Raw genomic sequence first — 57,671 nt, 5'->3', positions numbered from 1 at the left:
CATAGTCAAATACATAGAAGCTAATTTCGTTTCCAAGGCCCCTCCCTTGGATAAATTTCTCCTCACTAATTTTAGGTATGATTTTATCTAATCTACGATTAATATTTGACATTTGTAAAATCCTTTCATTCACCCATTGCACTCAGAAAGCTCTGATCACCAATTTTGATTAAATGATCTTTAACTTGAGGGTCGATGAATAATCTAGTTAATTCATTACTACGTCTGTTTTTAAGCATTCCACTTTCGAATAGCACTTGCATATACGCTCTTTTCAACTTCTCTAGGTTTATTTCACTCCAATCCGCAACTTTATTGCTTTGCTCTGCTTTATTTACAAAAAACACATTAATATCCTTCTTTTCTAATAAGAAGTCGTTATTATGTAACTTTTCACTAACAACTTCATTCATAAATTCATAAAACAAAACATCTGTCTTCATTATAGTGTATAAATTAATTACTTTACTTATATCTATCGAGCTTTCTAATATCAAGTCAGCTAATGTTTCATCAATTACTTCTCCTCTTCTCATTACCGAGGGTAAAGCTCGATTGATTCTATTAGGATTACTAAATTGAAATAAGTTTTCTTCTTTTACTTTATTTCTGATTTCTTCCTCTGAAAAACCTAACCGTTTAAGTTTAACTACCTGTTTTAGCTCAAAAAGTAAAAAAGAAGCTCCGTTTAGACTTGAAGAATACTCTAGTTCCATCATTAATTAACACTACTTTCAATGGTAATTTTATTGTCATTCATTAGTATTCGTTCTATAACTTCGAGCCTTCTTTTTCCACATTGTTGTTTTAAAACAGTAGTGAATTCCCCTTCTTTTAAAACTTTATTAGGATTGTTTATGTATAGGTTTTGGATACTTTCAATAAAATCATCATTATCTACCTCATCATGCCAATAAGCATCTACAATTTCATTAAGAGCAACCGCAAGCTCTCGCTGAGACTTATAAAACAATTTAACCTGCAATATATTCACCTCAAATAGTACCTTATAAGTGTTTTATTCTATTCTTATTTTATTCTTACTCAGTGATAATTGCAAAGAGAATATAAGGTTTTTAAGGCTAGTTATTTAGACAGTGGAGCTTTTACTACTTCAGAAGTGTTGAAGAATGAAATCAGATTAATGGATTTACATAATTATATAAAATGACCATCACAATTTTTTGTAATGGTCATTTAAATGTATTTATATTTTGTTCATACCAACTAAACTTTTGCTCTATATAATTGATCTAAAGTAGTGCCATTAATATTTTTCCATTCAATCCATCCATTAGCATTCCTACCTAGAACTATTCCTGCTGCCTGGCTTGGAGAATTGAAGGGATAGTCCTTAAGAAATACAAAGGAATCGCTTTCTTCTTTCACAATATCATCAGAGATTAAGTTATTTCTTAATGTAAGAAGGTAATTATGTATACTTTTTGAAGTTGTTTTTGACATTTTAGAACCTTTGTAAACAACGAATTCCTCTTCACTATATTCTCCAGTTGCCATTAGTCCTTTTCCACTACAGTAAAGAGTCTCATCTTTATGATTTGTATTTTCTAATGCATTTGAGTTTCTTATTTCATCAAATACTCGATAACCTAGAGTTGATAGTAAAATACTGAGTGTTTCAAATATGTCAAATAAATCAGCCTGCCTCCATTCAGGAACAAAGGAAGTAGCAGGAACAGTTTGATTAAGCTTATAACGATTTACACTTTTCGTCTTTTCATAAGATAAACGTTCTAAGAATTTCACATCCGTTTTAGTAAACTGATTTTGATTGTTATTTGTGACAAATACCACTGCAGAGTCCCAAAACTCTTTCTCCCGGTTATGTTGTTTGAGTCGGTCAAAACAATTTTCAGCTTCGCCGATATAAACACTTGGCATTGCTTCATAATCCGTTTGTCCAAACAGAAAATATACACCTACATTTGAAACCTCTAAACGCTTTCCTGCATCTTCTAACTTATTGCGTGGTATATAGACTGCTTGAACAGTTCTATTTGTAATTTCAGCTATTTTAATCCCTCGTGGGGAACCGAATGGTAAAAATATCTGGATTGTTTTAGGTTGCATCTTCACTTTCCTTTCAATATTTTTTCTTTGCAGCCGAGCGTGACCTAGGCTTCTCTAATGACATTTCTATTATTACTCTTGAAAGAATTAATGAAAGACTTTTTAATTTTGATAACCGAGAGAAACTTTCTCTCATCATGTATAATGAAGAAATTGCGATCATTAGCATCCCAATAACTAACAAGTAGAACATTAATAGTATTCTTCCCTGTTCCATATCACCTTGTATTAATAATTTAAAGCTATAAGAAAGCAAGCCAGAAGTAAACAAAGCTACTATTAATGATCTTACATAGGCGTTATTAAAGGCACTAGGTAAATTGTTCAAGTAATTAATTTCTTTTGTTAAGTAAGCATCTAAACTTTCAAGTTGCTCCTTAGTAGAAAACTTTTGATCTCTAAGATACTCCCTAAATTCCTTTAAACGTTTTTTTTCAACCGAGGGATCAATATCCCTTACTTTTTCTTGATGCTTATAACTAATAAAAGTTATTATTGCAAAACCTATAATGCTAGATAATAAGTAGTATAGATTCACCAAGTAAAAGTAACTCACGAACATTCCAACACCACTTAATACAATCAAAAATAAGTATAAAGTTAACCACTTATTTCTTTTAATATTGTCTTTTATTATTAAGAAAGCACTATACTTTTTGCTATACTCTTTTAGTATCTTTTCTAAATTCAAAGTGATGACTCCTTATTAATTATTTCCCAGTACATTTTTTCTTTATTAAACTACCTAGGTGATAATCAAGGTTTCGTTTACTGCGATCTTTATTCTCATAACGCATATTATATTCCATTTTCCTAAGACTATTTGTATGTTCTTGTGGAATCGAATCTAACGATATATTATTTTCATCCAATAACATCATTAGTTCTGCTTCAGATGACAACAAATCAACATCAACTAAAGACTTGCCAGTATTTTTGTATACTCTAACTGTAAACGTATACTTCTTAAACTCTCCATTGATATATGTCACTTTTTGATTTGTGGGATTTGCATCAGGAAAGTCATGAGAATCAACATTTGGATTATAAGAAAATTCATAGCCTTCACATTCACTATATTGAACAAGTAACGGAGTTTCCTTAATACCATTTCTAGCTATCGCTACAATAATAAAATAGGGTAAATTCAAATAATCAGCTGATCCACAATCTCCATTACTAGGATCTGCCCAACCATCAAACGGCTCGTCATAAGGATGGCTATGATATGTACCTATACAATTAGACGTTGAAAAAAGTTCCTTTGCCGATTTTACTGCCTCATCTACTTTAGAATCAGGATTAACCGACACACTAGTACGTTTCTGCACACTTCCCACTGGAAATACATAATCACATTCCACTGTTTTTTCTTTTTCCATACCAAAGATTAATCCGTGTGCTTCAGATTGAACTTTCTTCTTATTATCTGGAAAGTACTGTACAGCATCTAATATTATGGTTGAAAGAACATGTTGAATAAACTCAACCGGATTGTTATTTTTCATTTTTTGCATCTCCTTATTTGTTCAACTGCTTGGACTCTCACTCAATACCCGTAACCTTTAATTCAACTCCGTTCAAACCTCTTGAGGATTGTATATATCCTTCGAAAACAAGCTCGTCCCCTTCATGGATGTAAGGTACCTTTGTACCCTTAAATATCACTGCATCCAGTGACTGTTTACCATCAGTCATTGTAAGGAATTTGGTTCCACTATCAGCATCAAAATAAAACCTCTCAACTGATGCCTGGACTTTCACGTAATCACCTATTTGATTCTCATTAAATGATAGTTCTTCAATAATGGTAGATTCTGTATCTGTTGTGTGATCTCCACCAAGTACTTTTAGCAAGTCCGGATTGAAAAACCAAATAATAAGTGCAGCTAAAACAATACTTAGCAAAAATATTGGGACAGCTTTTGTCTTAGTTTTAGCTGTTGATGCTTCCACATTATTGATATTATAAAGTTGTATACTTTCCTTAACTTCTTCTAGCTCTTTATTAACTTGAGCAATCTTCTCATTTTGTTCAATAAAGTCAATATACTCATCGTCCACTTTTTTCGATGGTGAAATTTTTAAATTGCTCACAATTTCATGTAACTCCTGCTCACCTAATAAATGTCGGGGCCTAAACTTGGTCGCATTATTCATTATAAGATCTACGTGACCATATAAATCTTCAAGAAAATAGTGATACTTAAAATATTCTTTTCTCTCTTTTTCAGTCCATTTAATAAGTTGACTGTTAAATTTATATTCAAAATCTCTTCGTGTAAAACCAGCATGGACAACACAGTAACCTATTAATCTATATGGGTCTGAAACACTTAAACGTGGATGATTGGATAAGAGATAATTCTTTAAACCTTGGCCATGTGATTTTACTTGAGTGAATGGGTTAGAGTTCTTGTATTTTGTTATTAATCCACCATTGGAAAGAACCTTGTCTATATATTGCATTTTTAAATTCTTCACTTCCACAATTCTAAAACCATACTTAGGAGAGACAATTAAAAAATCCGGCTCTAACACTCCAATTTCTGGCTGCGCTATCACATAAGTATCACTCGGCAAACTTTTACTTAATAGATCCCCCACCTTAATTTCTGCTTCTAAACCTGCTTGATCTTGTGGACGCCGAGACTCGTGAAGGTTTTTAATTAATTCTTCTTTCCCTTTATAAATTGCCATTACTACACCCATTTTCATTAATCTATTTAACTAATTATACCATTTATTGTTTTCTAAATTACACAAGCACTTTAATAAAAAAGTCACTCCATCTCTATAAACTTAAAATTGATGGAGTGACTTTTATTCTATTTAATACATGATCACTAATTTCACAAGAAACTAACTTAATTCCTCTTCTGATTGGAACTTAAATGAATATCCATAGCTAATATCTGTTTCCCCTTTGTGCCTTCTCTTGGGAAAATACCTCAAAGCTGTACTATGATACTTTTTTTCAGCCTTTTCTACCAGTTCTTCATTACCTTCAACCACATTAGGATTAACGACAAGCGTCAATTCTTTATTAGGCAGTAGATAGACAATTTCTTTACTTTCAATGTTTTCATATTCTGTTGCCTTGGGTGTTTCGTTTGTTAGTATGAAGTTGTTTTCTTTGAATAAAGCGTGTATCTTTTCCATGAACTCTTCTCCTTAAGGTTTTTTGGTTGTTTGAGGAGAGAGGCCCAAACACACTCCCCCTCAAAGAATTAACAATTGTTTAATGTGATTAGAATTCCAAGATAACGTCGAGATCATGAATCGTATAATCGACTCTATCCAACCGTACCATCCCAATCTCAATATACTTCTCCGGGATAACATCCGGTACTTGCCACTTCGGCGGCGTGAATTCCTCTTGTACTTTCGGATACAGGAGTATACATCTTTCTGCACTCTTGTATGCAGTAACATAGGCATACATTTGATACAGATCCGCTTGATTATAAGTCAGCTGGGTACCGTTGAAGATGCTTTTCCATTTGGCATCAAGAACGAGAACGGGAGTGGGTCCGTCAGCTTCGTTTTTTGATATGACAAAATCCGGCTTAAGGGAGATGTTGCTTCTCCCTGAATGGACATTGATCAGCAGCCTTTTCTCTTTATGTTGCAGATCCAGCTTATAACTTGTCGGGGCTATGAGCCTTTTCAGGCATTCACCGACATATCCTTCAAACAGGTCATTCATTTTAAACAAAAAGGAAAAAGCATTCTGTTGATTGAAGCAGGTCGTCATGGATGTGGATTGCAGGATGGCTATGGCCAGCTGTAATACGTTTTCATAGTGCTGATTCTGCCGGTTGATTTGGATGTTTTCAAGCATGTTTTCATCTATATTTCGGTCTTCCACTTCATCAAATAGTTCATGAATCATCATGGACTGGGTTCTGATATTGTTCTGTTGAATGATTGGATGAATCACTTTCAAGGCCGCTTTTAACACTTGATTCAAAGTGACATTCGGTGACAACTCATCATATTCACAAAACGCATGGATCGAGTGATTGGCATTTTTGCGAAGATGTGGTGAAATCATCAATCTTCCCTTTAAGTGAGGGAGGTTTTCCTGCTTCTGTTCATATCCTCTGTATATGCCCCGCTTTAATGCTTTGTACAATTCGGTTACAAACAAATGGGCTAGGAGGTGTGAAAGGTCCACTTTTTCAAATTGACTTAGCGTGCGGTCATGCAGGTGCACCGGGAGCTGTCTCGTCATGTTCAGCATATTGAGAAGAACACGCCGGTTTACAGACTCGTCCTGATGATGCAGAGAGATCTTCGGCAGGATTTCGATCCTCACCGTTTTTAATTGGATGATGCCGACAAGGTTAATGAAACGCAGCTTCCTGATCCCGAGTTCCATGACATTCTCTCCGCCGTATTTCTCTTCCATGAAGCGAAGCAGGTTTTCCCATTCTTCAAGTGTCACTCCATTTGGCGAATATTCATCTACATAAAGCCAATCATATGCTTCTCTTAACGTCAGATTTTTCATGATTATTCATAGATTCCTTTGAGATCTTCCACCGTGATGTTTTCTTTGACGCGGTATTTGGGCGGGAAATCTACCGGTGTATAGGTGGATGCACGTTTAAATAATGCTTGGACATCGACTTGTTCCTGGTAGACGATGTAGGCATCACTTTCATTATTTCCGATTCCGCCAAGAACGAGGCCAATCTTCTCCCAGTCATCATAGAAGTACTCTTTAAGCAATGGGATGATTTTGTTCTGCATCGTCACAATCAGCTCCTCTACTGTGCTGACATTCATCAAGTAGGCATGGCCGATTGTATGGTCGCGGCTGTATAGCACCTCGATACGCTGGTTGATCCGGTGAAGCAGTGTCGGCAGGTCGATGTCATCAATCGGTTCGAGCAGTGACGGCTGAGGCCCGACTTCTTCAAAGCCAAATCTTCTGCGTAAAGCTGTATCCAACAGGGCAATCGATCGGTCGGCTGTGTTCATCGTTCCAATCAAATACAAGTTTGGCGGCAGGACGAATGTCTCACCTGAATATGGCAGCTTCACCCGAGTTTCATTCTCTGTGTTCAATCGTTTATCTTCTTCAAGCAACGTGATCAGTTCCCCGAAGACTTTCGAGATATTCGCCCGGTTGATTTCATCAATGATCATGACGAACCGGTCTGCCTGACGGAAGTCGAATCGCTCATTCGTTTCAAGCGCCTTCATCACCCTTTCTTTTCTTCCGTCATAATCCAACTGATTCAGGGGCTTCGGCAACCCTGCATGAAGGGCATCGATGACGATTTGTTTCAACACACCGTCTTTCGGGACGAATGCTTTTCCATCCGAGCGCAACCCTTCAATGAAATCTTCATAGGCATACGATTGGTGAAATGTCACAAAGCGGATCTGACCTTTTTGCTGGAACTGTTTGTACGTCTCTTTCACCTTCGTGCTGTCCAGTTCGTCTGCGGTTTTATTGTAAAGAATTTCAAGTGAACGGGTGGATACTTGATACGTTTTCCCTGTTCCGGGTGGCCCGAATAGAATCGTATTGAGATTGAAGGATAATTCATCATTTTCATAATCAGGTACCACCTTTTCAGGGGCAGGATCAATCTGCTTTTCCCCGCTTTGGATTGTGTGACGATCTGCAAAGATAAGATGCAGCCCATGCTGAGGCAGCTTGGACGTCTTCGTTTCATGAACCGGCTTCACCTGGTCGAGCATCCGTCTTTGGGGTAGTTTCGTTAACTTGCTGATCTCCAGCCAGATCGTTTCACCCTTTGAAACAGAAGCTTGAAGTTCGATTTTCTCCCCATTCAAAGGCACTTCATCTTCCCTAAAGTAAATCCGCTCAATATCCCCTATCCATTCGATTTCCTTTTTCGACTGGTCACAGATAAATAAGCTTGCTTGATCCATGTGCCTCAATGTCTTCAAATTAATGGCATCTGTCCGTACCCTGCCAAAGACGGAACCACCCTGTCCAAGTTTCGTTTCCAGTGAAGAAATGGAAACGGACGATTGGAATGAAAGTAATGAACAGTTCAAATTAAGCGATTTACTGCGGCTGGCAAATTGGAAAATCAGCTTATTCAACTTTTTGAACTCTGCCTGCTTAAGCGGCGTATTCAGTTCATTGAGGTCATTGACAATCAACTTGAGGATGACACCTGTATACACATAAAAGCGCAAATCATCTTTTTCTCCAACCTTATCAAAACTCCGATACGTCTCCAGAAGATCAATGTAAGCATCCCCAGATCTTTTTCCGAAAATAAGCTGGTTGATACTACGCTCGAATTTATAGGCCACCACATAATTACTTGGATCCTGGATATTTTTCACAATCGAATAAAGATGGACAAAATGGCCCCGCAGCTTTTCCGGCATGTCAAAATCATCCCGGATGGTGCGGTAATCACCTTCAGCCTTTATCTCATTAAATAACGCAACCATGTCCAGCTTGTTCGATTTGAAATTATTGATCATATTATTCGTCATCACAATCGTATCAATGGCTCCCGTGAAGGTATCAAGATCTCCAACATCTTCACCCGTGAACTTTTCATCTCCCCGGATTTTCTGGAACACCCTTATGAATGTTTCCTTTCGTTCATCATCCCAATTGGCATCCGACACCCTCTGTTCATACGACTTGTGCCAACGGTTAGTTTCTGTATATTGCGCATCAAAAACTTCTTTGTAGTTCGTCATAACCTGTTCTAACGTCAAACCTTTGTATGTATTGATGATCTGCTGAATTCTTTCCATTTCGTTTCCCCTGCTTTCGGTGAATTTTTATAGGTTAATGGATTTTTTCAACGGTTTCTGTATCGGTGCAATACTCCCAAATCTCAACATCCTTCGGAATGAGATGTTGATGAGTCTTCTTATAATACTCCGCTAACGTCATTCCCCTTCTATCACAATCCTTCAACACAAAGAATATTTTGCGGTAGCCTTCCGGTGCTGCCAGGAAATAGTACATCGCCTCATTCCAGACCGTCATCTTCGCACTCGGCACATTCCCTCCGCTCGTCCATTTGTGCGACTTACATTCGACTATCAAGTTTTCTCCTTCATGCATGCATCCCAAGTCAAAGACATGGTTCTTTTTGATATCTTCTATCCCACACGGAACACTTACGGATTTCTGCACATTATACCCCAGGTCTCGAAAATAGTTATATGCCATATCCTCGAATTCCCTTCCTGCGTGGGCATTGCTTTTGGAGTTTATTCTTTGGAAATTGGTCATGATTGACTCTCCCCCTTCTCCCTTAATTGATTCTCTCTCAGTTTATTGGATGACCCTATTAAAAAATACCTTAGGTGTTTGAAGATGAAACTTTTATTTCATAATTTCCCTCAAAATGGTGGTATTACTTTTTGAATAAAAAAACAAAAAAAGAACTTATCTACATTATCCCAGTAGGTAAGTAAATAAGTCCAAATCTAAATTATTCAGGTACATAGAATTTTTGTAACGGGAGTAAAGCTCTCTTATCATTTGGCATTTTTTCATACCACTGAACAACTAAACCAACAAGTTCTTCTAAATCAACTAATCTAGCAGAATTATGTTTTGCTACGGCTTCTGCATGGGAAGTAAAACCACCAGTTGACACAAATAAACTATTGGCATCAATGGGGTTCGCTCCTAACAACTGTTGAATTTCAGGTGCAGATGCTGAGTTCCTACGATGTTTCACTTGTACTTTTATAACAGGTTTCTCAAAACCGAATGCATCCTTATATGCTAGCACATCGACTCCCCCGTCGGGACCTTTAGGGCTTACTTTGACGTTATATTCCATTGCTTGCAAGAGCCCGCCAACGAGCTCTTGCATTTGCCAAGGGTCTAATTTATCCACTTTATCTTCAATCATTACTAATGCTTTACCAACCAGATCCTCAACTACTTCCTCTTCTTCCTCTCCATTCGGATCTTCAGGAACAGTATGAGGATTCTTTAATAATTTCCCTAACTCTTCTCCCCATTGATCAACACGAAAGACTGTTAGAACAGACCCTAAACTATTCTTAGCAGCTTGAGACAACGAATCTCTTTCTACAGTTGAATCCTCCCATTTCACTCGAAGTGTATTAGGATAATTAGGATTTCCTTCAGCTTTATCATAGAAATGAGGTTCAGTTACAGTCCCAATAATGTACTCTCTTTTTTCCTTAGAATAAGATATTACTTTATCTCCTTCTTTTACTTCTCTACTAAAACGCCAAACTTGATTAATCCAGCTATTTCTTGACTGAGGTCTCTCATCCCTATATACATTATCTGCCTTGGTTCTCATCTCTTCTTTCGATTGATAATCCTTTGGATCTCCTAATTGAGGCCAACCTATTGAAGCTATCCCCTTCTCCTTCCAAATAGGGATAAGTTCGTTATTATCTCCTGCTCGTATCATCCACCATTTTTCCATTAATACAACCCCTTTATTTAGTTAATTCATAATTACGTATCGGCGAACAGTCCTACTGCACCCAAAACCATCTCCACTTCCCCATTCTATCTCACCAGAACCTAGCAGTAATTTGTTTATATATAAGTATTATTATAGAATGTTTGTAACTAATCTAGACACACTATCTTAAGTAAATCACTGTGTTATATTGTTACATGCCTCGTTCATCATCAGCTTCCTCTTCTTCAACAAATGCAAATAAATCATTAGGCATTACATTCAACGCCTTGCATGCCTTTTCAATTAACTCACCTGGGTATCTCGTCATAGTACCGTGGTACATCTGCCTGCAAGATTCAAAACGGAAGTCCGCCATTCTAGAAAACTCTCTTATCGTAATGCGCCTGGAATCAAGTATCTCCTTTAGATTAGACTTCAGCATCTTAGATGTCCTCCTTTTGTTTTTATTTAGCTAACTACTACACTCTGATTAACACTCTATTCTCTGGGGATCCATGGCTATCTACTAATCAAGTATTGTCCTCTTCAAACCCCATAAACCAATACCCTGAAATGGTTCATGATACCTTCCTCGATTCAAAATAATGATTTTTATTATGTAATATTATGGTAACATAAAAGGAGTATTTTACTAGAAAAAGAATGAATCGAGGATAAGAAACATGGCGACACCAGCACAAAAGAATTTCAGAAAACAGATGAAGCAGTTGAATCAACAGCGGGATACTAGGTACGATGACATTTACCGTCCCGTCCGTAAAAGGAAAACGCCGCCTAAGTGGTCCTGGGGCACAATAGGTCTCGTCCTGATCGCCCTCTTCGCCAGCGGCCTGCCCATGAAACTCTACAACGAACTGACCATCAACCACGACCAGAAGATCAGAAGCTACCTGCAGGAGCGTGAACAATACTTCAGCTCAAGCGACCAAAGCTTCAAGCAGCTGATGACAAAAGTAAACGAAGCAAACGGAGACCTGAGTTCCCTCAAGATGCAGGTCAATGAGACAGACATCATGCTAAAACAAAACTACTTAAACCTCATGGACCTAAAGCCGCCAAGAGATTTTAAGGATCTTCACGCCAAAACAATGGAACTGTACGTGGTCAAGCAGGCAGCCGTCGACTATCTCGTTTCCTCAACTGAGACGAATACGTATCACCATGAAATCCTGTCGACCTACATAGAAGAAAGCAATTTGAAGTTGAGTCAGCTTCAGCCACTTTTGATCGAAGGACTTCAGAAAGCAAATTTACGGTATGAGATCAATCAGTACGGCTCGCTTACGTATTGGGTGAAGGATGATTATGCGGGGAGTTTGGAGTAAACAGAAAGGAACAAGAATAGGATAAACCAAACAGGTTTCCGTCTAATTAAAGATAAGAAAGGAGAAGTTTTATGGAGTTAAAAAGCATCGGGGTATTAATATCCTGTCTTTCCGTTCTAACCTTTTGCGTTGTAAAAGCAATTGAAGAAGCCTCAAGATATACTTCCGGTGGAACATTTAATTTCATGGGGTGGTACATCTATGCGTTGATTATCATCGTTTTCTTGACTGGTGTTTTTTTAGTAATTAAAAGGGATGATAGTGAAGAATAGGATTTTTATTTCTAGAACATTGGGGGGCAGGCCCCAATGTTCTAGAGGGGTAATTTAAAGATACTATAAAAAAGTGTCATATTTTCTGTTTTAGAGGGATATGACACTTTTTTGTGAGAGGAATCTCCTTTTGATGAAAAAACCGTATATTATTATTTAGTTAAAATAGGGTTCACCATAATTTAGCTACTAAAATAAGAGATTATCCCCACTTCACTCACCACTGACCATTTCTGCTATTTTTACAGTCTGCAGCTCTATTTGCACATTGTTTATTGACGTTATTGTATTCTTAGATCGTTGAGCTAACTCATTTGGTAGTTTTTGAATCTTCTTTATAGAAGCCTTTAAATCCTTCTCTAAACTTTCATTTGCCACAACTTCAGAACTGCCTTCAGTTTCCTTCCAAAACTGAATTACATCCAGCGTATTTTCGCCCATTTCCTGCATTGAACTAAGAAGGGATCTAGTTTTATTTACTGTAATTAAAACACTTGAAGATAGTTCTAGAACTTTATGAGCCTCTATAGTAGTATTCCTTAAGTCTTCAATCTGATAAATCAAGTTTGAGTTTACCTCTTGTTCAATTTGCATTAACGTCTCCATGCTTTTATCTTTTTGATATTTTTCATATAAAACATTTATCTTATGATGAGAATCACTCATTTCTTGTTGGATAACTGTTAAATCCTCCAAGCGAATTAATGTTCTATCAATTTCATCAAGTTGGAGCTGTGCTGAAGCTAACTTAGTCGTTATGTCACCTACAACGGGAAATTTCACAACAGTGTTGACTCCTTTAGCTACGGTAATGGCAGTGTCAAATTTGTTTGTTGCTTCCCTTATTGGAGCCAGATTGTTATTTAGCCACTTTACATTTTTAACCAATAAATTGATATCCTCATTGTATTTATCGAGATCGCTGATTATTTTCGGTAACTCTTTTTCTATTACTTTTAACGAATGATCTCTAGCTTCATTTATCTGGTTCTCCATATTATCTAAATTACTTATATCACTTGTGTTACCCACATTATTTTTAACAGCTATTCTACTGGCTGTATATCCTATTAAACCTGAAACTAACATGGATGAAGTAATTGTAATAGGAAACAAATATCTCTGAAATAACTTTTTCTGCTTATATACAGCCCTTTCCTTTTTCAGTTCCATAATATGCCTCTCCTCTGAACATGGGGTTAACAAATGCAGCGTTTAAGTAGTCTTCTTTGCTTCCTCATGTTAAATAGCTTTAACCTATCCATTTATATTCGGAATAATACTCGACTGAGACTATTTCATAATTACGTTATTAAACATAAAGATACACTTATGCTTACAACTTGTTGCTTTGGGTTCTTTTATGTAGTTATCCATCGGTTCTCTTATTGCCATTCTCAAAAGTTTGAACCTTGAGACACTACAAACCGATCTAAAAAAAGTTTGATTCACATGCAAAGTTCCGGTTCCAGAGTGGTTCAGGCTATATACAAATAGTTAGGACAATCTTGTTCGATAGCTGTTTGGCTTATCAAAAAAGATTGTCAAACACTTATTTCTACTATAGAGTATACCAGTAATTCTCCACAGATAATGATCGAACCCACCAACATTTCATACATTCTGGCTCCATTGTGTTGAGAAAGAAATTCTCGCATGTCTTCCGGAAAGCATCAATTTGGATTCTTCTTGTACCTCAATAAATCACGGGCTATATCCAACGTATAAAAGAGAAGACATTTGCATATGCATTGTAGAACCGGCACCTGAAAAGGTAACGGGTTCGGTTTAAGAGTACAAAACAGAAAATAACACACCAAATAGCAGTCCAATCAGCAATAGAATTGGGCTGCTATTTGGTGTTGATATAAAGGGATTTAATCCTAAAATAGATGTGAATTAGCATAGAAATTTACGCCCCTTTTAGTAAGATGACACCACTTTTTGTCAGCCGTTGAATTAGTATGTTAAAACGAGTGTTAATTCAATGTTAATTGTTGGTCTACAAAGGTTTTTTTAGTATTTATGTTAAAATTAAGGGAGAATACTATTCAACTAACGAAGCAGTTTAGATAAACTCAGCGGAAATGAGAGCAGACGTAGTTTAGTAAAACAATGACCTGGACGAGAAGGCTGTCAATTAGATTAAAGGATAAATAAGAAGGAATGAAATGGAGGTAGCTTGGATGTTTAAAAAACTATTTAGACTTTTTGAGATGGTGAGAAAAATAAAAAAATGGTTCAGAAGAAACGCAAATGTTTTATTTATCGCTTTATTCTTTATGTTTTTTTTAGGGATGATTATTTTAAGTAGATTCGTATAAAATACTTAACGGTAGATATCTGCTATGAGAATGCATAGTACGATTCTATTATGAAGAAATGAACGTAAACTAACGGGTCCGTTAGTGGAACAAGAAAACGCTCTGAGTTATTCATACTCTGAGCGTTTTTCTAAGCTAATTATGGTGTGTTTTACCTTGCTAAATTAAATTGATTGGTAAAACTAATGTTATTTTACGGTCTATATGTAATTTTGCACTTCAAAACCGCACCCGTTACTGAAAATGGTGGCAGTTTTCAAAAGAACCCATACCGTACCACACGGTATGGGTTTCTTATTAGTACGCCATATTATTTTGAAATGTGATTATTCTGATTAGTGAAAAATCGAAGGGATTTAACAATTTGCGGTAAAATGATTGGGGTCATTCAGAAACATATTATAGGGGTGTCTAAACAATGAAAAAGAAACTAAACGGATTACTCTTGCTTTTAACGACCATCTTTATCGTTGGTTGTGCCGATGTAGAAGATGCAGCTACTACAAATAAAGAAGCAGAGCCGAAAGTAGAAGCCACGGAGAATGCTGAAGGTGAAAAGGAAGAAGCTGCTCCGGAGGCTGTTGATGAGCCTGAAGTAGAAGAATCAGTCGCAAAAGAAACCTCAACCGAAACAAATGATGAAGGGTTTTCAGGTTTCGATCTCCTTGAAGTCGATGGTGGTGATTTGTCCGGGTATCGTCAACCAAATGTGGTCGTTGATATTGGTTTTGGGGACCGTGAGTATTGGGCATTCACGAATGTATACGGTCAGCTGGTGCGTGTCATTGCTGACGAAATTATAATACAAGATGACCGTACGGAACCGGTATCATCTTCTGGCAGATACTACTCTGATGAGGCAAAGGTTCCCGGTGTGGAAAGTGACATTTTAGATGAAGGACATATCATTGCTGACTCTCTCGGCGGGGTATCGAATGCTTATAATATCACTCCTCAAGAAAGCACGCTTAACCGGCACGGTGATCAAGCGTATATGGAAAAAAGTATCCGGGACGCAGGTGGTGCCACTGATTTTGAAGCCATTATCACTTATCCAAATACGGAGACGCAGATCCCTTCAAGTTATCAGTATACCTATACGCTAAGAGGGAACGTAATCGTTGATACATTCGACAATGTGAACCCTGATGAAGTAAACGAATCACTCGGTCTAACAGAAAGTGAGCCTTCCAGTTCAGAGAGCACCAACACAAACTCAACGAACTCAGACAAAGGCGGCGATCTCTCAAGCATCGATACGGACGGTAGTGGACTGGTGACAATCAAAGAAGCAAAAGCAGCTGGCTTCAGCATGCCAATCACAAGCGATCACTGGCTATACGCTCATATGCGGGATAATGATGGAGACGGGATGGTCGGAGAATAGAGTATCGATACGAAGTCATAACAAAAAGCTTGGGAGTCCCCAAGCTTTTTTCGTGGCCAAGATTGATTTCATTTTGATAAAGCCATGCAGGGAACTCAACAGTAATGTTGTGTCCATTCTTCAAGATAGATCAAAACTTTTACGAAGTTCAAGGTCTAATCCCATCCGTGTTAATACTTTAGCAGACTGGGGGTCACCGGTAAATTAACTTCCTCTTCAAAACCCATAAACCAATACCCCAACTCATCTTCCTTACAAAACGCATGGCGCTCCTCTTGCTTTCCACGCGGATTAAACCAGAAGGCACTCACTTTTTCCATTTCTGTTTCTACATCCCAATACCGATAAACTATTAACGCACTTGACTTCTGCTGACTATTTTTCTCAACAACAAGATTATTTAAATAATCTATTCTTTCCTCTGATTCTATGTATTGAATACCTATTACATGAGTAGGGACACAACCTTCTTCCGTTTTAGAAAACAACTTCTCTATTGTCTCAACATCCTTCCCCCATACACTCTCCCTCTCCAGGTGCAAATCTAAAGATACATACTCTTCTTCACTGATCCGTTTATCCCACTTCCACCAAGCAAGATCCATTGGACGGGACCGCCCCTTCACCCTATCCATTTTCCTATCCTCAATGAAAACCTCGAAACCAAGCATTTCTCCCAAATTGGCAAAATAGTCGATTTCCCTTTTTGTAAACATCGAACGATTATGATTAACAGACAAATTAAGTCTTCTATAATTTCTTACGTACCCTTCAAAGAACTGCATGAGATTGAAATGGTTCATGATAGATTCCTCAATTCAAAATAAAGATTTTTATTATGTAATATTATGGTAACATAAAAGGAGTATTTTACTAGAAAAAGAATGAATCGAGGATAATTATCATGGCAACACCAGCACAAAAGAATTTCAGGAAACAGATGAAACAGCTGAATCAGCATCGGGATACGAGGTACGATAGGTCTGACAGTTTGATAAAAAAATAAAGGAGTCCCCTACATGCAGAAGAAAATTGTCCTCGGCGACGTCATTTTTTATCTGATTTTCCCCATCGTCATATGGAATCTGGGCAGGGATTATATCGGAGATTACTATGCGATGCTTCTGTCCTCGGTACCGGGAATCATCTATAGTGTGATCCGGTTCATTCTGTTGAAGAAGGTGAATCTCTTAGGCCTCTTCATGATCGGTACCTTACTTGCCGGCACCTTAATCGATGTCCTATCCGGTTCTGCTCTGAATCTACTTTGGAACAAGGTCTATTATTCTTATTTTATGAGTTCACTTTTCGTGCTGACCATTCTTATCAATAGACCCATTGCTCTATTCTTTGCTTTGGACTTTGTTGAAATGCAAGGGTATGACCGGATGGCAATGAAAGACATCTTTTATCAAAAGAGGATCCTGAACCTTTTCAAACTCATCACATTTGGATTTGTTTTCAGGGATATCCTGCTGGCCTCGATCAAAGTGTGGCTCATTGTCACATACGGCGTTGAAGCCTTTGATAAAGGATTGATCCTGAGGCAGGTGTTAAATTGGACTCTCTCGGGTTTAACCATCTATGGATTCATTTACATATCAAAAATCTTGAATGAAGATAGAAGTCCTGGACGGCAAGCTGACTTGAAAGACTAATAAAACATGGTCATTCCCCCGGCACACTAACGCTTAAGTTAGCTGGAGGGATGACCACAAAATGCTTTTTTATCATATTTTCCAGAAATATATTCCATAAATTTACTGGTTCGTTTATACTATTAGAATATTCTGGAAAAAAGGAGGTGGACAGATGGTAAATTACCTTTCGTTTCGGCTGAGTTCAGTCATATTCACTCTGCTCATATTGTTGGGATTGCCTTATTGGGCTTTTTTGAAAACAGGACGTCCATTTATGGAATGGACGATGGTAATAGGTGTTTTAATAACTGCAGGAATTATCTATTGTCATGGGCCTGGGTACAGAGCGTTTGTTAATACCCAAAATCAAGTTTTGCGTTCCCCTGCCTTTTGGATGTCACTCATCTATACACTCGTCGTTTCTTGTCTTACGTATATCTATTACGGAAAATATTTCTGATTTTTTCTTTAAAACAGGGCAAGTCCCCCTGCAAACTAACACGTTAGCGCGCCGGGGGACTTGCCCTAAATCTTCGGATAAATGAAGAGGTTTCCGTTCATTTAATGAGATGAGAGGTGAAGTTTTATGGAAATGAAAAGTATAGGTATTTTAATATCCTGCCTTTCTGTTCTAACCTTTTGCGTTGTGAAGGCCATTGAAGAAGCATCTAGATATATCTCCCTTGGAGCATTTGAATTCATGGGGTGGTACATCTATGGATTGATTATCATCGTTTTCTTGACCGGGGTCTTTTTATTAGTAAAAAGGGATGAGAGTGAATTCTAGAATTTCTTATTTCGTAAGGCGCTGAGAGATTACCCGTCTAAGGGGGAATGAAATTGAAAGTGAAATCCTTGGTCATGTTGACGATGTTTTTGATACTATTCCCCATCGGTGCTTCCAATGTTTCTGCCGGCTCCTCGTTTGTCATAGGTGAAGAAAAGGCCGGGGGTTATCAGTACACGGTAATAAAAGAAGAGAGTACATTTATTTGGAGGATCGGTCATGGGGACAACATGTCTGTGATCGTGGAGAACAAGGAGAATATCGAGGATCTGGAGAGCTTCAGGACTTCCGTCGAAGCGGTAAACTTAGGTACATTCGAAGTAATCATATCGGCATCCTATTTACTAATAGTCATCCTGACAACGCTGATTTTCTTCAGGAAGAACAAGCAAATACTCAAAAGCAGCGGGGCCATCATCGCTGTATTTGCAGGCATTGCATTGTACTATACAATCTTGAATGCCATTGACCTGCACACTGCATTTCAGGATGCGCAGCTCTTTTATTCCATGCTTACTAACTAGGGGCCTACACTTAGGAGTACGGCCCCTGAACGTCTCCTTTAAAACGACGCATTAGACGAAGCCGCCGACTCATCCGCCTTAACACAATCAATCGCAACAACCAGTGCAATCATCATCGTCTCCAACTCTTCATCGATTACTTGCACTCGGTAACTGTCGCCCCAGCTGAACCACTTCTTATCCACTTCGCCCACAACCTTGCCATGCTGCAATACCTGAAAGTTCATATCCCACCAATTACCGCGCACCTCAATGCCTGCCGCATCAATCGAATAGCGTGCTTTTAAAAAGGAGAACTCCTTCTTGATCGTCAATACCTCCTGCCCATTCACCTCTACGAAGAACTTCGGCAGGAAGCTGAACACCTTTTTCGTGATGAGTGCCACTTCATCCCTGCTTGTATTCATAATGGAGAAAGTCTTCGGAACCTTCATGAAGCTTCCCTCCACATAATATCGATCCTTTTCCTCCTGATCCTTCACCGTGAATTTTCCGCTGAGACTGAATACCTTTTGTTTTATATATAGCTGCCTCATGTTTATGCCCCCCACTCAAAAGTCTTAATTTTATTTACGTTTGAAACGGTCATTGGTTCCAATAGGATGCATATCTTTTTATCACTCATCATCACTTACCGTTATATCTCACTCTTTTATTCAGAATCTACAGACTATAAAATGTAAAATTATGTTAGGATAAAAGTGGATTCTTATTTTAATCAGGCAGCCTTCTGGAAGCACGGGTGGCCAGTTTTGAAACCTTATATCGAATTTAATAAAGGAGAGATAACCAATGAGTAAACCGTTCATAGAACAAGTTCATTACATTAGAATCCCCGTACGAGATTTAGAGGAGTCTGCAAATTGGTATAGAGACGTGTTAGGACTGCAGTTGCTGACCATTACAGAGGATCCATATGCGGTTATAAAAATAAATGAAGGGCCATTTTTGCTTATTTTGGTCCCAACTCCTGATGAAACATATGCACATTTTACAGTTCATAATGAGGCCGCCTTTAACATTGGCTTTACCAGTCCTGAATTATCTAAATTCCATGAACATCTAGTAGATCATGGGGTCAGGGTTGAGGATATACAAGAGGATAACGGACACGCCTATTTTCACTTTTACGACCCTAACGGAAATAAACTTCAAGTGCACTGGTGAGGTGCGTGCCGATATACGGGCTTGCCCCGGTGCATTCACGGAGACAGCCCCCTCCCCACTTAACCGTCCAGCAAGGATTTATTCATTGAAATAAATAAAGGAGGCCATTTTTTGCACAAAAACATTGTGCTCAGCGATGTCATTTTCTATCTCATTTTCCCGATTGTCATATGGAATATAGGAAGAGATCATATCGGCGATTACTATGCGATGCTGGTCTCCTCGGTTCCAGGGATCATCTATAGCGTGATCCGGTTCATCCTTTTAAAGAAGGTGAATCTATTCGGAATATTCATCATTTCCACCCTATTAGCCGGCACCTTGATCGATGTCCTTTCAGGTTCTGCACTGAATTTATTGTGGAATAATGTCTATTACTCTTATTTTATAGGTTCACTCTTTATCCTGACCATCCTGATCAACCGTCCCCTTGCCCTCTACTTCGCTCTCGATTTCGTTGAACTGCAGGGCAAGGACCGGCAGAAAATGAAGGGCATCTTCTATCAAAAAAGAATACTCACCATTTTCAAACTCATCACCTTTGGATTTGCTTTCAGGGAGATCCTGTTAGCCTCTATAAAAGTCTGGCTCATTATGACATACGGAGTTGACTCCTTTGACAAAGGCTTGATCCTGAGGCAGGCACTGAGCTGGATCCTGACCGGCCTGACGATTTATGGATTTTTTTATGTGTCCCGGTTCATTTACACCGGTGAAGCTAGCGTAGAAAGAAAGGTTTAGAGACAAGACGAAAAGGCTGTTTCCAGCATAGGGAGACAGCTCTTTTTTAACCCCTATTTCCTTACACCTTATCACCCCGATGTTTTTCAACTTTTAAGAACTTCTTATTTCATTAAATCCCCTTGAAAGATATTATTTAATCACTTCACATTTTTAAAATAATCTTCTTGAAGAAGCCCATACACAGCACAATCCTTATAATGATTCTTGGCATTGCGAATCATATGCTTAATCGTGCCTTCTTGTTCCATTCCAATCTTACGCATAATCTTTCCAGAGGCTGGATTGTCAAGATTATGTGCTGCTGATATTTTGTGAATATTCATCTGTCTAAAGCCAAAATCAATGACAGCTCTCAGGGCCTCAGTTCCATACCCTTTGTTCCACCATTTGTAACCGATCGAATAACCTACTTCGCAATTCTCAGTGAGGCTATCAAAATTGAAGAGATCAATAGCTCCAATCAATTCACCACTTGTCTTTAATTCTATAGCCCAATAACAGAACTCTTTTGAATCATAATTACGTACGATTTCTGTTACCCTCTCAATTGTTTCCGATACGGACTTGTGTGCACCTTTTATAAGATTATCCATTACGCGATCATCACTAAGCCAATGGTCAAATACACGTTGAGCATCTGAACGTTCAATCTTTCTTAGAACTAATCGATCTGTTTCTAACATTGGCGTACCTAAATAATTAATCATTTACTCACCTGCCTTAACCATATCAATCTACTATATCTTTTCTTCACATTACTTGGAAAATCCTTCTTCAATTAAACTGCGCGTTAATGTACTATCCATCAATCACACAAATTCTTACATCCTTAAAGGAATAGGGGCAGGGTTTGGAGTAGTTATAGAAGAGTGATTTGCGGAATACATAGTTAGAAGGCTTTATCCTTAGTTGTAGCCCGCGATGTATTGGCTGGTTTGTTCCCTTCACTTCAAAAGATGTATGAAAAGACGAAAGCGGGGAGCCCTCAGAAGACATTAATTGAAAGGAGTGGCACGGGCCACTGTCCCCCGTTTCAAAAAGTCTGTGGCAGTTCCTGAGGGGATTGGGGTGCATCATATACATTGAAATAAGGGAAAGTTCCCATAAGTGTCTTTAAATTTCTTATCCTATTCATATTGCTCCTCCAATATATCCATTATGTTCAGAGTCTGCTCCGTTAGTTCTAGGTCAGATCCCCGAGCATACGCGGGCAGACCACAAAAATATGGGTACAGAGAGTTTTTTATAAAAATACATCCAAAACTCGAATGCTTCTTCCAAATTCACGTTTACACTCACCGCGAACCAATCATTGACTCCCAACTCGCCCCCATTTCTCACCTAATCAAACAAAATTCAGTCTCATCTCCTCCTTGCTCACTCTCTTATTATCGATTTCTTCAAGTTTATTATCGAAATTCAAAGATTTATTATCGAAAATGAAGATTTTATTATCGAAATGAGGAATGCCTCTTCTATCTATAATCGATAGTCCAGGGAAATGACCGGGTTACCCTCATTATAATCGAATTCGTTCTGATATTATCGAACGAATTCAATTAACAAAGCATCCCTCAAATAAATCATAAGCAGCCAAGTCCCCTATGATTCCAGTAGAGCAGACCCCGCCACAGACCATATCCATCCCCCTCCCCTCCCTTCAACCGTTACCATAAAATTCATTTTAATATATAGTTTTCTTTTCACCAATGTTAAGAAAACCGAGACTTCCCGCCTACAGAAAACTGGTGAAATCTGCTAACCTTCTCCCAATTAATGAGTTATTCAAACAATAAACGGTCTTTTTTCCCAGTGACGACGGCCCTCCTGTTCTATCCTCTATTTACATTCATTTACAACAGATTAAAAATGGTCCCCTATACTATGAACTGTTACATTCAATCGATTCATGAAAGGGGTCATCCACATGACAAATGAGAGACCGATGGACAATTGGATTCAAAGACTGAATGAAGAGACCTTACACAAAGGGGTCGACCGTCGCAGCTTCCTTCAAGGGGCGGGAAAAGTCGCTGGCATTTCTTTAGGAATGGTGGTTGCTCAATCGATGGGCGGCTTCTCTGTTTCTGCAGAAGAAGAAGAGTTTCAGGATTATCCGTTTTTACTTGGGGTGGCTTCCGGTGACCCCCTTCCTGACAGTGTCGTTTTATGGACACGCTTGGCCATCGACCCGCTAAATGGCGGCGGCATGCCTGATCGTAATATTCCAGTGAAGTGGGAAATCGCGAAAGATGAACATTTCCGGAATATCATTCAGCGCGGTACTGAAGTAGCAAGTCCGGCCCTCGCACACTCCGTCCATGCCGAAGTAGGGAACCTGGAAGCTGGCACGGTGTACTATTACCGGTTCAAAGCCGGAAAGGATTTCAGCCCGATCGGAAAAACGAAAACACTTCCTGCCATGAATGCAGACGTCGCAAGCCTCTCTTTTGCCTTTGCTTCCTGCCAGCAGTATGAGCATGGCTATTATACCGCCTATAAGCATATGGCCAAAGAAGACCTCGACCTCGTGTTCCATCTTGGAGACTACATTTATGAATACGGTCCTGATGAGTATGTAGCTAAAACAGGCAATGTCCGCCACCATAAAGGACCGGAAATCCGTTCGTTGGAAGACTACCGGAACCGTCATGCCCAGTACCGTTCAGATGCGGATCTGCAGGCTGCTCATGCGGCGTTCCCCTGGGTTGTCACCTGGGATGACCATGAAGTGGAGAACAACTATGCCGACATGATTCCTGAAAAAGGCCAGTCTGTGGAAGAATTCGTGAAACGGCGTGTGGCCGCTTATCAAGCCTACTATGAACATATGCCGTTAAGACGATCGTCGATGCCGCACGGCGCGGACATGCAGTTGTACCGTCAGTTCTCATACGGAAACTTAGCGAATTTCATGGTTCTCGATTCCCGCCAGTATCGTTCGGATCAAGCGAATGGGGATAAAAGCTCTCCGCAGACGGCTGAATCCCTGGATCCTTCACGCACATTATTAGGCGGCGAGCAGGAGCAATGGGTCCTTGATCATCTAGGCAAATCTACAAGCTCCTGGAACGTACTTGCCCAGCAGATCTTTTTTGCCAAAAGAAACTATGGCCCAAGCCCTGATCAACCTCGTTACAGCATGGATGGCTGGGACGGCTACACACCTGCAAGGGAACGCATCACAGAATTTGCCCGTAAAGAAAACATGGATAACTTGATCGTCCTGACGGGTGATGTACACGCGAGCTGGGCTTCCAATATCCTGGCAGACTTTGATGATCCGTCTTCCAGCATGCTTGGAGCTGAGTTTGTCGGCACATCGATCACATCAGGCGGGAACGGGGCGGACAAGCGCGCAGACACGGACCGCATTCTAGCCCAGAACGAACACATTAAATTTTTCAACGATTATCGCGGGTATGTCCGCTGTCATGTCACGCCGACCCAGTGGAGAACCGATTATCGTGTCGTTCCATTTGTCTCGAATCCTGGTGCAGATATTTCCACCAGAGCTTCATTTGTTTACGAAAAAGATGCAGAAGGACTGAAGGAAGTATCTGCATCAACCGTACCTCAAGGGCAGCAGATGTCTGCTGAGGTGGAAGATGACCGCCATGAAGCGCACGACCGCGCCCACAAAAAGCAGGCCAAAAAAGGAAAACAAAAGCAAATGAACTAAGTCTAGTTCAGCATAGAGGAGGCAGAGGCCATGAAAGATTCCAGCCAGCAGCTGATCGGACACTTGGAAGAACTGCGGAGCCGGGCCATCAAGACCGCGCTCGCCTTTATTGGTTTCCTAATAGCGGGGCTGGCTTTTGTGAAACCGATCTACGAGTGGCTGATCAGGGACTTGGACACGAAACTTGCAATTCTCGGACCGAGCGATATTTTATGGGTGTACCTGATGATAGCAGCCGTCTTCTCACTGGCGGCAACCATCCCTGTCGCTGCCTATCAAATTTGGCGGTTTGTCTCGCCGGGTCTGAGTCCCAGAGAACGAAAAGTGACGGTACGCTTCATCCCAGCCTTATTCTTTTTGTTCATTTTCGGCATCGGGTTCGGCTATTTCTTACTTTTCCCGATCGTCCTGGGTTTCTTAACCACCCTTTCAGCCGGACAATTTGAAATGATGTTCACGGCGGAAAAATACTTCCGCTTTATGCTGCACCTTACAGTCCCTTTTGGACTTCTATTTGAAATGCCGCTTGTGATCGTCTTCCTGACGGTACTCGGCATTTTAGATCCAGCGAAATTGAAAAAATCAAGAAGGATCGCCTATTTCTTGCTGATTGTCATTTCGGTGTTGATTACACCGCCGGATTTCCTTTCGGATGTACTCGTCATCCTGCCGCTTCTTCTTTTATATGAAATCAGCATCACGTGTTCAACGATTGCATATAAGAAGCGTGCTTCCCGTTCAGAAGAGTCCAATGCAGAACAAGGCCAAGAGAATTTAATTTTAAGGAGTGAAAGGACTTGAATAAACGCGATATGAATAGAAGAGACTTTCTGAAAGCAAGCGGTATCGGCACAGCTGCGCTTGCCCTCGGGAGCACTGGATTATTGTCCCTCGGTGGAAATAAAGCATTTGCCGGTACACCTCAAAACAGTAAGGCAGCAGGCGGGTATGGTCCGCTTGTCAAAGACCCGGGCGGCGTAATGGACCTTCCCCGCGGTTTCCAGTACAGGATTATTTCAGAGGAAGGCAGATCCCTTTCGGACGGACGGCCCGTCCCTGCAAAGTTCGACGGGATGGCCGCCTATCCCGGCGCCAATAACTCCACCATCCTCGTCAGAAACCATGAATTGAGCGGAAATACGAAATACCCCGTGATCGGGAAGAATCCTTACCGCCGTGAAGAAACGGGCGGAACCACTTCCTTAGTGGTCGGCCCTGACCGCCAAGTAAGGAAGGAATACGTCTCTTCTTCCGGTACCATCCGTAACTGTGCGGGCGGTTCGACTCCATGGGGCACATGGCTCACATGCGAAGAAACACTCGAAGAAGGTCACGGCTATGTGTTTGAAGTGGATCCAAACAACCCTGAAGATAAAATTTCTAAAACCCCGATCCGCGACATGGGTGCCTTTTCCCATGAAGCCACTGCCATCGACCCGGCAACCGGGATTGTCTATCTGACCGAAGATGCGGGTCCAAGTTATTTGTACCGCTTCCTTCCTAACGACCGCAGTCAAAGGGTCGGCGCCCTGCAAAAAGGCGGCAAGCTTCAAGCAGCGGCCTACGAAGAAATGAGCATGGACGAAACAAGCCAGTTCCATACAGGTCAGAAATTCGGCATTGTATGGAAAGATGTAGATCCGGAAAAACCGACCCTGGATGCAGGCAGAAAAGGATGCATTGTCTTCAGCCGTCTGGAGGGTGCTTATTTTGAAGGCGGCGTGTTCTGGTTCGATGATACATCCGCCGGGGATAAGGATCTGGGCCGTGTGTACCGCTATATCCCGGCCACCAACACCCTGGAGCTATTCTATGAATCTACTGCGCAAAATGACTTGGAAATGCCCGATAATATCTGCATCACTCCCTGGGGAGACCTGTGGATTGCTGAAGACGGCGGCGGTGTTGACCGTGTCATCGGGATGACACCTGAAGGCGAAACGTATGTGTTCGCAGAAAATAAAGTGAACGATTCCGAGCTTGCAGGACCAACATTCTCTACAGACGGCCGGACGTTCTTCATCAATATCCAGTCACCCGGGATGACCTTTGCCATCTGGGGACCATTCGCCAGAAAAAATGCAGCACGCAGAAGACTGATTGGCCATGCCGCCCCGCCGGCTGCCTATGCACCAAAAATCTCCGACAAACTATCGGCATTTGCAGAAGTACAGGGAATGTCGGATTTAGAAGCAGCTGCATTCGAGCGTCACGGCATGCCAATTCTATAAAACTAACAGGAGGCGAAACATATGCTAACGAATATCGGAATCCCAGGATTAATCCTTGTATTGGTGATCGCGTTGATCATCTTTGGTCCTTCCAAACTCCCGGAAATCGGACGTGCATTCGGAAGTACATTAAAAGAATTCAAAAGCGCCACCAAAGACTTAGTCAATGGACACGATGATGAGAAGAGTCCTTCTGCAGACGATGGACAAAGACTGAAAGCGGTGGAGAAAGAGAAACAGCATACGGGGAGCTGACTTTCAGCGAAAAAAACGTCCAGGGTTTCTACTCTGGACGTTTTTGATGATTGAATTTACATTTCTCTAGCCTTGACCGTTCTCATCTTTCTCTCTCAAATAGTTTTCATATACCTCTTTTGCCTTATCAGCTCTCGGTAAATCATTTGATATTCTTCTATGTATGTCATTCAACAGATAGAGCCCCCTGAACAAACAACCTGCAATAATGCCGAAAGCAAGGACGCCGCCAAACCAAGGCCCTGTCACAAACAATACCAAACCTAGTATACTCGCTAAAAAAATCGATAGGATCAAGTACAAACGAATAACTCCCCTTTACCTGGATATATGTTCCCCATAATCAGTGCCATTTTTCAACTTCACTGACATTCCTTCCTCATTATGCCAAAAGTCTTACACCCCTTCAATCTTTCCTACGATGAAAAAACACGCAATCACCCGTATACTATATAAAAAAGGTCACAGGCTTCCCAAATACCCGCCAAAGGAGAAAAGAGCTATGAAACTATTTCATTATCACTACTGGACACACAAAGTAAAGGAAATGGAGCACTTTTATCAACAGCTCGGCTTCCAAACCGTACTGAGGGTCGGCAGGCTGGATGGTGAAATGCAAACCTTCAATCCCCCGTTGACATGGGATGATTTTAAAGGAAAAGAAATTGCGTTCAGGATCATCGAGATGGTCAAAGGGCAGACAAATGTGACTTTCGGGCAAGGGAAGCGTGACCGGTTCGATCATATCGGTGTGCTGGTGAACGAAGATGAGTACCGCAGGGTTGTTGGCAGGGCTGCCGAACTGGATTGGGCCGTTAACGAAGGCGAACGAAGAACCTTTATTGCGACTCCATGGAAATTCCGGATCGAGCTTCAAAGAAGAAGCGATGTGGTGGCGGAGGAGCAGCATACAGTAATTCGTCAAATGAAAATTGATGTTCCTTTTAATGAACACCCTGGGTTGGTCGCCCAGTTGCTGCATCTGGATGTCCTGCATGAGGAAGATTCGCATGTGAAGGTCGGAAATGATGAATGGAGCATTGTCTTTAATAAGGAGGATGATGTTCGATTGCAAGCTGTATATTTTACAGATGACGGGGTTAATGAGGTGGATCCTGTTGGAGTTAGGTTGAACTGAGCGGTTTCTCTGCACACATCAAAAAAAGGGCCTGTCCTGTAACGGGGTCTGTTTTGAAGTACAAACTTCTAATCAACAAACGAAATGGTTAAGTTATTCGCACCTAAAAAACAATCCTAATTTGCATAAAAAATGGTCAGTGGCTGAGTGTCAATGACCTGTTTTTTTATGGTGTTTATACAATTAAAGTCCCCGTTACTTGAATAACGCTTTGTAATAATATAGTTAATAATCAGCATCCCAAAACTTGTCCTTTTTCATATACTTTATCAACGGATTGAAAATTATTGGATATCAAAATTAATGTTTGTGCCAGTTTTTTATTCTCTAATATATGTTCATCGTGATAATTGTTATGTTTATTCAAACCCAATAAAAATCCAGCTACAAATGCAACGATAATTATCTGCGAGTAAGCGAGTATGCACGAGAAAAACTTATATTTCTGAAGGAGTAGTTCTGGAAGCAGCCAATGCAGTTAAAGCCTTCTCAATATAACTATATACTTCTTCTGCAATCCCCAGAAATTCTTCAACATCTACATTACTTTCCAAGTAACACGCATACAGATAGTCAACTAAAGCTGAATCAATATTGCAATAATCTGATATGGCACTCTTCATCTTAGTAATGTCATCTTGCCAAACCCCTGTATCTTCTAAAACCAAAGAGTATAATGCACGAATTAATTTCTTTGAGTAACCTTTGGTATATCTAGATTTCAGTGTGTCATCATTGGCATTAGATAGAAAACCGCGAACGCGATCCACTGCCTCTTGAGTGTCTGAATTCAAGTCTAATATGAACTCAGGTGAAATAAGAATAGGCGGTACTTCTTCGCCAATATCAGTACCATGTATACAAACACAGATTATCTTGATCCAAAATCCCCATTCATTGGGCTTACTTCTTACATCATCCAGTGAACAAATAACCGTATCAACCTTAGTTACTAATCGATATTTTTGTAAAATCTGGTCCTTCAGACATGATACTCTATCATAATCTATATCTTCTGGTCTTTCGCATACTATTGTAAAATCTGCATCAGACTTAAATGGCTTAGCAGTACCTTTAGGAATTGAGCCACACATATAAATACTGTGAATCTTCCCATTGAACTCTGAAAGCAAGCTAGCTGTATACTCCTCTACAAAAGTCTTGTACTCACTCTGAATATTGATCTTCTTTATAACCTTCTCCAAAACCATATCTGGTCTCCTTTTATCTTCTAAAATCATTTTATCTCCCCCTTTTAAAAGTATTTCATTTTATGAATTTTTCTCTTATTGCTTTTTACTATCCTGTCCGTTACCGAAGATGCTCTGACCTAACCAAGGCGGGTCGGCTACTTGTTCAGCAAACGCCCCCGTTTGTTGAAGATTACGGTTAGTTGCTAAAGATATGTATTATTTCTTGTATAACACTAACAACAATAAGTATGGCATACGTGAAAGCCCCATACAAAAGGCTTCTATAAATAAATTCTTTCCTATTTGAAAATTTCCCATAGTGAAAAGCAAACCAAAATGCACTAATTATTCCGATGGACAACCAAAAATAAAATAATATAACACTAGAGAAACCCCAAACAGCAAAGAGTGCCAATACAGTTAAAAACAAACCATTGATTACAAATACAATTAGATTAACTAAAGCTTTAGAGTTCATCACTTCCTCCTTTAATCCAGAGTGGAGTTTTAATATTAAAACGTCTCCAATCCCTATTCTAACAATTAATAATCCTTCCTCCATTAACCTGCCCCAATAATTGAAGAAGGGCAATAGCTGGATCAATTAGCTGATCTTCAGTTATTACCCCCATCAGCTGAATAATACTTATACTTGAATTGGTCTATATTTTTTTGAAAGAGTAATTATTTTTTCTGCAATTTCTTGTTGGTAGTCTGCACTTAATGATATCGTTTCTTTTGCAAAAGGAGCTAAATGTTCGTGATGACCAATCATAACTGTATGTAATGCGTTTTCGAACATTGAGATATCATTTGCATCATTCCCAAAAGCAATATATGTATTTTTTTCTATTCCAAGAGTCTTTAAAGCACTCCATTTATTAATGCCACTTGGGCTGATATCCAGTACATTTTCGTTCCCGTGTTTATTTACATAGACATTGAGTTTCGAAAGTTTTACTGCTAGTTCATCCATATTATTTGAAGTAAGAAACAGAATCTTAACTATCGAATCAAGAGAGTCCATACTAACCATTTTGGCTAACTTCGCAGGGTCTAAATTTTGAAGTATAGGGTGGGTATCTGGTCCAGTATAAGCATAGTCCCAATGACCGTCTATTAAATAAGTTGCATTATATTCATTGATAAGGGTTTTTATTTCGCTAATTTCATCTGTTGAGAACGAGTTGGAATGGGTTACTTTTTCTTCTTTTGATATTAAAGAACCATTCCCACCTATCATTGTATAATGATGAAATGCTTCGTCTATGACGGGCAGCATATCTCGAATCGGCCTTGCCGATGCGAAAATAACTTCTATACCTAATTCTGTCAACACTGACAACGAATGAAGTATCTTTCTGGATATTGGTTGACCTTTAAAACACACTGTTCCATCTAAATCAAAAACAAATCTCACAAAACTCACTCACTTCCGTATTAATGTAGGTTATTCCATTAACGTTAGCAATAGGTAAGCGTTTGAAGTTATCTCCGGCTTTTCCCCTGCTCCGCACCGAACGTGCTAGTTTCCCAGCATTCGGCGGTCCATCTACTGATATGTACTAGATTATAAGTTCCTCGTTACTTTGACGATTAGGATAATACGATGTTTTCCTGTTCACATACCTTTCGGTATTGGTTGATTTTATTCAAAATAGGTTTTGAGATGTTGAGCTTTTTGAGGATTGACGCTATCTTCTTCATGTCAGTTAGGTGGATTAAACGGTGAATATCCTGGTGAAGAATTCGTAGATTATGAAACTCATCGTTTCCTCCTAGTGACTTCGGGAGATAGTGATGACAATGCACTTCAAATGCCTGTAAATCCCAGCCTGTGATTTCACATTTCCCCATTTTCATACTGTATCGGCTTATTCTATTATCCGTGTATTCAACTGACCGATTAGGAAGGTTGGAGTTCATCAATTTACTGATTTCCTTTTGGATATCAGAACGAAGCTTCTTATATAACGTCTTTCGACCTTCCTCTGTATATAGTGTTACCTTTGGACTGAAGTTTAACGAGTTAACCGTTTTAACAATTCCAAGTTGGAAAAGGTACACTTCAGCTACTTTAAATGTCTTCATGTTAACACTGAAGAATTTTTTAAACAGAGGAGGAGGATTACTTGGATGTTCCTGCTTCCCAACCGGTTGAAGTCGGTTGTAAATGAACGGCTTTAAATCGTAAGCAAGACGTGAGAACACCGGGTTAACATGTGTCGCTCGTTTAAAATAATTATGAGTGCCTAGTACAAAACTGTTGAATCGCAGAACATTTTGGGAAGTTGGTGAAGCTTTAATCCGACGGATTAACCTTTTAGCTTCTTGTTTGATTTGTTTCTTTTTCTTTTGAATAACACCGGTATGCGCTACTCGTTTCTTCCCTTTTTTGTTCGCTCGTATCGTAAATCCTAAAAATTCAGACTCCCTTTTGCGCAGGTTAAGGATTTTAGATTTCTCTGGCGAGATATCAAGGGTGAGGCGTTCCTTTAAATAACGACGGACCGCATGATACCATTTTTGTGCAGTCTTTCCATCCCGGCAAAGGATTTTGAAGTCGTCCGCATATCGGACGAGATATCCTTCCTTCAGATTAGTCCGTTTCTTTGCGTATCGTTCACCGACTTTTGATTTATATGGTTTGTGTAAGGGAAAGAACTCCCACTGGTCAGCAATCCATTGATCTAAATCATTTAACACGATATTAGAGAGAAGGGGAGATAAAATTCCCCCTTGAGGTGTCCCTCTGTCCGGAATTCCTTCTCCATCAATTTCTGCTTTTATCATTTTGGAAATACAAGCTAATACTTTCCTATCCTGTATTCCTAAATTCCAAAGCTGCTTCATTAACCGTGTGTGGTTTACATTATCAAAGAAACTCTTGATATCAATATCAACAACAAAATGAAGGGAGGCTTGATTAATCAAATATTGAATCCTTGCCATCGCATGATGGGCAGACCGTAGAGGTCTAAAGCCATAACTGTGCTTATAAAAATGAGCCTCCGCAATGGGTTCGAGAACTTGCTTAAAACATTGTTGGATAATCCTATCCAGAATACAAGGAATACCTAGCGGTCTTCTTTTCCCATTGTCCTTTTCAATCCATTTTCTTCTGACTTTCTTAGGGTGATAGCTTTTCAGTATTGTACGCACCTTCAAGACGAGTTCATCTTCGGATAATTCCTTGATATCCGATATCGTTTTTCCATCGGTCCCAGGTGTGTTTGAACCCTTATTGGATTTGATGGTACGATAAGCGAGTAAGATGTTTTCTCTTGAAGTGATGTCATTATAAAGGAAGGAAAAGCTGTTTCCTTCCTGGGCTTTCTCATATAGTTCCGTGAATGTCTCCGTCATATTGTAGTAATCCCAGTATCGCAGTGTTGGCACTGTGGCATCCCTCCATGTAGAAGTGATGTCCCCACATTCTTACCCGACCGGCACCATTCACGAATAGGAAAATAATCGTTTTATTCAGTAGACTTGGGGCTGTTCCTCCACTTTCATTACAAAAGCTTCTTCAGTCGTTCCCCTACCCTCACAAGGATAAATGCCTTTCGTAAACCTTATAGCAAACGTTTAGAGTGACAGCTCTTGTTTCAACGTTCCTTGTTTTCCAAGTACCTTTCAACATAGCTATATATACTGGAAACAGGTGCTCCCTTTAAGCCTGTGAGCTTGATACCGCCGTAGTCCGGTATAGCGTATTTCAGAGGGCAGAATTTTACTCTACACCACTCACCCCATCGTAAGATGGGACATAAGTTTCCTTATGCTTTAACTCTAGACCCTTACCTTCGGAAGTTCGTCAGTTCATCCCTCGATGAACAATTCTCACCATATCCAGTTTTTCAGCCGTGCGGCATATCCATCGGCATACCTCATCTAACCAAAGATTGGCTTTAGCCTTTGTTCTGCCGATTCTATCTGGCTCCATACCCTAAAACCTGTCAGTCTTAACGCATGCAGAAGTCTTGACGAGATGGTTTCCAGAAACGTGGTTCTGTCATTCCCACCTTCTGTTGAAAAGTTAAGAATTAAATAGTATTCTCCTGACTTTCGTGCAAATCACACTTGTATCAGAACTTGTCGCGCCTGCCCCTATAATTGAACAAAAGGCGGATGCCATCTTCAGCAACCGCCCCCGTATATTGTATATTAAAAGGCTCATCACTCTGAAAACTTACAAATACATACCTCTGTTTTATAATGGAAGGTTACTTTATCGTTTTGTTGATATTCTGAGAATAGTTGGTGAAGTTCTTCAACAAACTCATCATACGTATTATCTAGTTTAGACGGTGTGTATGATAACGATAGTGCACCCCCTGTGAAACCTTCCTCTGTTACTGTTTGCCAATTGTCATAATACACCTTGGTGTAATCTTGTCCAAAGAAATTAAGTTTCTCTTCATCTGGGTCAAAATTAGAAATTGCAGCAGTCGTTTTAACTTTGTATTTATTTAATAAAGTTGTATATTCTTTTGCAAATTGACTGTTATTCTGCATCTCATTCCATAGAATAACTACATGCCCATTTTCTTTTAAGATTCTTTGAAATTCTTTCTTACATAATTCCTTATCAAACCAATGAAATGCTTGTGCAATTGTAATAATATCCACACTATTCTCTTTCAAAGATGTTTTTTCTGCTGGAGCTTTAATGAATTGAATATTATTCAATTCATTGCAATGCTTTCTGCACTCTTCAAGCATATGTTCGTTAGGCTCAATTGCAAGAACGTTGCACTCCATACTTCCTAACATATGAGTAAGAATTCCCGTACCTGCTCCAATATCTGCAATGGTCGATTGATTATTCACACCTAGCTCTATCATTACTTTTAAGATTTCTGCTGGATAGGAAGGTCTTCCAATTGCATATTCTTTCGTTTTATTATCAAATTCATTATTCATAATAGGTCTCCAATCTTCACCGATTCATCAAGCGACTTTTTAATACGAGTTAGGCGTAAAAAACATCGTTTAAGGTTTCTCTTTATTCAATTAACCTGCTCCTTAAATTCAATATCCATTATTTTCAATTCTATCACATAAATCCTTCCAAACGGGCTCATAAAAAGAAGGTTCTCCCCAGGAACAGTCATTTAACACCCCATTTTTTAGCTGTATAATAAGTGTCCACTTGATTATTAAGATGCTAATTGAAGCGTCAATTCCTCAAAAAATAAAACAGGTCTAATTCATATGCGAATTAGACCTGCTATCTGTAATTGCCTCTCCCCAAAAGGAACCCATTAATCCGCCAGTGCTTTACCAAGAGGCAGATCTTTTAATACTGCTCCCGAAGAAAACCCACAATCTCATCATTGATTTCACGCAAACGTTCTCTCGAAGGAAAATGCCCCATCTCCAGTCCCCTGAACGAAACAAGATGAGGAATGATCTCCTCAGCCTTCTCTTTCAACCTGCCCGCAGGAAAGAAAATGTCCTCTTCCCCTGCAAACACCATGGTTGCGGCAGAATAATGCTGCAGCTCTTGTTTCTCCGACAGCTTCGGCATGTCCTGTTCCAGTTTTACATGCTTGAATACATCACCTATGATTTCCCTGTCCATCTTCTTCATGGAACCGGAAGACATGATGTCAGCAATCCGGTCCAGGGACTTCTCTGACCCCGCCGCTTTATAGAACATCATCGGTACCAGTATGTCTTTGATCATCCTGCCTTTCGATCCCATTTTGATGCCTGCCGGTGACACCAGCACCGCACAATCGATTTTTTCCGGCATGAACGCCGCCAGCCTCAGGATGATTCCGCCGCCAAAGGAAGGACCAACAAATGCGCATTTCTCGATTTCTAATTCGTCCATCAGATCACTGATCCAGCAAGCATAGCTGTGGTCTTCACCGGAAATCCGCGTCTCAGCACTGAACCCTGGATGGCCGATCGTATCGGGCGCATACACCCTGTATTCCTTCGCAAGCGGGGCGAACCAGGACATCGTCATCGGGTTGATGCAGTTGCCTCCTTGAAAGACGAATAAGGGTTTTCCGTCAGCAGGTCCCGCCACAAGCAGATGCGTTTTTCCGAATCTCGTGTCTATGTACCTTCTCTCTACCTGGAAGTCCAGTGTCTGTAGATAATCCTCATAGTGCTGCTGGATTCTTGCCTTCCCTTGTTCGCTTTTATAAATTGTTTCTTTCCCCATATGGTCCCCCATCTCCCATTCAATCTGCCCGCTCATATCTTGTTCGTGCAGGTCACGTTCTTTCATTATATTCCATAAAGACATCAACCATCACCTGTGCTATAGTATCCTAGTATTCCATTAGAACGGAGAGATGATATGAATAAAACAACTGTGAAAGAAATCACCTTGATCATCGTCGGGTCCCTGTTCTTTGCCCTCGGGGTGAACTTGTTTGCGATCCCGAACGAACTTGGGGAAGGCGGCGTGACGGGGATTTCGATGATCCTTTACTATCTCCTTGGATGGTCACCGGGTATCACGAACTTCGTCATGAACGGGGCGCTGCTCGCCATCGGATACAAGGTGCTCAATAAACGGGTGACCTGGTATACCATGCTTGCGATCTTCTTCACGTCCCTCTTCATTAAATTGACAGAAGGCATGGGTGAATCGGTCGACATCATGCTCGGGACTGTCTTTGCCGGGGTGTTCATCGGGCTCGGACTCGGGCTTGTCCTGCGATCGGGAGGAACGACGGGCGGCTCGACCATCATTGCCCGCATGCTCAATCAGCATTTCGGCTGGGCGGTCAGCACCACCATGTTCGTATTCGATATCCTGGTGGTACTTGGCTCTTCTTTTGTAATCGGGATCGAGAATACGATGTACACCGGAATCTCCATCTATATCAGTACGAAAATCCTTGATTACTTGATTGATGGATTTGATACAAGAAAGGCTGTCACCATCATTTCTGCCCAGACGGACGACATCGCAGAAAAAGTGAGCGCCGAAATGGACCGGGGGGTGACCGTCATCAATGCCCGAGGTCATTATTCGAAAGAGTCCAAGGATATCCTGTATGTCGTGATCAATAAGCAGGAGCTGTTCCTCTTGAAAAAGATGATCCAGAAGATTGACGAGAAAGCCTTTGTGGTTGTGCACGATGTGAGGGATGTGTTCGGGGAAGGGTTTACGTTTCCGAAGACATAAATATAGGTTCAGATAAAAGGGATGTGTCCCCGGGCGGGCTGTTGCTTTCCTTGGCAGGGGGACACATCCCGCCCGATCTTCCACTACATCTTCGTGCCTCCCCTAATTTCTCTGTATAATGGCCATTTCCCTTTTGAAATTTGACTATTTTTTAAAAATTCACGCCCTTGTCTCTATCCGAACCATCACTGACAGTCAAATTCCCCCATTCTCTAATCAATCCAGCCATTTTAGCTGTCTGACGAAGCCCGCTGACATTTTTATTATCGATTTCTTTCATTTTATTATCGATATTGAAAGATTTATTATCGAAAATGAAGATTTTATTATCGAATTGTGGAAATCGGCTTGGTTCTATTATCGATTTTCTGGTTATATTAGCGCATTAACCTCCTCAAGATCAAATCCAGGCAGTTATGATCGAACCACCGCATCATTGGTGTCTCACATGTGGATGGATTAAAAAGAACGCGCCGGGGGTCTGATCCCCGCAACTCTGAATGATACGAGCCGCTGATATTCCGCTGCAAAAACCGCTCACATCATAAACGGGGATGGATGATGCAATTGCCCTTTGCATCATCCATCCCCATCCTTTACTTTGATACTATCTTCATCTCGTACTGCTTTTCCCCATCTTCCGGCGTCGTCGTCATGCCATAAGCAATCGTGCTTCCATCAGAACTCACCGTGACATTATCGAGTTTCTGATTATCATCGACTATGATCGTATGAAGGTCGCTCAGTTCCTCTTTTTCAAAATCATATGTCATCAGTTTGTTCTCATCAATAATGACCGCATTTCCGTCTTTCAGTGTAAACAAGTTGCCGCCGGACCCAAGCTTCATGGTTTCCTTTGTTTCGAGGTTCAAAGCATGAAATTCCGTTTTCATCAATTCCGCTTCCTCATCCTGCACCCCGTAAATGACATAGTCTTCATTTGCCGTGAGGTTTTCATTATTACTGGTTCCCGGATAGACTTTATCTGAACGCATCAGGGTCTCTGTCTCCCCGGACTTCAGATCATAGGAAAAAACCCCGGCGTTCCAGATGATGGCATATACCTTGGTTCCATCGTCATTCAGATTATAATGTGGATTGTATTTGATTTCCCCTGCTTCCTTTATCATCTTTTCAAGAAAGTCCAGCTGGGTGATTTCCTGAGTTTCTACATCCCAAAGATACGTTTGATCCTTCTGTTCATCATCCGGTTCAGTATCCGTGTGGATATAGGTTTTAGGTTCCAGCAGATAAGTACCCGGAGAAGGGTGCAGTATGTCATCCCGATCCCCTGCAGGGATGAACTTCTGCGAATCGCCGCTCTTCGGGTCCAGCTCCACAATCCAATGCTGCTCCCCTTCAGGAGCGTCCCAATCCGTCACCCCGTTCACAATAATTCCGGAATCGGTAAGGAATGAGAATTGATCAACCATCTTTGAATCCAGTGATTGCACCTCTTCCCCCACTCTTACATGCCGCCTGTCTTCCTCACTGAAATCACTATTCTGTTCTCCCCAAAATAATGTATCCCCATCTTCATCCAGTTGAAAATTCATGCTGCTAACGTGACCCTCCAACTCGAAAGAAGCCACTTCCTCAAAACCGGCAGTTTCCCCCTTGGATTTCTTCTTCTCCGTACTCTTTTCCGGGGAATCCGCTGCTTCCTCAGCCCCGCAGCCAGCCAGCATCAACCCCGTCACGGCCGCCGCATACAATAGTTTCCTCATCCACTCTCTCCTTTCACTGGTTCTGCTTAAATCCCGTCTTACCGTAACATAATTTGGAAATCCATACAAATAATATCCATTTATTAACGGAACAGCAGACGGAATAAGTGAGCCAATCTTTTAAAATGGATAAAAATTCTAAAATCTACACTTCAACCATCCTAAACTTGGGTGCAGATGATCCTCATCCCCTGGGAGGAATGCCACCTGAAACTGCTCTTCATTTTTTGACTGCCAATTCCTTTATTAATTGGTCTCTCTTGTACGCCAATGGGGCAGCTAATAAGACATTATTACTTGAGAAAGCTCGAAAGTATTGGCAGCAGTTTTTTTCCGTTTACCATATGGTCTTGCTTTGCTAGTTGTACAAACCTTGCGTTTGGAATTGCCTTTGTTAGTTGACGGCCAACATCATTTATTGAGGCCGGGCTTTTTTCGCCAACGATTATTTGCATAGGTATGGAAATTTGAGCAACTCGTTCAACTGGGGGCATATCCTTAGTTAGAGTAATATCATAAGCAAGGGTCGGAGCTAGAGCTTTCGTAGTTTTCCAGCCCGGAAATAACGGTAATAATAAAACAAATAACTTGGGCATGCCAATTTCCTTTAAAAAGGTAAGCATTGCTTCTGAATTTTTCTCGTTTTCGAGAAGTTTGTGTATTTTTTGGCTTAATTGTTTGTATTCGGCTTTTTCTTTCTCATCACGTACATATGGCGCATCATACATCGTTACTTTTTGCACTTTATTGCCAAGTCGAAGTGCTGCCTCAAGTGCGATCACAGCACCAGAAGAATGACCATACAAATACGCCTTGCCGCCTGCCGCATCAATCATAGCTTCGACATCTTCGATTTCACGGTCTATAGTATACGGCAGTGTGTTACCACTATCGCCGCGTCCACGGCGGTCGTAATTGTAAACAGTAAATTCAGTGGCAAATATTTTGGCATCTTGCACTATGGGCTTAAATGAGCGATGGCAGCTTGCTCCCGTTATGTAAATGAGCGCTGGACCATTACCGTAAACATCATACGCCAAGGTTGTGCCGTCTTTTGACGTGGTTGTTTTCAGAAATATCACCTTTTCCCTCAAAGAATGGAATAATATTACCCACATAATATTTCTACATCACCAATGGATTTCCTTCTAATATTCAATAAACTAGTAAATGATTGTTGAAAGATAACCAGACCGTAATCATTAATTTTAACCTGATCCTCAGCCCAATAACGATAGCCAATATGCAGCTATCGCACCCTTATCTGGAAAACTTGATTCCGAGATACCTTGAAGCAGAATTTCAAACTAAAACCGTTAGTTAAAAGGATTAAATAACGTTGACGTTGTATTATATTATAACCGATGATTTTTTTGAATTTTCAAAAAAACGAAAGGAGTATTCTAATGAATAATATTTTTGAGATCACGTATACAGATGAAATATTAAATCGTATCGAGAACTTAAATGCAAATTCACAACCAAAATGGGGGGAAATGGATGTATCTCAAATGTTAGCTCATTGCTCATCTTTCCAAGATATCGCAATGGGATATTCTTTCCCCTCAAGAGGTTGGTTAGGGTTATTAGTGGGTAGATTTGCAAAACCCATCTTTTATAATGACAAACCTTTAGACCACAATATGTCGACTATTCCAACCATTTTAATTACATCTAAGAAAGATTTTGAAATAGAAAGAGAAAAACTGAAACAAAAAATTATATTATTTCAAAAGAATGGACCAGAGGCATGTACTGATCATCCACATCCATTTTTCGGGAAACTTACTTCCGAACAATGGGGAAAAGGAATCTACAAGCACCTTGACCACCATTTAAAACAATTTGGTGTTTAGTGGCAAGAGTTAAAATATACCGTACCCTCTTAAAAGTAACCTGCTTTGTCTTTAAATAGCTTCATGCCCTATTTTTCCATGTGCTTATTTAATACAGGGGTAAGGCTCTATTGAACAATCGCCCCTGTTTGTTGAACAATATATTTAATCTATTGAATGATGCCCGTTCGTTAAGTAAGAAAAATAGCCGCCTATTGGCAGCTGGATCGAAAAGTTTAATTCCATATTGGTGGGAGTTATAAAGATAACCTATTTATCAATAGATTTTCGTTTGTGTTTTTCAGTAATAATTTTTTTATTAAGTATCCTAACTTCTCCAACCATTAACAATCTCATATCCTCTACGATGTACTTCGCTAACTCTTCATCGGTAATGTCATCACCACTAATATCAAGTCGAAAATCCTGTCCCTGCAATCCACCGCCATTAGTAAACTCAAGTTCAAAGTCAAATATCACTCTTTTATCCACTTTAATCCACCTCATAGTAGTTTCACGTCGATATTATATATATTCTTGTTGAATGAAACAAGAACCTTATTGAACTAACCTGCCCATTAACTTAACACCAATTATTTTAAAATATAACAACTTATTCAAGACAACTTTTCACAAAAAAGAGCTTACCCTGCTCTGGATAAGCCCCCGATTGTTGAATAGCTTAAATATGGCTCAAGTATGCAGACAACATTTTTGAGCATATTTAGTGTATCCCACACATATTGGTAATCATTTTTATTAAAAAGAAATCAATGCATCTAATTTCTTATTCAATTCTTTGGTCGTCCCTGTAACGGGTAATCTGGTTTCGGGAGATTGAATCAAACCTTTTTTATAAAGAATATACTTTAAAGGTGCTGGATTTGTCTCCTGAAACAGCAGAGTCGTTATCGGATATACACTTTTCCAGACTTTCAATGCTTGATTATGATTGTTTTCTTGAATCTTGTTAAAAATATCCAAGAAGTCACTTGTCTTTATATGAGAAGAAGCTAAAATTCCACCTGCACCACCTAAAGTTAAGTGGTGGTAATAAGAAGCATCTTCACCTGTTAGGTTAGAAAATTCTTTTATTGGATTCATAAGTAATTCTAGGGATTGTTTTAAGTTTCCGCCAGAATCTTTAATTCCTATAATATTTTGACATTCTGCTAATCTATAAACGGTTTCATTATCAATGTTCCTTCCTGTCCGATAAGGGACGTTGTAAATCATTATTTTTAAATCAGTTGCTTCTGAAATTTGTAAAAAATGATTGTAAATTCCCTCTTGGCTTGGCAGGTTGTAATATGGTGAAACAGACAATATGCCATCTACTTTATATTTTTCTACTACTTTTAATTGTTTGATTACCTTTTCCGTGTAATTTCCTCCGTGACCGACGAAAACGGGAATGCGTCCGTTTACTACTTCAATTGTTTTATCAAGTACCATTTCAAATTCAGCTTCCTCAATCGCAGGACTTTCACCTGTTGTAGCTAATGGAATTAATCCTGATATCCCCTGATTTACATAGTGTTCAACTAATTTTGAATATGATTCAATATCAACTTTCCCATTGTAAAAAGGAGTTATTATCGGTAGCCAGACTCCTTCAGTTTTCATTAATAACCCTCCCTTATATTATTTTAAAAAAGTGTATAGTTGTAATATTGAATATATATTCAATAAAGAATCTGAGTATCCTTCAAACGAAAAAAAATGGATTTTTCATCATGTGAAATGCAGCAGTTTGTGAAAAAAATGGTTCTTGTTCAACAGGAATGCTGCCCGTTAGTTGAAGTTGGATAAAAGCTTTCTTTAGTTTAACATTCACTTTAGGAGCCATCGTTTTTATTCAAACAACCTACATACATATCCACAACAGATCTATTCCGAATAAACCCAAGATCCTCATAAAGCTGAATCGCCGGATTATCTTTCAGTACAGCCAAACGGGTCGCCGGATACTCTTCACTCGATATGTTTATAGAATGCGATAACAAAAATCGTCCAAGACCCTTATGTTGATGTTCAGGGTCTACGGCTAAACTCATGATGAGAGGATAGTCCTCGAACTCCATGTGCAGGCATACACCGACAATATTGTTCGTGCTCTTATCCACAATCACTCTTGAACACTCATCCATGATTTTATTCTTTTGATATTTATCTATGAACTCCTCTACGTGATTCATATAGTCCTCTTTGGTTCCGACTTGTTTATAAGCTGAATTTGCTTTATAGGATTTCATGATTAGACAGGCTATATCATTCGTATCCTCTCTAGAAACAGCTTTTGAACTATACCCTTCAGGAAGCATTGCCTTCATCGGCTGTGTTGGACGAATCATCCAATAATTGACTTCACGAACCTGGCATCCGTGTTGTTTATAAGCTGGAACGTGTTCTTCTACAATGTCCCTAAAGTAAATTTCCTCTTCAGTCTTCGATACCTTTTTTAAATAGTTTAGGAGCTTGGTGACCAGCCCTTTATAGTCATCATAAGGCGGCACAACAAATAAATCGGCCAGGAAATTAGGTTTCAGGAATACACCGCCAACGATGTTTTCATCTTTCATGATGACATATCCGCAGTCAAAAATGGATACGATATCTTTCATTGCCGCCGAAGACCTTCTAAAAAAGTAATCTGCATATTTTTGTCCATAATAAATGGAATAATAGCGGATGTATTCTTCGGGTTCCTGATAGACTAACCTGATCCCATCTTCTAGTTCAATACAATCATTTATAGATTGAACTTGCTCATTCATAATTAACTCCCCCTTTCCTTTAACTAAACTCCCGTTAACAGAATAAAGAAATAGCCGGAGATCAGTTGCCCGATCCTAACCTATAGCCACCTATAAAAGGATAAGTTATTCTATACCAGCTTTTTATTAATTTTTATCATAAGAGACATCAATAGTCCGTGAATACAGGAAATAATCATCAATGTTAAGTATGGAGACAAAACATCTATTGCGTCTATAATGTAGCTTTTTTCTGACACTACTATCACAAGTACCCCAGGGATTAAAACAAACAAAACATTATATAGAGAAATAGTGTATAGTGGTAGCTTATAGAATAGACCTTTTTGTCTTAAGGCATATACTATTCCTGAATTCACGAAGACTGAAATCACTGTAGCTAAAATTATTGAACCCCAGGATAAATTATTGCTAAGAATGTTGCCAAAGCCAAAGGTACCTAAGATCATTATCACTGAACCACAGAATGATAAAATAACTTTATTCAATCCATCCACCCCTTAAGGATTGCACCCCTTCCTGGATGCTTTTTGCTTCTTTTATGATTGAATTTATCAGTGTAGACACGCTTTGTTCTTTAGCTAATCTGGGACTTTGCCCAGACCAGAGTGACATAAAGTCATCTCTGCCTTGTAGTGAAGATTCTTTTCTTATCCTTTTAGTTAAAGAATTTTGAATAGGGAAATCGGGTAACAGCGCTTCACATTCCTTCATATCACTAGTGAATTTATTCTTTATACCTCTTGCCCATTTACCAGAAAATGCACGCGTTAAGATGATGTTATCTTCTTCGGTATTTAGGATTGCATCTTTATGAAGACGGTTAGCACCACTTTCAGCACAAGTTAAAAATGCGGTACCCATCTGGACACCTTGTGCGCCTAAACATAGGGAAGCCATCAAACCTCTTCCATCCATAATTCCGCCAGCGGCAATGACGGGGATCCTTACAGAATCAACTACTTGAGGAACGAGGGACATTAATCCAACTAAACTTTCTTGAGTGTCCTTTATAAAGTTTCCTCGATGTCCGCCAGCTTCACTTCCTTGAACCACAACCATATCCATCCCTTTGTTTTCAATTTCAACTGCTTCAGAAACAGTGGTGGCTGTTCCAATCAACATAATATTTTTTCGTTTTAACTCATGAATTATTTCCTCCGAAGGGATGCCAAAAGTAAATGAACAGATAGGGATTTTTTCTTCAATAACCACTTTAATTTGTTCATTAAAAGAGTTTACTACTTGTTTAAACTGAGGAATGTCAAGAGTGTCAGGTTCTTGAACATTTAGTTCCTTTCGTATAGGTTCTAATTTCTCATTAGCGAATGTGATGGATTCATCAGTGAAATTAAATTCATTGGGGACGAACAGATTGATTCCAAAGTTACCTGTTGTTAATTGTTTGATTTCCCTGCATTGTTTTTTAATTTGCTCAGAAGTCATATAACCTGCTCCAATCATTCCTAATCCGCCGGAATTGGATACCTCAGACACCAATTGAGAAGTTGTAATCCCACCAGCCATAGGTGCTTGGATGATCGGATACTTAATTTTTAAAAGATCTGTGATTTTATTCTTCAACGAACAGCCCACCTTAATTGGAATTAAAAATACAACAATTATCTATCGCTTTAGCAAAGCCGGTCTAACCTTTTAGTGATTAAGAGGAGAATTGCTTTTTAAAAAAGCTATCCTCCTCTTAACTTAATTCTCTTCTCATGCCTTAAACTGCTATCTTCTTAAAAAAGGGCAGCTGCTTGTTTAGCAAACGCCCCCTATAAGGGAAGAGTGCTGTATTTATTTAATCAACTTAATCCTTTATCTTAAACCAAATCTGAAATTAAAAGGCACTAATCCACTTTCCTAAGATGTATCCTAATGAAAGGCATAAAAAGCCGAAAGTAACAAGAAAACTATATTTTAAGAATGGGTGTTTCTTTATAATATCTTTCAACTATATCCTCCTAAGTCACTAATGAAAATAAATATCTTTATTCAACTATCTGCCCATTAATCCTTCTTAGATCAACGCCTCCTATAATTGAAGATAGTTCTTATAGTCCTCCCTCCCTCATAAAACCCAAAATAAGCATAATAAATCCTCCAACAAGAATTCCTACTATTGATAGGGAGAGGGTCTTCGGATTCCTACTTTTGCTTAACAAGGCAATCACCAAAGCTAATACTATCCCAGTAATTAACACGGTCGTTTCTACATACCAACTAACTTTCCATTTAATAAGGGAAAGTAGTATTAAAGTAACTCCTAATATTCCTATGGGTGCCCAACCTAGATACTTTCTCATTATATCCCCTCCCAATGTCAACCCAAAAACTATCTTCAATTACCCTGCTCGAATAAGGGCAATAGACGGAGATCAATTGACTGCTCATTTTACGCCACATAATCTTCGTTTTCTCTCATACTCTCCATATCCTCAGTTCCAAGTTCTTGGTAAGCTCTATACGCTAACACTAAGAAAAAGGCCGTTACTCCAAAACTGATTACAATCGCAGTTAAAATCAAAGCCTGAGGAAGAGGGTCTACATATCCATTAACTGAATGTTCACCCAGTAGGGGCGGTGCTTCTTCTCCCTTTGGTAAGCCACCCATCGTTAAAAGCAAAAGGTGAACACCGTGACTAAGGAGCACTGTGCCGATAATTATTTTAAGAAGACTTTTAGAAAGTATTAAATAAACTGCACACATTATCATAATTCCGATTAGTATGGCCATTAAAATTTCCACTTAATACTCCTCCTGTTCTTCCGTTAACCTGCACCTTTAACTTAATACCAATTATTTCAAATTCCAGTAGCTTACTCAAGAAAAACTTTAACAAAAAAGAAGCTTATCCTTTCTGGATAAGCCCCCTTGAATACCTATACCACCTATAAGAAAGAGGTTTCTTTAGATTGGTCAGATAGCTCTTTTACAAAATTGTTGACCACTTTCTTGAAGAGGTCTGCTTCCTCCAAGAAAGGATAGTGATTACTTTTTTCTAAAATTACTAGTTTTGAATTTGGAATTAATTCCGCCATTTCTATGGAATATGATACTGGACATTGAACGTCGTACCTACCACAAATTATCAATGTAGGAGTAGAAACAAGACCAAGTTTCCTGGTTACATCAAATATTTGTAATTCCCGACTAAAATAGTTTAATCGAATTCCAGACATTTTTTTGTTGATATTTAAAGAAAAGTACTGCTCGTACTTATCTGGTTCAAATAAGGATAACTTAACTCTTTCGGATGCTAAATGTTTTCTATCTTCTTCATTTAATTCAGGGGTTTTTCAAGGTTTCGTTATAATCCTGCATTATTTGAAATTGAGGATGTTCTGAGTTATATATACAACCTTTTGAAAATGTCCCATACTCTCTTGCTGCTGCACCAACTATGACATTGAAATATAAGCTTTCAGAATGATAAATCCCATAAATGATCCCTAACATTCCACCTGTTGAATGCCCTGCAAAACCCCATTTATTAAATCCTAATTTTTCCCGTATTGCCTCTAAATCAAAAATGGTTTCCAGCATACTTAACTGATAAGGTTCTACTGCTTTTTCAGATAATCCAGTTTCCCTTAGATTAACTATTATTACTTGATGGCTCTCAGTAAATGTATTAGCAAAATAGTCACCACTTTGATTAAATTCCGAGTAATGATGGGTAACACAAATTGGTTTTCCCTCACCTTTAATGAATACTTCAAATTGTCCCCGTGAAGTTTGTAATATGTGTCTCTCCCATTGATACATATAGACCTCCCAATAGAAAATATGGCTTATTCCACGATCCTGTCCGTTATCTGAAGACGAATGAAACCAAGGCAGGGCGGCTGCTTGTTCATCAAACGCCCCCTATAACAGAACACTTGATTCCGAGATATTGAAGCTGACCTTTAACTAAAGCTTCCGTTAGTTCATTAGTTTTATCAACATAGATATGAACAAGTCACTGTTCAGAAGATCTAATTTTTATTGGATACCTGTAAATAGACCGTTCAAGTAATCAAGGTTTTCATACGTTCTTGCGTAAAGATACATGTCTCTTTTAAAAGGATTTTTTTGAATCGGTAAAAACACAACACCACGATATTCCACTTGTTGAACCATCATCTCTGGAAGGTAAGCGATGCCCATTCCAAGTGACACCAATCCAGCCATTGCGTGATACTGGGTTTCCACAACCTCGCCTGTAAATTCAAAATCATGCATAACGCTCCGCATCTTCTCAGATAAAGGGCCTTTTGTCGGGATGATTTGCGCTTCCTCCATACATTCCTTGAGAGTGACTTCCTGTTTTCTTGCTAATGGAGAGGAGACAGGGATCGCGGCTGTAAAATGATCAGTGAACAAGTAGGAAGACAGAAGCGTTTGATAAGAAGGTGTATCCTGTATGATTGCCGCATCAATTTCCCCTTTCTCTAGTAGTGGAAGAAGGTCTTCACTATCATCTTTGACTACAGTCACATGAAGGTTAGCTTTTGCCAGCTTTTCGAAATATTTGGGCAAATAATAGGAGGTTAGCACAGGCGTGGAACCAAAACGGATTTTATCTTCATGGGATTGGTATTGTTTTACCGTTTGATGAATGCGCCCAAAAAGTGGAGTCAGCTCCTCCACCATTCCTCTCCCTTTCTCTGTCAGCTCCACGCCATAGGATGCCCTGTTAAAAAGCGAGAAACCCAGTTCATCTTCCAACCTTTTCATTTGTTTGCTCAGTGCCGGTTGAGAAATGTATAAAGCTTCCGCTGCTTTCGTAAAACTCTGTTGTTTAGCAACTTCGATAAAGGCGTTTAATTTCTGCAGCAAGCTGCCTCCCCCTTTCGTTATTTCCAAATTATAACCTAAGGTTATGACGTTATGACAAATCAATCATTCCTTTCTTCCTTATTTTTCGTTTATTCTGAGTATAGACGAAAGAAGTGAGGAGGGCTAACCATGAAAACCTATCTTTTATTGGGGATTTCCATTTTGTTTGAAGTTGCCGGGGCGACAGCCATGAAATATTCCGAAGGCTTTACAAATTTCACGGCCAGTTTGGTAGTCATTCTCTGCTATATTCTCGCTATTTCTATGTATATAATTATTACAAAAGACAATGAAATCGGTATAATCAACGCCTTATGGTCAGGCGGTGGAACGCTGCTTGTTATGTTATTGGGTGTCGGTTTATTTCATGAATCGGTGACAATGTCCAAAGTTTTCGGACTGACGCTGATTATTGCAGGAATGATGGGATTGACTGTACCTAGAAAAGAAAGGAGTGTATAACTATGGGTTATTTGGTCCTTTCCCTAGTATTTGCGACCATTGCCAATATTTCAGTAAAGTTCTCATCAGGTTTTGAGCGTTTATTTCCTAGTATCATTTCGTTTATTTTTTTCGTTGCTTGTCTCTATTTCCTTACGATGAGTGTACAGACCATCGAAGTAGGAATCGCTTATGCTATTTGGGGCGGTGTCTCCATTATGGCCACCACAATATTTGGGATTCTTCTTTTTAATGAAAAAGCTAGTAGAAAAAAATTCCTCTATATCAGTTTCATTATCCTTGGCATCATGATTATTAAGTAAAAAAGGAGAAAGGAACCTCTATGAAAGCACTTCTCTTCAGTATGTGGCCCAGCTTAGCGAAAAAAACACTATACATCCTAATTATCTTGAAATCGAGTCTTCAACTAACCTGCCCTTTAACTTAATACCAATTATTTCAAATTAAATCAGCATACTCAAGACAAATATTTATAGTAAAAGAGCTTACCCTGGTCTGGATAAGCCCCCTGTTTGTTCAATTAAGGAGTAAGTGTCTGCAATAAATCGCAGCAAAATCTTGGAGTACCCGTGATGAGGTAGTTATACCACGCCCTCAAGGGTTTCCTCAGAGAAAACGTCTAACTTCGCTAATATAATTTGAGCGAAAGGCAGCGCACCCGCAGAACTGTTCATAATTTCAAACTATATTCAACATTTAATAAATACGCCATTTACAAAACTAACTATACAGACTATATTTCTGTGAAGAAACTTCCCTTAAAGGTGAAGAACAAACTTCCAATAAGCCAAACAAATAAACGTACAAACCCAGGAAACAAACCCAAACATCGTCACAATCATATTCTCGGACCACCCGTATTTCAGCCCATAGTGAAAATGAATCGGTGTCATCCTGAAAATCCGCTTCCCTGTCATTTTAAAGGAAGCAACCTGCAGGATCACCGAAAGCTGTTCGGCAAAATAAATGATGAACAACAGTGGAATCAGAATCTCTACTTTCTCAATAACGGCAAGAAATGAAAGCGATCCGCCTATCGCCAATGAGCCCGTATCCCCCATGAACGCCTTGGCAGGAAATAGATTATAAATGAGGAATCCGAGCAGGCATCCAATCATGACCAAACTAAAAAGCTTCACCTCTGGTGTGTCTGAAATTACAAAGAAGAAAAAATATGTAGGGATGGCAACCACGCCTAACAGCCCGTCCAGGCCATCCGTAAAATTAATGGCATTCGCCGACCCAACAACAAACAACGCGATCACAATGAAATAGACCACCATCGGGAGGTCAAAGGAGACATTTTCAGTAATCCGAATTCCGGTATCGATCCCAAATTCGCTGATCACGTAAAAAAGCAGTGAACCCGTAAACAGAAATTGCAGCACAAGCTTGGTCCTTCCCGATACCCCTAAAGGATCCTGGCGTGATGCTTTCCAGAAATCGTCCAAAAAACCGATAAAACCAAATAGTATGTACGTTACTGCCAGGAAACACATGAGTGGCGTAGGTGAAAATAAGATGGATACAATGATACCTGTTAAAAGAATGATTCCAAACATTAAAGGCGTCCCTTTTTTCAACTGATGATTGGAAGGAAGCTCTTTCCTGATCGGCTGCAGGAGCTTTAATTTTCTTAACAGAGTAATGAAAAACGGCGATAAAACAGCAACTAATACAAATGCAATGATGGCCGGAATGATTTGTTCGATCACATCTAACCTTCTCCTTTTCTATTTATTTCCTATATATAAGTTCTAGTAAAACGGATGATTTCCTTTAATCTAAACAAAAAAGCCCCCCGCTCCCAACAGGAAGCAGAAGGCCGAACATTTATTTTTTATGAACAGAAGCATCGTAAATCGACTCAATCGCACTCTTCATCGCTTCGTCGAATTCTTCACCAGTTTGATTGACTCTCAATTCCTCAGCCAGTGCGCGTGAGAAACTCGCAATCATTCCATCGTTCTCTTTCAGCTTCTCATTCGCTTCATCACGGGAGTAACCGCCGGAGAGGGCAACCACACGGACCACGCGCGGATGATCGACCAATTCCTTGTACGCATTGGCCTTTGTCGGAATGGTGAGCTTCAGCATTACGTTCTCGTCTTCTGACAGATCATTCAGATGATTGAGGATTTCCTTCCGAAGAATTTCTTCGCATTCTTCCTTGTCTTCGCTATGGATGTTCACCTCTGGCTCGATGATCGGAACGAGATCGGCCGCTATGATTTTCTTGCCGATTTCAAATTGCTGGTCCACCACAGCTTTGATTCCCGCTTCATTCGGTTCATGTATGACCGAACGCATCTTGGTGCCGAAAATATTCCGTTCATTGGCACGGCGAAGCGTCTCATCCAGATCCGGATTCGGTTTCATAAGCTGGACACCGTTTTCTTGTTCAGCAAGGCCCTTATCCACTTTTAAAAATGGGACGATATCATGGTCAGCCAGATAATCGGCCGTATATTTCCCCTCTACCTTACTGTCCATCGTCTGCTCGAACAAAATCACTCCGAGAATGTGCTCCGGACTGAAAGCAGGAGACGTGATGATCCTCGTGCGCATCTCGTGCACCTGATCAAACATTTCGTCGTCATTCGAATAGGAGTCCTCCATCACGCCATACGCTGCCAATGCTTTAGGTGTACTGCCCCCGCTCTGATCCAGCGCTGCAATAAATCCTTTACCATTCTTCATTCGATCTAATTGATTTTGATTCATAGGTTCCACTCCTTTTTCAATTCTGGTAAACCTTCCTCTATACTAGTTCCCCATTTTTGGAGGAGTTAACACATATTATGAGAGAAGTGGATGTTTCTTCAGAAAGGGTTTATGACTTCTTAGCGTAAGGAAAAATTACTCAGGACATGTCTAAGGGTCGAATCCCACATCGTTTGATTTTTGATGAAACTCAATTTCTGAAATTTATTCAAACTAAAAACCCTCTTTTCATTAAAAAACAACACTGAAATAGACGTTTTTTATAAAATTCCAGTCAATTTCATCGTTGCACCAATACCATTGATCTTCTGTAAGTCAAAAAAAAAGAGCTTTTCTTATCAAATCAGATAAAACCAGTAACCTGTAGCAACTTGCTCACTCTGTTATTATCGATTTCTTTAAATTTATTATCGAAATCCAAAGATTTATTATCGAAATCCAAAGATTTATTATCGAAACTGAGGAATTTATTATCGAATTGCAGGAGGTCGCTTTAGTTTATTTTCATTTCTATGGCTATATGAGCGAACTGCTCTTGTTATAATCGATTTCAAACTTTTATAATCAAACCGAACTCTAGAATTGGACTGTCTTTCTCCACATTGCCATTGTCCTTACCGAGGCACCGAACCCACTCCCACCGAAAAATAAAAATACTTCTTATCCAACGACTCCGGCACCCCGCGCTGCATCACATCCGTACAATCCACCCACCTCACCTGCTGAAGCTTGCGGCTCAATTGCCGGTCGATCTCCTTTTCAATCTCCCTCATCTCCGCCATGAACTCGCCAAAGGAGAGATGAAAGTGTTCAGCGGCCTGCCGGTGGGGAGCGTGCCGGATGAGCAGGCTCATGAATTCATCGGATGTGGTTGCCTGCCGGGCAAGTTCATCTTCCCGGCGGACGACATACTGATACATGTCTCTCTTGCGTGAAGGAAGGGACTTTACGATGTCTCTCGCTAAAATTTCCATCAAATATCCGTTCATGTCATACACCTTTCTAGAAATGAAAGAAACGGGCTGCCAATTTTCTGCAGCCCTTTCCCATTATTATTTCATCTTGTATTTCTTCATGAAGCGCTCCGCACGCCCGCCGCGGTCGGAGAACTTCTGTCTGCCCGTATAGAAGGGGTGGGTGTCGGAACTGACTTCCACTTTCAGAAGCGGATAAACGTTCCCGTCCTCCCACTCGATCGTTTCATTTGAGGTCATCGTGGAACCCGTCAGGAACTTAAAGCCGCTGTTCGTATCCATAAAAACAACATCATGATAGTTTGGGTGAATGTCTTTTTTCATCAGTCATGCTCCTTCCTTTTTACCAACTCGATTTCTTTACGCCTGGAATCTGGCCTTTATGCGCCAACTCACGGAATGCAATACGCGACATCTTGAACTTTCTGAGATATCCACGCGGACGCCCCGTCACCTCGCAGCGATTCTTCAGACGCGTAGGAGAAGAATCCCGAGGAAGCTTCTTAAGTGCCTCATAATCCCCTTTCTCCTTCAGCTCTCTTCTTAACTCTGCATATTTCATCACCGTCTCCTGACGTTTCTTTTCCTTTACGACTTTCGATTTCTTCGCCAACTGAATGTCCTCCTATCTATTTTCAAATCGTAATGGTTACGATTTAATAAGTATAAAGATATTAAATCATAATCATTCCGATTAAGCAAATAAAAGATTTTCTGCAAAAGAAAAAGGCTTAGAAATGCCTTAAGCCCAGCTCCCTAAAAATCTTTTCCCCGTAATGCAAAAATAAATGTAAGAATAATAGTCAAAAAGGCAACCGGAAGAGCAATCAAAATCGCTGCAGAAGCCTTCCTCCAAAACCCGCTCTCGCTAAACCAGGAGGCCGCTGCAGAAGCCGTATATCCGATGGCGATAATCCAAACCCACCACTGCCCGATTTGTTTTCCAACGAGAGTCTGTAAGAGTAAAAATGTCAAAATCAGAATGAGGATTGAAATAATCCCTAAGTATTTTTTCATTAAAGCCAACCTCCCTTCATTAAAGAAGATTCTTCTATATTAAGATTATTGATTGTGCAACGACTTAAGTCAAAAAATAAGAAAGAAAGGAAAAAAAGGCTAACTAAAACCTCAAATCATCTAAAATAAAAGCAGTGCATCCATCTAAACTAATGGATTCACTGTTTGCTCTTATACACTATGAAAATGTCTTACGCAGCCTTTTCCTGCAATCAGTGCCGTCAAAAGCATTGAAAAAGCCGGGTAATATATAATCATAGAGCTATTAAAACAGCACAAAAAGGCTGACCCCTCACTCAGTCAGCCCCAAACCTTCACCCACTCACTCCTGAATATACGCCTGTTCCTTTAAATGGCTTGTATGTTCAACCATTGCATAATAAAAATGGTCATACTCCACCCACCGGAGCGGAATCTTCAATTGCAGAGTATTCTCCTTATTAAAGATATTGATATTCTTCTTATCATAGGTTACTTTTTTAATCTCATGAAGCGAGATGCTTTCTTTCCGTTCTCCCTTGGCCTTAATCAATTCTCTGCCGACAATGGAGACGCCACTGCGTTTTTTCTTCCAAAGTTCATACACGGTCAGCAGGCCGCCTATGACAGTGAACGCGATTGAAATATACACTTCTTCATCAATCCCGTTAATGAACACCCTGATCCAGTGGCTGATCAGCAGCGCATAGAAAAACCATAACCCTTTAGGAAGGCTTGGCGAACTTTCAAAATAGACCGCCTGCTCGCTTTCCGTATGTTCCTCTTGACGCTTTTTCATAAACAACTGCTTATGTTCTTCAACGGTCCTGTCATGGAAAGGTTCGAAATCGGTGTACGTCCCTTCCCAAATGTCCGCTGCATCATCCTCTTCCTCCAATACATATCCGCCAGCCCATGCCGTCATCACTTCCCCATCATGCAGAAAGCTCATAAGATAATAACGGAGAGGTTGGTTGTAAGAATTGAACGTATCCACAAAATCAACGACTTGGATATCTTCCGGGTAGATATTCAGGTGTTCCCCTTCTTCATCACGCAAGAATGCAAGGTGGTTGAATAGATGCGATTTGGCGAGAACCGGCTGCTTGGGGCTTACCGGAAATAAATGCTCTTTCTTACCTTCTGAAAGCCCCCAATATACCATTTCTGCACTTTCGACATTGACCGAAATCAATTCAAGGATTTCTTCTTCGACACGGATATTCTTATCGATACACACCACTGCAGCAGTACCACTGATCCTCGGATCCCTGAACAGGACGGCTTCTTTCAAAAACTCCTCTGCCTCTTCCGAAAAATAAAAGGTCATCAGCCTGATCAGAGTATTGATTCTATATCTGAGCAGGAAATAAGAGTCTTTCCAGGACCTGTATACATAATGGGGCTGGTACTCGGCATCGTACGTCAGATACTCTTCCCTCAACCGTTTATAATCAGCGGAAAGTCCCGGCAGGATCCTTGCTCGTTTATAGCCCGGTTCCACTCCAGACTCATTGATTGCAAGAATAAATTCATAGAGCACAAATCTATAATGTTCCGATTCTATTTTTTCAAAAGTCTTATCCACAATGCCTCTTAAAAGCACCGGAAACTCAGACAACTCCTCCACCGGCAATTCAACTTCCTCTTCAAGAATTAACTTGACCGTCTGTTCATGGATTTCCTGAAAAATCCCCTCATCCTTCGTCAACAGGAGGCATTCCAATGCACGGACTTTAGCCTCGGGATCCAATTGATCAATATGCAGAACGATCTCATCGATAATTTCGGGCATTGGATAATCACACACAAAATCAATCAAGGCAAGAGAAGGGTTATCCCATCTGTCGACTCGTTCAGGATAAGAAGAAGCAGCTGACTTCACCATATCCTTCAACAATTCAACCCGGATCTTCAGATTGTCATTCTCTTTCAACCCATACAGACGGCCCATGGCATCAAACCGCTTTTCAGCGTCAGGACTATGCAGCTGCTTCATCATATTTCGTATTGTAAGTTCGTTCATACCTTCCCCTTCTCCCAAAAAATTCAAATCAATTCTACATTATTTTATTATGGAGAAGCCGCCCGCACATGTGTCTTATTACCTAATTAATTTGAAACCTTCCATACAAAAAACAGCCCTTCAACGAAGGACCGCCCCTTACCATATCAATATTGAAGCAAGTTGGCCTAGTTGTAGAACGAATAAACCTCCAGTCCAGCCCACACCAGTACAATGCCCCACAACAAAATAACAAGCGAACCCGCCAACCAGTTCTTCGGCTTCCCCTTCTTCATCATTTCTTCCGCCTTTATTTCACATTCGGCGATTACTTCACGAGGAATCATTTTCAACGCAATCATGATCCCCAACGGAACAAGGATCACATCGTCTATATACCCAAGGACCGGGATGAAATCAGGAATCAAATCAATCGGACTCAGCGCATAACCCACGACGCACGCTGTAAATATCTTCGCATACCAGGGCACCCTGTCGTCCTTATACGCTAAATAAAGGACCAGGATTTGCTGTTTTAATTTTTTTGCCCATGCCTTCATTTTCTCCAAAAGATGCTCACCTCTTAAATCGGACTATATTTATTGAAAGATATATAAAGAAGGATGCCAGCATAGAACATCATCATAATCCCAAATATCAATCCCATAGAAGCCAGCAATTTCTTCTCGCTCTTTTTCAAAAGAGCCAGAATACTAAATAGGATGGTCAAAGTTATACCGATCAATTGTATACTCATAAAGTATCTAGGGAAAATATTAATAAACAAAGGGTGTAAAAACAACACTATCCCTAATCCAAATGATACGTAACTTAACCAAGAATATCTTTTTCTTTTCATAATGCCCCCTCCTGCCCTTTTTCGATTTCCAGCTCCTGCCCTTTAACAGCAAGGTCACCTTTGCTTATCTAACCCTTCCCCGTTACCTTCAAAATGCTTATATATTTCATTTTCTGTATAACCTGAAATACCACCTTGACTGATCACTCCGTTGTTATAATCATAATAATAAACGGCATTAGGTTCGTCCTTGAACACTACCGCTATACTCCAGGGTTCATACGATAATACAACATTGCTTAAATAATGGCTGACTTCAATATTTGATATATCGTGTTCAGCATATTCCTTCTCTGCTGTCAGGTATCTAAGAGTAACATCATAACGACCTTTTTCACCTGTATTTGCATAAGCAGTATATGAAAAATAAGTGAAAATCAAGATACCCGATGCTATGACAATCAAGAATACTTTTCTGCTTTTGAAAATATTTAACATTCCATTCCCCCTCTGTTCTTGAAAAATAAGTTATAAACAAAATCCCCTTTAGTGTAATTATACACTAAAGGGGATTATTTCCACGACAGTTTTTAAAGCTCGGACAAAGAGTTTGAGTGGAGAACCTGTCCCCTTGACCCGCTTAAGGCAGCAATACAATCTTGCCCAGCTTCCCCTTGCTCTTGAAATACACTTGTGCTTCTCTTGCTTGTTCTAATGGAAAAGTCTTATCGATGACAGGCGTTATTTTCCCTTCTGAAATGGCTCCCAGCATCTCTTTGAACTCTGCCCTTGTCCCCAGCACAGACCCGTACATGGTGATATGTTTTAAATATAATGTTCTAAAATCCAGATTTGTCTGCTGGCCGCCTGCAGAACCTGATATACAGAACTTCCCGCCTTTCTTCAGAACCTGGAGAGACGTGTGAAATAAAGCATCCCCCACGACGTCCAGGACGGAGTCGACCGGGCCCCCATTCACGTTTAGTATATCTTCTACCAGACTTTCGGAGTGATAAGATACGACATGGGCTGCCCCTAGGTCCTTCAACCTTTCCTCACCACCCAAGTCACCAATGACCGCAATGACCTTGGCGCCAAAAACGTTTGACGCGATCTGAACATTCAACGAGCCCACCCCGCCATTCGCACCCGTCACCAGGATCGTTTCCCCGGCTTGAACTTGAAGCTGGTTCACCATATGCCAAGCTGTCAATCCGCTTACCGAAAAAACGGCACTTTCAGAATATCCGGAAAGAGGCATATCAAAACAGAGTTCAGCCGGCCACACGACATATTCAGCATACCCGCCGTCATACTCCGAACCGATGAACGACATATCCTCCGAAATATGCTCCAATCCACTTTCCCCACTCGATGTAAAAGGAAAAAGCACAACATCCCTGCCCAACATCGATTGGTCTACAGAACTTCCAACTTTCACAATCTGCCCCGTGATATCAGATCCAGGGATTCGCGGGAATTGCACACCTTCCGGCCGCCACCCCGATTTGCTCCCGGTACCGTAAGCACCTTCCCTCATCCAGATTTCTGTATTGTTAATTGCACAAGCCTTAACTTTCAAAAGCACTTCATTATCTTTTGGTTCAGGAACCGGAATATCCACAACTTCCAACTTGTCCACATCCCCATATCCCGTGACTCGCACCGCTTTCATCGCCATCATCCTTTATCGAATCAGATTCATTGATAACCTGTCTATCGTGTAAAATATAGAACTTATTATTTGTTGTTTCCCTTTTTTAATTCTATTTCATGTGCATCAATCATGCAAAAAAGGGGATTAATAGTGGGGGATCCACAATTGGGGTCTGTCCCCCGGCGCACTAACGGTTTAGTGGACCGGGGGACAGGCCCCGCTATTGGGGAAAAGACTCTTTTCTTATCAAAAACACTAAAAACTCGACCATTTTTAATATTTATTGCCAATCCAGTTGTTCAGCCAATCATTCATGAGCAATTCACATCGATTTCTAACCCAATCAAGCTAAAATAAGCCTTTGCTGCTACCCGCCTACTCTTTTATTATCGAATTCTTCAAGTTTATTATCGAAATTCAAAGATTTATTATCGAAAACGGTTTGACCCCCTAATTCCTGACGAATTCTTTAAAAAACTAAACGATTCTTAGTTTTTCATTTTTCATCATTTCCTTCTTCACTTTTACCAAGC

The 57,671-nt window shown here is 40.0% G+C and carries 63 protein-coding genes and 1 pseudogene (1 of these 64 running past the window's edge); 17 read left to right on the top strand and 47 right to left on the bottom strand.

Going from position 1 to position 57,671, the window contains the following annotated elements; all coding sequences use genetic code 11:
* From AAEO50_RS02335 to AAEO50_RS02275, 13 genes are all read right to left on the bottom strand, one after another.
* Positions 1-142: the 5' portion of a DUF1788 domain-containing protein gene (locus AAEO50_RS02335; protein WP_341979998.1), read on the bottom strand. The gene continues 455 nt to the left of window position 1, outside the view; the window shows 142 of its 597 coding nt (coding positions 1-142); its start codon is at positions 140-142; the stop codon falls past the left edge of the window.
* On the bottom strand, positions 126-719 hold the full coding sequence (locus AAEO50_RS02330) for a DUF1819 family protein (protein WP_341979996.1): 594 nt from the start codon (positions 717-719) through the stop codon (positions 126-128). The genes AAEO50_RS02335 and AAEO50_RS02330 overlap by 17 nt, the downstream gene beginning before the upstream one ends.
* Complete coding sequence (locus AAEO50_RS02325; RefSeq protein ID WP_341979994.1) at positions 719-994, bottom strand: TIGR04540 family protein; 276 nt, start codon at positions 992-994, stop codon at positions 719-721. The genes AAEO50_RS02330 and AAEO50_RS02325 overlap by 1 nt, the downstream gene beginning before the upstream one ends.
* Before the next feature lie 233 nt (positions 995-1,227).
* Entirely contained in the window at positions 1,228-2,091 is an 864-nt protein-coding gene (locus tag AAEO50_RS02320) for a GIY-YIG nuclease family protein (protein ID WP_341979993.1), read from the bottom strand.
* 13 nt (positions 2,092-2,104) lie between these two features.
* The gene (locus AAEO50_RS02315) at positions 2,105-2,782 is read right to left on the bottom strand and encodes a hypothetical protein (protein ID WP_341979992.1); all 678 of its coding nucleotides are present in this window, start codon (positions 2,780-2,782) and stop codon (positions 2,105-2,107) included.
* Positions 2,783-2,801: 19 nt separating this feature from the next.
* Positions 2,802-3,599, bottom strand: a complete 798-nt coding sequence (locus tag AAEO50_RS02310; RefSeq protein WP_341979990.1) for a hypothetical protein — start codon at positions 3,597-3,599, stop codon at positions 2,802-2,804.
* Between the two features lie 37 nt (positions 3,600-3,636).
* On the bottom strand, positions 3,637-4,803 hold the full coding sequence (locus AAEO50_RS02305) for a nuclease-related domain-containing protein (RefSeq protein WP_341979988.1): 1,167 nt from the start codon (positions 4,801-4,803) through the stop codon (positions 3,637-3,639).
* A 150-nt stretch (positions 4,804-4,953) separates the two neighbouring features.
* Positions 4,954-5,253, bottom strand: a complete 300-nt coding sequence (locus AAEO50_RS02300) for a hypothetical protein (protein ID WP_341979986.1) — start codon at positions 5,251-5,253, stop codon at positions 4,954-4,956.
* 88 nt (positions 5,254-5,341) lie between these two features.
* Positions 5,342-6,607 (bottom strand): McrC family protein, encoded by a 1,266-nt coding sequence (locus AAEO50_RS02295; protein WP_341979984.1) that lies wholly within the window; start codon positions 6,605-6,607, stop codon positions 5,342-5,344.
* Between the two features lie 2 nt (positions 6,608-6,609).
* Positions 6,610-8,856 carry an McrB family protein gene (locus AAEO50_RS02290; RefSeq protein ID WP_341979982.1) on the bottom strand — a complete coding sequence of 749 codons (2,247 nt, stop codon included), beginning with the start codon at positions 8,854-8,856 and terminating at the stop codon, positions 6,610-6,612.
* Between the two features lie 34 nt (positions 8,857-8,890).
* Positions 8,891-9,343 (bottom strand): hypothetical protein, encoded by a 453-nt coding sequence (locus AAEO50_RS02285; protein ID WP_341979980.1) that lies wholly within the window; start codon positions 9,341-9,343, stop codon positions 8,891-8,893.
* Positions 9,344-9,545: 202 nt separating this feature from the next.
* On the bottom strand, positions 9,546-10,526 hold the full coding sequence (locus tag AAEO50_RS02280; RefSeq protein WP_341979978.1) for a restriction endonuclease: 981 nt from the start codon (positions 10,524-10,526) through the stop codon (positions 9,546-9,548).
* Between the two features lie 193 nt (positions 10,527-10,719).
* A complete protein-coding gene (locus tag AAEO50_RS02275; protein WP_341979976.1) occupies positions 10,720-10,950 on the bottom strand; it encodes a helix-turn-helix transcriptional regulator in 231 nt (76 codons plus the stop codon).
* A 241-nt stretch (positions 10,951-11,191) separates the two neighbouring features.
* Here AAEO50_RS02275 and AAEO50_RS02270 point away from each other — a divergent pair, with 241 nt between their 5' ends.
* Both AAEO50_RS02270 and AAEO50_RS02265 read left to right on the top strand, forming a co-directional pair.
* The gene (locus tag AAEO50_RS02270) at positions 11,192-11,854 is read left to right on the top strand and encodes a hypothetical protein (RefSeq protein ID WP_341979974.1); all 663 of its coding nucleotides are present in this window, start codon (positions 11,192-11,194) and stop codon (positions 11,852-11,854) included.
* 71 nt (positions 11,855-11,925) lie between these two features.
* Entirely contained in the window at positions 11,926-12,126 is a 201-nt protein-coding gene (locus AAEO50_RS02265; RefSeq protein ID WP_341979972.1) for a hypothetical protein, read from the top strand.
* A gap of 213 nt (positions 12,127-12,339) precedes the next feature.
* On the opposite strand, the gene AAEO50_RS02260 is transcribed toward AAEO50_RS02265, so the two are convergent.
* Positions 12,340-13,299 (bottom strand): hypothetical protein, encoded by a 960-nt coding sequence (locus AAEO50_RS02260; RefSeq protein WP_341979971.1) that lies wholly within the window; start codon positions 13,297-13,299, stop codon positions 12,340-12,342.
* Between the two features lie 1,569 nt (positions 13,300-14,868).
* Here AAEO50_RS02260 and AAEO50_RS02255 point away from each other — a divergent pair.
* A complete protein-coding gene (locus AAEO50_RS02255) occupies positions 14,869-15,837 on the top strand; it encodes a DNA/RNA non-specific endonuclease (protein ID WP_341979969.1) in 969 nt (322 codons plus the stop codon).
* Positions 15,838-16,007: 170 nt separating this feature from the next.
* Here AAEO50_RS02255 and AAEO50_RS02250 read toward each other — a convergent pair whose 3' ends face one another.
* On the bottom strand, positions 16,008-16,640 hold the full coding sequence (locus AAEO50_RS02250; protein WP_341979967.1) for a hypothetical protein: 633 nt from the start codon (positions 16,638-16,640) through the stop codon (positions 16,008-16,010).
* Positions 16,641-16,856: 216 nt separating this feature from the next.
* On the opposite strand from AAEO50_RS02250, the gene AAEO50_RS02245 reads away from it, so the two are divergent.
* The 3 genes from AAEO50_RS02245 to AAEO50_RS02235 all read left to right on the top strand — a co-directional run bounded on the left by AAEO50_RS02245 (position 16,857) and on the right by AAEO50_RS02235 (position 18,788).
* Positions 16,857-17,495, top strand: coding sequence for a VC0807 family protein (locus AAEO50_RS02245; protein WP_341979964.1), 639 nt, complete (start codon positions 16,857-16,859; stop codon positions 17,493-17,495).
* 568 nt (positions 17,496-18,063) lie between these two features.
* The gene (locus AAEO50_RS02240) at positions 18,064-18,264 is read left to right on the top strand and encodes a hypothetical protein (RefSeq protein ID WP_341979962.1); all 201 of its coding nucleotides are present in this window, start codon (positions 18,064-18,066) and stop codon (positions 18,262-18,264) included.
* Positions 18,265-18,317: 53 nt separating this feature from the next.
* Positions 18,318-18,788, top strand: coding sequence for a hypothetical protein (locus AAEO50_RS02235; protein ID WP_341979960.1), 471 nt, complete (start codon positions 18,318-18,320; stop codon positions 18,786-18,788).
* Positions 18,789-18,826: 38 nt separating this feature from the next.
* Here AAEO50_RS02235 and AAEO50_RS02230 read toward each other — a convergent pair whose 3' ends face one another.
* A complete protein-coding gene (locus tag AAEO50_RS02230) occupies positions 18,827-19,324 on the bottom strand; it encodes an LURP-one-related/scramblase family protein (RefSeq protein ID WP_341979958.1) in 498 nt (165 codons plus the stop codon).
* Positions 19,325-19,580: 256 nt separating this feature from the next.
* Between AAEO50_RS02230 and AAEO50_RS02225 the strand changes: the two genes are divergently transcribed.
* Together AAEO50_RS02225 and AAEO50_RS02220 are read left to right on the top strand one after the other, a co-directional pair.
* Positions 19,581-19,955 carry a VOC family protein gene (locus tag AAEO50_RS02225; RefSeq protein WP_341979956.1) on the top strand — a complete coding sequence of 125 codons (375 nt, stop codon included), beginning with the start codon at positions 19,581-19,583 and terminating at the stop codon, positions 19,953-19,955.
* A 111-nt stretch (positions 19,956-20,066) separates the two neighbouring features.
* Positions 20,067-20,696, top strand: a complete 630-nt coding sequence (locus AAEO50_RS02220; RefSeq protein ID WP_341979953.1) for a VC0807 family protein — start codon at positions 20,067-20,069, stop codon at positions 20,694-20,696.
* Between the two features lie 140 nt (positions 20,697-20,836).
* On the opposite strand, the gene AAEO50_RS02215 is transcribed toward AAEO50_RS02220, so the two are convergent.
* Entirely contained in the window at positions 20,837-21,382 is a 546-nt protein-coding gene (locus AAEO50_RS02215) for a GNAT family N-acetyltransferase (RefSeq protein WP_341979952.1), read from the bottom strand.
* 1,244 nt (positions 21,383-22,626) lie between these two features.
* On the opposite strand from AAEO50_RS02215, the gene AAEO50_RS02210 reads away from it, so the two are divergent.
* From AAEO50_RS02210 to AAEO50_RS02195, 4 genes are read left to right on the top strand one after another with little or no spacing between them, the layout of a single operon-like run.
* Complete coding sequence (locus AAEO50_RS02210) at positions 22,627-24,381, top strand: alkaline phosphatase D family protein (RefSeq protein ID WP_341979950.1); 1,755 nt, start codon at positions 22,627-22,629, stop codon at positions 24,379-24,381.
* A gap of 30 nt (positions 24,382-24,411) precedes the next feature.
* The gene (tatC, locus tag AAEO50_RS02205) at positions 24,412-25,182 is read left to right on the top strand and encodes a twin-arginine translocase subunit TatC (protein ID WP_341979948.1); all 771 of its coding nucleotides are present in this window, start codon (positions 24,412-24,414) and stop codon (positions 25,180-25,182) included.
* On the top strand, positions 25,179-26,612 hold the full coding sequence (locus tag AAEO50_RS02200) for an alkaline phosphatase PhoX (protein ID WP_341979946.1): 1,434 nt from the start codon (positions 25,179-25,181) through the stop codon (positions 26,610-26,612). Before tatC ends, AAEO50_RS02200 begins: the two co-directional genes overlap by 4 nt.
* A 21-nt stretch (positions 26,613-26,633) precedes the next feature.
* The gene (locus AAEO50_RS02195; RefSeq protein ID WP_341979944.1) at positions 26,634-26,867 is read left to right on the top strand and encodes a twin-arginine translocase TatA/TatE family subunit; all 234 of its coding nucleotides are present in this window, start codon (positions 26,634-26,636) and stop codon (positions 26,865-26,867) included.
* Between the two features lie 66 nt (positions 26,868-26,933).
* Here AAEO50_RS02195 and AAEO50_RS02190 read toward each other — a convergent pair whose 3' ends face one another.
* A complete protein-coding gene (locus AAEO50_RS02190; RefSeq protein ID WP_341979942.1) occupies positions 26,934-27,170 on the bottom strand; it encodes a hypothetical protein in 237 nt (78 codons plus the stop codon).
* A gap of 199 nt (positions 27,171-27,369) precedes the next feature.
* Between AAEO50_RS02190 and AAEO50_RS02185 the strand changes: the two genes are divergently transcribed.
* Positions 27,370-28,005, top strand: a complete 636-nt coding sequence (locus AAEO50_RS02185) for a hypothetical protein (RefSeq protein WP_341979940.1) — start codon at positions 27,370-27,372, stop codon at positions 28,003-28,005.
* 437 nt (positions 28,006-28,442) lie between these two features.
* Here the strand turns inward: AAEO50_RS02185 and AAEO50_RS02180 are convergent, their stop codons facing one another.
* The 6 genes from AAEO50_RS02180 to AAEO50_RS02155 form a co-directional block, all read right to left on the bottom strand.
* The gene (locus AAEO50_RS02180; RefSeq protein ID WP_341980222.1) at positions 28,443-29,216 is read right to left on the bottom strand and encodes a nucleotidyltransferase domain-containing protein; all 774 of its coding nucleotides are present in this window, start codon (positions 29,214-29,216) and stop codon (positions 28,443-28,445) included.
* A gap of 178 nt (positions 29,217-29,394) precedes the next feature.
* Positions 29,395-29,760 carry a hypothetical protein gene (locus tag AAEO50_RS02175; RefSeq protein ID WP_341979938.1) on the bottom strand — a complete coding sequence of 122 codons (366 nt, stop codon included), beginning with the start codon at positions 29,758-29,760 and terminating at the stop codon, positions 29,395-29,397.
* 84 nt (positions 29,761-29,844) lie between these two features.
* Positions 29,845-30,618 carry an HAD-IIB family hydrolase gene (locus tag AAEO50_RS02170; RefSeq protein ID WP_341979936.1) on the bottom strand — a complete coding sequence of 258 codons (774 nt, stop codon included), beginning with the start codon at positions 30,616-30,618 and terminating at the stop codon, positions 29,845-29,847.
* 176 nt (positions 30,619-30,794) lie between these two features.
* Entirely contained in the window at positions 30,795-32,597 is a 1,803-nt protein-coding gene (ltrA, locus tag AAEO50_RS02165; RefSeq protein WP_341979934.1) for a group II intron reverse transcriptase/maturase, read from the bottom strand.
* Between the two features lie 780 nt (positions 32,598-33,377).
* Positions 33,378-34,124 carry a class I SAM-dependent methyltransferase gene (locus AAEO50_RS02160; RefSeq protein ID WP_341979932.1) on the bottom strand — a complete coding sequence of 249 codons (747 nt, stop codon included), beginning with the start codon at positions 34,122-34,124 and terminating at the stop codon, positions 33,378-33,380.
* A 376-nt stretch (positions 34,125-34,500) separates the two neighbouring features.
* Positions 34,501-35,445, bottom strand: a complete 945-nt coding sequence (locus tag AAEO50_RS02155; protein ID WP_341979930.1) for an alpha/beta hydrolase — start codon at positions 35,443-35,445, stop codon at positions 34,501-34,503.
* A 72-nt stretch (positions 35,446-35,517) separates the two neighbouring features.
* Between AAEO50_RS02155 and AAEO50_RS02150 the strand changes: the two genes are divergently transcribed.
* Positions 35,518-36,354, top strand: coding sequence for a YitT family protein (locus AAEO50_RS02150; protein ID WP_341979928.1), 837 nt, complete (start codon positions 35,518-35,520; stop codon positions 36,352-36,354).
* A 151-nt stretch (positions 36,355-36,505) separates the two neighbouring features.
* On the opposite strand, the gene AAEO50_RS02145 is transcribed toward AAEO50_RS02150, so the two are convergent.
* From AAEO50_RS02145 to AAEO50_RS02135, 3 genes are all read right to left on the bottom strand, one after another.
* Positions 36,506-36,634 carry a hypothetical protein gene (locus AAEO50_RS02145; protein WP_341979926.1) on the bottom strand — a complete coding sequence of 43 codons (129 nt, stop codon included), beginning with the start codon at positions 36,632-36,634 and terminating at the stop codon, positions 36,506-36,508.
* A 316-nt stretch (positions 36,635-36,950) separates the two neighbouring features.
* Positions 36,951-38,081 (bottom strand): hypothetical protein, encoded by a 1,131-nt coding sequence (locus tag AAEO50_RS02140; protein ID WP_341979924.1) that lies wholly within the window; start codon positions 38,079-38,081, stop codon positions 36,951-36,953.
* 293 nt (positions 38,082-38,374) lie between these two features.
* Positions 38,375-39,040 (bottom strand): alpha/beta hydrolase, encoded by a 666-nt coding sequence (locus AAEO50_RS02135; RefSeq protein ID WP_341979922.1) that lies wholly within the window; start codon positions 39,038-39,040, stop codon positions 38,375-38,377.
* 447 nt (positions 39,041-39,487) lie between these two features.
* On the opposite strand from AAEO50_RS02135, the gene AAEO50_RS02130 reads away from it, so the two are divergent.
* On the top strand, positions 39,488-39,937 hold the full coding sequence (locus tag AAEO50_RS02130; protein ID WP_341979920.1) for a DUF1569 domain-containing protein: 450 nt from the start codon (positions 39,488-39,490) through the stop codon (positions 39,935-39,937).
* A 249-nt stretch (positions 39,938-40,186) separates the two neighbouring features.
* Here the strand turns inward: AAEO50_RS02130 and AAEO50_RS02125 are convergent, their stop codons facing one another.
* The 9 genes and pseudogenes from AAEO50_RS02125 to AAEO50_RS02085 form a co-directional block, all read right to left on the bottom strand.
* A complete protein-coding gene (locus AAEO50_RS02125) occupies positions 40,187-40,408 on the bottom strand; it encodes a cyclase (RefSeq protein WP_341979918.1) in 222 nt (73 codons plus the stop codon).
* Between the two features lie 267 nt (positions 40,409-40,675).
* Positions 40,676-41,542 carry a 4-hydroxy-tetrahydrodipicolinate synthase gene (gene dapA, locus AAEO50_RS02120; RefSeq protein WP_341979916.1) on the bottom strand — a complete coding sequence of 289 codons (867 nt, stop codon included), beginning with the start codon at positions 41,540-41,542 and terminating at the stop codon, positions 40,676-40,678.
* Between the two features lie 212 nt (positions 41,543-41,754).
* Positions 41,755-42,693 carry a GNAT family N-acetyltransferase gene (locus tag AAEO50_RS02115; RefSeq protein ID WP_341979914.1) on the bottom strand — a complete coding sequence of 313 codons (939 nt, stop codon included), beginning with the start codon at positions 42,691-42,693 and terminating at the stop codon, positions 41,755-41,757.
* Between the two features lie 110 nt (positions 42,694-42,803).
* Positions 42,804-43,181: a hypothetical protein gene (locus AAEO50_RS02110; protein ID WP_341979912.1), complete on the bottom strand. Its 378-nt coding sequence runs from the start codon at positions 43,179-43,181 to the stop codon at positions 42,804-42,806.
* Positions 43,174-44,277, bottom strand: a complete 1,104-nt coding sequence (locus tag AAEO50_RS02105) for a nitronate monooxygenase (RefSeq protein WP_341979910.1) — start codon at positions 44,275-44,277, stop codon at positions 43,174-43,176. The genes AAEO50_RS02110 and AAEO50_RS02105 overlap by 8 nt, the downstream gene beginning before the upstream one ends.
* A gap of 473 nt (positions 44,278-44,750) precedes the next feature.
* A complete protein-coding gene (locus AAEO50_RS02100; RefSeq protein WP_341979908.1) occupies positions 44,751-45,002 on the bottom strand; it encodes a hypothetical protein in 252 nt (83 codons plus the stop codon).
* 89 nt (positions 45,003-45,091) lie between these two features.
* Positions 45,092-45,445: a Na(+)/H(+) antiporter subunit C gene (locus tag AAEO50_RS02095; RefSeq protein WP_341979906.1), complete on the bottom strand. Its 354-nt coding sequence runs from the start codon at positions 45,443-45,445 to the stop codon at positions 45,092-45,094.
* 143 nt (positions 45,446-45,588) lie between these two features.
* A pseudogene (locus tag AAEO50_RS02090) lies at positions 45,589-46,465 on the bottom strand (alpha/beta fold hydrolase).
* 219 nt (positions 46,466-46,684) lie between these two features.
* On the bottom strand, positions 46,685-47,521 hold the full coding sequence (locus AAEO50_RS02085; protein WP_341979904.1) for a LysR family transcriptional regulator: 837 nt from the start codon (positions 47,519-47,521) through the stop codon (positions 46,685-46,687).
* 129 nt (positions 47,522-47,650) lie between these two features.
* On the opposite strand from AAEO50_RS02085, the gene AAEO50_RS02080 reads away from it, so the two are divergent.
* Both AAEO50_RS02080 and AAEO50_RS02075 read left to right on the top strand, forming a co-directional pair.
* Positions 47,651-47,983 (top strand): multidrug efflux SMR transporter, encoded by a 333-nt coding sequence (locus AAEO50_RS02080; RefSeq protein ID WP_341979902.1) that lies wholly within the window; start codon positions 47,651-47,653, stop codon positions 47,981-47,983.
* Positions 47,984-47,985: 2 nt separating this feature from the next.
* Positions 47,986-48,285: a multidrug efflux SMR transporter gene (locus AAEO50_RS02075; RefSeq protein WP_341979900.1), complete on the top strand. Its 300-nt coding sequence runs from the start codon at positions 47,986-47,988 to the stop codon at positions 48,283-48,285.
* A gap of 456 nt (positions 48,286-48,741) precedes the next feature.
* Here the strand turns inward: AAEO50_RS02075 and mraY are convergent, their stop codons facing one another.
* The 11 genes from mraY to AAEO50_RS02020 all read right to left on the bottom strand — a co-directional run bounded on the left by mraY (position 48,742) and on the right by AAEO50_RS02020 (position 57,156).
* Positions 48,742-49,698 carry a phospho-N-acetylmuramoyl-pentapeptide-transferase gene (mraY, locus tag AAEO50_RS02070; RefSeq protein WP_341979898.1) on the bottom strand — a complete coding sequence of 319 codons (957 nt, stop codon included), beginning with the start codon at positions 49,696-49,698 and terminating at the stop codon, positions 48,742-48,744.
* A gap of 118 nt (positions 49,699-49,816) precedes the next feature.
* Complete coding sequence (locus AAEO50_RS02065) at positions 49,817-50,707, bottom strand: fructose bisphosphate aldolase (RefSeq protein ID WP_341979896.1); 891 nt, start codon at positions 50,705-50,707, stop codon at positions 49,817-49,819.
* Positions 50,708-51,321: 614 nt separating this feature from the next.
* Positions 51,322-51,696, bottom strand: a complete 375-nt coding sequence (locus AAEO50_RS02060; RefSeq protein ID WP_341979894.1) for a hypothetical protein — start codon at positions 51,694-51,696, stop codon at positions 51,322-51,324.
* A 63-nt stretch (positions 51,697-51,759) separates the two neighbouring features.
* Positions 51,760-52,005 (bottom strand): type B 50S ribosomal protein L31, encoded by a 246-nt coding sequence (locus AAEO50_RS02055; RefSeq protein ID WP_341979892.1) that lies wholly within the window; start codon positions 52,003-52,005, stop codon positions 51,760-51,762.
* 19 nt (positions 52,006-52,024) lie between these two features.
* Entirely contained in the window at positions 52,025-52,294 is a 270-nt protein-coding gene (gene rpsN, locus AAEO50_RS02050; RefSeq protein ID WP_341979891.1) for a 30S ribosomal protein S14, read from the bottom strand.
* Positions 52,295-52,437: 143 nt separating this feature from the next.
* Positions 52,438-52,698 carry a hypothetical protein gene (locus tag AAEO50_RS02045; RefSeq protein ID WP_341979889.1) on the bottom strand — a complete coding sequence of 87 codons (261 nt, stop codon included), beginning with the start codon at positions 52,696-52,698 and terminating at the stop codon, positions 52,438-52,440.
* A 322-nt stretch (positions 52,699-53,020) separates the two neighbouring features.
* On the bottom strand, positions 53,021-54,703 hold the full coding sequence (locus AAEO50_RS02040; protein ID WP_341979887.1) for a hypothetical protein: 1,683 nt from the start codon (positions 54,701-54,703) through the stop codon (positions 53,021-53,023).
* A 167-nt stretch (positions 54,704-54,870) separates the two neighbouring features.
* On the bottom strand, positions 54,871-55,242 hold the full coding sequence (locus AAEO50_RS02035) for a YkvA family protein (RefSeq protein ID WP_341980220.1): 372 nt from the start codon (positions 55,240-55,242) through the stop codon (positions 54,871-54,873).
* A 23-nt stretch (positions 55,243-55,265) separates the two neighbouring features.
* Positions 55,266-55,541 carry a hypothetical protein gene (locus AAEO50_RS02030; protein ID WP_341979885.1) on the bottom strand — a complete coding sequence of 92 codons (276 nt, stop codon included), beginning with the start codon at positions 55,539-55,541 and terminating at the stop codon, positions 55,266-55,268.
* A 54-nt stretch (positions 55,542-55,595) separates the two neighbouring features.
* Positions 55,596-55,979, bottom strand: a complete 384-nt coding sequence (locus tag AAEO50_RS02025) for a DUF3139 domain-containing protein (protein ID WP_341979882.1) — start codon at positions 55,977-55,979, stop codon at positions 55,596-55,598.
* Positions 55,980-56,121: 142 nt separating this feature from the next.
* Positions 56,122-57,156 (bottom strand): zinc-binding dehydrogenase, encoded by a 1,035-nt coding sequence (locus AAEO50_RS02020; RefSeq protein WP_341979880.1) that lies wholly within the window; start codon positions 57,154-57,156, stop codon positions 56,122-56,124.
* Positions 57,157-57,671: the final 515 nt, after the last annotated feature.

The sequence above is a fragment of the Rossellomorea oryzaecorticis genome (assembly GCF_038405515.1).
Classification (GTDB): domain Bacteria; phylum Bacillota; class Bacilli; order Bacillales; family Bacillaceae_B; genus Rossellomorea; species Rossellomorea oryzaecorticis_A.
This window is presented reverse-complemented; position numbering and strand designations above follow the sequence as displayed.

Excerpts from the sequence above, each read along its gene's own strand:
- AAEO50_RS02330 (WP_341979996.1), bottom strand. The coding sequence starts at position 719 with ATGATGGAACTAGAGTATTCTTCAAGTCTAAACGGAGCTTCTTTTTTA.
- AAEO50_RS02320 (WP_341979993.1), bottom strand. The coding sequence starts at position 2,091 with ATGCAACCTAAAACAATCCAGATATTTTTACCATTCGGTTCCCCACGA.
- AAEO50_RS02310 (WP_341979990.1), bottom strand. The coding sequence starts at position 3,599 with ATGAAAAATAACAATCCGGTTGAGTTTATTCAACATGTTCTTTCAACC.
- AAEO50_RS02305 (WP_341979988.1), bottom strand. The coding sequence starts at position 4,803 with ATGGGTGTAGTAATGGCAATTTATAAAGGGAAAGAAGAATTAATTAAA.
- AAEO50_RS02300 (WP_341979986.1), bottom strand. The coding sequence starts at position 5,253 with ATGGAAAAGATACACGCTTTATTCAAAGAAAACAACTTCATACTAACA.
- AAEO50_RS02295 (WP_341979984.1), bottom strand. The coding sequence starts at position 6,607 with ATGAAAAATCTGACGTTAAGAGAAGCATATGATTGGCTTTATGTAGAT.
- AAEO50_RS02290 (WP_341979982.1), bottom strand. The coding sequence starts at position 8,856 with ATGGAAAGAATTCAGCAGATCATCAATACATACAAAGGTTTGACGTTA.
- AAEO50_RS02285 (WP_341979980.1), bottom strand. The coding sequence starts at position 9,343 with ATGACCAATTTCCAAAGAATAAACTCCAAAAGCAATGCCCACGCAGGA.
- AAEO50_RS02280 (WP_341979978.1), bottom strand. The coding sequence starts at position 10,526 with ATGGAAAAATGGTGGATGATACGAGCAGGAGATAATAACGAACTTATC.
- AAEO50_RS02275 (WP_341979976.1), bottom strand. The coding sequence starts at position 10,950 with ATGCTGAAGTCTAATCTAAAGGAGATACTTGATTCCAGGCGCATTACG.
- AAEO50_RS02270 (WP_341979974.1), top strand. The coding sequence starts at position 11,192 with ATGGCGACACCAGCACAAAAGAATTTCAGAAAACAGATGAAGCAGTTG.
- AAEO50_RS02265 (WP_341979972.1), top strand. The coding sequence starts at position 11,926 with ATGGAGTTAAAAAGCATCGGGGTATTAATATCCTGTCTTTCCGTTCTA.
- AAEO50_RS02260 (WP_341979971.1), bottom strand. The coding sequence starts at position 13,299 with ATGGAACTGAAAAAGGAAAGGGCTGTATATAAGCAGAAAAAGTTATTT.
- AAEO50_RS02255 (WP_341979969.1), top strand. The coding sequence starts at position 14,869 with ATGAAAAAGAAACTAAACGGATTACTCTTGCTTTTAACGACCATCTTT.
- AAEO50_RS02250 (WP_341979967.1), bottom strand. The coding sequence starts at position 16,640 with ATGAACCATTTCAATCTCATGCAGTTCTTTGAAGGGTACGTAAGAAAT.
- AAEO50_RS02245 (WP_341979964.1), top strand. The coding sequence starts at position 16,857 with ATGCAGAAGAAAATTGTCCTCGGCGACGTCATTTTTTATCTGATTTTC.
- AAEO50_RS02240 (WP_341979962.1), top strand. The coding sequence starts at position 18,064 with ATGGAAATGAAAAGTATAGGTATTTTAATATCCTGCCTTTCTGTTCTA.
- AAEO50_RS02230 (WP_341979958.1), bottom strand. The coding sequence starts at position 19,324 with ATGAGGCAGCTATATATAAAACAAAAGGTATTCAGTCTCAGCGGAAAA.
- AAEO50_RS02225 (WP_341979956.1), top strand. The coding sequence starts at position 19,581 with ATGAGTAAACCGTTCATAGAACAAGTTCATTACATTAGAATCCCCGTA.
- AAEO50_RS02215 (WP_341979952.1), bottom strand. The coding sequence starts at position 21,382 with ATGTTAGAAACAGATCGATTAGTTCTAAGAAAGATTGAACGTTCAGAT.
- AAEO50_RS02210 (WP_341979950.1), top strand. The coding sequence starts at position 22,627 with ATGACAAATGAGAGACCGATGGACAATTGGATTCAAAGACTGAATGAA.
- tatC (WP_341979948.1), top strand. The coding sequence starts at position 24,412 with ATGAAAGATTCCAGCCAGCAGCTGATCGGACACTTGGAAGAACTGCGG.
- AAEO50_RS02195 (WP_341979944.1), top strand. The coding sequence starts at position 26,634 with ATGCTAACGAATATCGGAATCCCAGGATTAATCCTTGTATTGGTGATC.
- AAEO50_RS02185 (WP_341979940.1), top strand. The coding sequence starts at position 27,370 with ATGAAACTATTTCATTATCACTACTGGACACACAAAGTAAAGGAAATG.
- AAEO50_RS02180 (WP_341980222.1), bottom strand. The coding sequence starts at position 29,216 with ATGGTTTTGGAGAAGGTTATAAAGAAGATCAATATTCAGAGTGAGTAC.
- AAEO50_RS02175 (WP_341979938.1), bottom strand. The coding sequence starts at position 29,760 with ATGGAGGAAGGATTATTAATTGTTAGAATAGGGATTGGAGACGTTTTA.
- AAEO50_RS02160 (WP_341979932.1), bottom strand. The coding sequence starts at position 34,124 with ATGAATAATGAATTTGATAATAAAACGAAAGAATATGCAATTGGAAGA.
- AAEO50_RS02155 (WP_341979930.1), bottom strand. The coding sequence starts at position 35,445 with ATGAAAGAACGTGACCTGCACGAACAAGATATGAGCGGGCAGATTGAA.
- AAEO50_RS02150 (WP_341979928.1), top strand. The coding sequence starts at position 35,518 with ATGAATAAAACAACTGTGAAAGAAATCACCTTGATCATCGTCGGGTCC.
- AAEO50_RS02145 (WP_341979926.1), bottom strand. The coding sequence starts at position 36,634 with ATGAAAGAAATCGATAATAAAAATGTCAGCGGGCTTCGTCAGACAGCT.
- AAEO50_RS02140 (WP_341979924.1), bottom strand. The coding sequence starts at position 38,081 with ATGAGGAAACTATTGTATGCGGCGGCCGTGACGGGGTTGATGCTGGCT.
- AAEO50_RS02130 (WP_341979920.1), top strand. The coding sequence starts at position 39,488 with ATGAATAATATTTTTGAGATCACGTATACAGATGAAATATTAAATCGT.
- dapA (WP_341979916.1), bottom strand. The coding sequence starts at position 41,542 with ATGAAAACTGAAGGAGTCTGGCTACCGATAATAACTCCTTTTTACAAT.
- AAEO50_RS02115 (WP_341979914.1), bottom strand. The coding sequence starts at position 42,693 with ATGAATGAGCAAGTTCAATCTATAAATGATTGTATTGAACTAGAAGAT.
- AAEO50_RS02100 (WP_341979908.1), bottom strand. The coding sequence starts at position 45,002 with ATGAGAAAGTATCTAGGTTGGGCACCCATAGGAATATTAGGAGTTACT.
- AAEO50_RS02080 (WP_341979902.1), top strand. The coding sequence starts at position 47,651 with ATGAAAACCTATCTTTTATTGGGGATTTCCATTTTGTTTGAAGTTGCC.
- AAEO50_RS02075 (WP_341979900.1), top strand. The coding sequence starts at position 47,986 with ATGGGTTATTTGGTCCTTTCCCTAGTATTTGCGACCATTGCCAATATT.
- AAEO50_RS02065 (WP_341979896.1), bottom strand. The coding sequence starts at position 50,707 with ATGAATCAAAATCAATTAGATCGAATGAAGAATGGTAAAGGATTTATT.
- AAEO50_RS02060 (WP_341979894.1), bottom strand. The coding sequence starts at position 51,696 with ATGAACGGATATTTGATGGAAATTTTAGCGAGAGACATCGTAAAGTCC.
- AAEO50_RS02055 (WP_341979892.1), bottom strand. The coding sequence starts at position 52,005 with ATGAAAAAAGACATTCACCCAAACTATCATGATGTTGTTTTTATGGAT.
- AAEO50_RS02045 (WP_341979889.1), bottom strand. The coding sequence starts at position 52,698 with ATGAAAAAATACTTAGGGATTATTTCAATCCTCATTCTGATTTTGACA.
- AAEO50_RS02040 (WP_341979887.1), bottom strand. The coding sequence starts at position 54,703 with ATGAACGAACTTACAATACGAAATATGATGAAGCAGCTGCATAGTCCT.
- AAEO50_RS02035 (WP_341980220.1), bottom strand. The coding sequence starts at position 55,242 with ATGAAGGCATGGGCAAAAAAATTAAAACAGCAAATCCTGGTCCTTTAT.
- AAEO50_RS02030 (WP_341979885.1), bottom strand. The coding sequence starts at position 55,541 with ATGAAAAGAAAAAGATATTCTTGGTTAAGTTACGTATCATTTGGATTA.
- AAEO50_RS02025 (WP_341979882.1), bottom strand. The coding sequence starts at position 55,979 with ATGTTAAATATTTTCAAAAGCAGAAAAGTATTCTTGATTGTCATAGCA.
- AAEO50_RS02020 (WP_341979880.1), bottom strand. The coding sequence starts at position 57,156 with ATGAAAGCGGTGCGAGTCACGGGATATGGGGATGTGGACAAGTTGGAA.